32 protein-coding genes and 1 pseudogene are annotated in these 48,398 nt (G+C 40.4%); 18 read left to right on the forward strand and 15 right to left on the reverse strand.

Annotated features, from left to right (window positions below; genetic code table 11):
• Positions 1 to 111: 111 nt before the first annotated feature.
• Together B4B65_RS09175 and B4B65_RS09180 are read right to left on the reverse strand one after the other, a co-directional pair.
• Complete coding sequence (locus tag B4B65_RS09175) at positions 112 to 2,289, reverse strand: S9 family peptidase (protein WP_293915258.1); 2,178 nt, start codon at positions 2,287 to 2,289, stop codon at positions 112 to 114.
• A 78-nt stretch (positions 2,290 to 2,367) separates the two neighbouring features.
• Positions 2,368 to 3,108 carry a 3-keto-disaccharide hydrolase gene (locus B4B65_RS09180; protein WP_293915260.1) on the reverse strand — a complete coding sequence of 247 codons (741 nt, stop codon included), beginning with the start codon at positions 3,106 to 3,108 and terminating at the stop codon, positions 2,368 to 2,370.
• Between the two features lie 86 nt (positions 3,109 to 3,194).
• On the opposite strand from B4B65_RS09180, the gene B4B65_RS09185 reads away from it, so the two are divergent.
• Together B4B65_RS09185 and B4B65_RS09190 are read left to right on the forward strand one after the other, a co-directional pair.
• Entirely contained in the window at positions 3,195 to 3,560 is a 366-nt protein-coding gene (locus B4B65_RS09185; RefSeq protein ID WP_293915262.1) for a dihydroneopterin aldolase, read from the forward strand.
• A 451-nt stretch (positions 3,561 to 4,011) separates the two neighbouring features.
• Entirely contained in the window at positions 4,012 to 4,455 is a 444-nt protein-coding gene (locus B4B65_RS09190; protein ID WP_201679997.1) for an Hsp20/alpha crystallin family protein, read from the forward strand.
• Between the two features lie 122 nt (positions 4,456 to 4,577).
• On the opposite strand, the gene B4B65_RS09195 is transcribed toward B4B65_RS09190, so the two are convergent.
• The 3 genes from B4B65_RS09195 to B4B65_RS09205 all read right to left on the reverse strand — a co-directional run bounded on the left by B4B65_RS09195 (position 4,578) and on the right by B4B65_RS09205 (position 5,779).
• On the reverse strand, positions 4,578 to 4,865 hold the full coding sequence (locus B4B65_RS09195) for a hypothetical protein (RefSeq protein WP_002993816.1): 288 nt from the start codon (positions 4,863 to 4,865) through the stop codon (positions 4,578 to 4,580).
• Between the two features lie 2 nt (positions 4,866 to 4,867).
• Positions 4,868 to 5,227: a DUF2085 domain-containing protein gene (locus B4B65_RS09200; protein WP_201679995.1), complete on the reverse strand. Its 360-nt coding sequence runs from the start codon at positions 5,225 to 5,227 to the stop codon at positions 4,868 to 4,870.
• Positions 5,228 to 5,335: 108 nt separating this feature from the next.
• Positions 5,336 to 5,779, reverse strand: a complete 444-nt coding sequence (locus B4B65_RS09205; protein ID WP_293915265.1) for an acyl-CoA thioesterase — start codon at positions 5,777 to 5,779, stop codon at positions 5,336 to 5,338.
• 157 nt (positions 5,780 to 5,936) lie between these two features.
• On the opposite strand from B4B65_RS09205, the gene B4B65_RS09210 reads away from it, so the two are divergent.
• Positions 5,937 to 6,440, forward strand: coding sequence for an RNA polymerase sigma factor (locus B4B65_RS09210; protein ID WP_293915267.1), 504 nt, complete (start codon positions 5,937 to 5,939; stop codon positions 6,438 to 6,440).
• Entirely contained in the window at positions 6,430 to 7,068 is a 639-nt protein-coding gene (locus B4B65_RS09215; RefSeq protein ID WP_293915269.1) for a hypothetical protein, read from the forward strand. Before B4B65_RS09210 ends, B4B65_RS09215 begins: the two co-directional genes overlap by 11 nt.
• A gap of 108 nt (positions 7,069 to 7,176) precedes the next feature.
• Here B4B65_RS09215 and B4B65_RS09220 read toward each other — a convergent pair whose 3' ends face one another.
• The 4 genes from B4B65_RS09220 to B4B65_RS09235 all read right to left on the reverse strand — a co-directional run bounded on the left by B4B65_RS09220 (position 7,177) and on the right by B4B65_RS09235 (position 22,639).
• Positions 7,177 to 7,605 (reverse strand): SRPBCC family protein, encoded by a 429-nt coding sequence (locus B4B65_RS09220; RefSeq protein WP_293915271.1) that lies wholly within the window; start codon positions 7,603 to 7,605, stop codon positions 7,177 to 7,179.
• Positions 7,606 to 7,732: 127 nt separating this feature from the next.
• Positions 7,733 to 8,635, reverse strand: coding sequence for a PorP/SprF family type IX secretion system membrane protein (locus B4B65_RS09225; protein ID WP_293915273.1), 903 nt, complete (start codon positions 8,633 to 8,635; stop codon positions 7,733 to 7,735).
• 105 nt (positions 8,636 to 8,740) lie between these two features.
• Entirely contained in the window at positions 8,741 to 20,458 is an 11,718-nt protein-coding gene (locus B4B65_RS09230) for an MBG domain-containing protein (RefSeq protein WP_293915275.1), read from the reverse strand.
• 924 nt (positions 20,459 to 21,382) lie between these two features.
• Entirely contained in the window at positions 21,383 to 22,639 is a 1,257-nt protein-coding gene (locus B4B65_RS09235) for a DEAD/DEAH box helicase (protein ID WP_236582242.1), read from the reverse strand.
• Positions 22,640 to 22,800: 161 nt separating this feature from the next.
• On the opposite strand from B4B65_RS09235, the gene B4B65_RS09240 reads away from it, so the two are divergent.
• Positions 22,801 to 24,108, forward strand: a complete 1,308-nt coding sequence (locus B4B65_RS09240) for a putative oxidoreductase C-terminal domain-containing protein (protein ID WP_293915278.1) — start codon at positions 22,801 to 22,803, stop codon at positions 24,106 to 24,108.
• A gap of 66 nt (positions 24,109 to 24,174) precedes the next feature.
• Here B4B65_RS09240 and B4B65_RS09245 read toward each other — a convergent pair whose 3' ends face one another.
• Entirely contained in the window at positions 24,175 to 25,446 is a 1,272-nt protein-coding gene (locus B4B65_RS09245; RefSeq protein WP_293915280.1) for a DUF819 domain-containing protein, read from the reverse strand.
• A gap of 183 nt (positions 25,447 to 25,629) precedes the next feature.
• Here B4B65_RS09245 and B4B65_RS09250 point away from each other — a divergent pair, with 183 nt between their 5' ends.
• From B4B65_RS09250 to B4B65_RS09260, 3 genes are all read left to right on the forward strand, one after another.
• Positions 25,630 to 26,910 carry a Gfo/Idh/MocA family protein gene (locus tag B4B65_RS09250; protein ID WP_293915282.1) on the forward strand — a complete coding sequence of 427 codons (1,281 nt, stop codon included), beginning with the start codon at positions 25,630 to 25,632 and terminating at the stop codon, positions 26,908 to 26,910.
• Between the two features lie 16 nt (positions 26,911 to 26,926).
• Positions 26,927 to 28,000, forward strand: a complete 1,074-nt coding sequence (locus B4B65_RS09255) for a Gfo/Idh/MocA family protein (protein WP_293915284.1) — start codon at positions 26,927 to 26,929, stop codon at positions 27,998 to 28,000.
• A 232-nt stretch (positions 28,001 to 28,232) separates the two neighbouring features.
• On the forward strand, positions 28,233 to 29,519 hold the full coding sequence (locus B4B65_RS09260; protein ID WP_293915286.1) for a WG repeat-containing protein: 1,287 nt from the start codon (positions 28,233 to 28,235) through the stop codon (positions 29,517 to 29,519).
• 102 nt (positions 29,520 to 29,621) lie between these two features.
• Here the strand turns inward: B4B65_RS09260 and B4B65_RS09265 are convergent, their stop codons facing one another.
• A complete protein-coding gene (locus tag B4B65_RS09265; RefSeq protein WP_293915288.1) occupies positions 29,622 to 31,508 on the reverse strand; it encodes an OmpA family protein in 1,887 nt (628 codons plus the stop codon).
• A 198-nt stretch (positions 31,509 to 31,706) separates the two neighbouring features.
• Here B4B65_RS09265 and B4B65_RS09270 point away from each other — a divergent pair, with 198 nt between their 5' ends.
• The gene (locus B4B65_RS09270) at positions 31,707 to 32,957 is read left to right on the forward strand and encodes an MFS transporter (RefSeq protein WP_293915290.1); all 1,251 of its coding nucleotides are present in this window, start codon (positions 31,707 to 31,709) and stop codon (positions 32,955 to 32,957) included.
• 823 nt (positions 32,958 to 33,780) lie between these two features.
• On the opposite strand, the gene B4B65_RS09275 is transcribed toward B4B65_RS09270, so the two are convergent.
• On the reverse strand, positions 33,781 to 34,380 hold the full coding sequence (locus tag B4B65_RS09275) for a hypothetical protein (protein ID WP_293915292.1): 600 nt from the start codon (positions 34,378 to 34,380) through the stop codon (positions 33,781 to 33,783).
• 416 nt (positions 34,381 to 34,796) lie between these two features.
• Between B4B65_RS09275 and B4B65_RS09280 the strand changes: the two genes are divergently transcribed.
• The 6 genes from B4B65_RS09280 (at position 34,797) to B4B65_RS09305 (ending at position 42,725) form a co-directional block, all read left to right on the forward strand.
• Positions 34,797 to 35,414, forward strand: a complete 618-nt coding sequence (locus tag B4B65_RS09280; protein WP_293915293.1) for an RNA polymerase sigma factor — start codon at positions 34,797 to 34,799, stop codon at positions 35,412 to 35,414.
• Between the two features lie 92 nt (positions 35,415 to 35,506).
• Positions 35,507 to 36,475 (forward strand): FecR family protein, encoded by a 969-nt coding sequence (locus tag B4B65_RS09285; RefSeq protein WP_293915295.1) that lies wholly within the window; start codon positions 35,507 to 35,509, stop codon positions 36,473 to 36,475.
• Between the two features lie 142 nt (positions 36,476 to 36,617).
• On the forward strand, positions 36,618 to 39,905 hold the full coding sequence (locus B4B65_RS09290; protein ID WP_293915297.1) for a TonB-dependent receptor: 3,288 nt from the start codon (positions 36,618 to 36,620) through the stop codon (positions 39,903 to 39,905).
• Between the two features lie 266 nt (positions 39,906 to 40,171).
• Entirely contained in the window at positions 40,172 to 41,536 is a 1,365-nt protein-coding gene (locus B4B65_RS09295; protein ID WP_293915299.1) for a hypothetical protein, read from the forward strand.
• A 55-nt stretch (positions 41,537 to 41,591) separates the two neighbouring features.
• Complete coding sequence (locus B4B65_RS09300) at positions 41,592 to 42,398, forward strand: hypothetical protein (protein WP_293915301.1); 807 nt, start codon at positions 41,592 to 41,594, stop codon at positions 42,396 to 42,398.
• Between the two features lie 12 nt (positions 42,399 to 42,410).
• Positions 42,411 to 42,725 carry a hypothetical protein gene (locus tag B4B65_RS09305; protein ID WP_201679973.1) on the forward strand — a complete coding sequence of 105 codons (315 nt, stop codon included), beginning with the start codon at positions 42,411 to 42,413 and terminating at the stop codon, positions 42,723 to 42,725.
• 97 nt (positions 42,726 to 42,822) lie between these two features.
• Here the strand turns inward: B4B65_RS09305 and B4B65_RS09310 are convergent, their stop codons facing one another.
• From B4B65_RS09310 to B4B65_RS09320, 3 genes are all read right to left on the reverse strand, one after another.
• The gene (locus B4B65_RS09310) at positions 42,823 to 44,172 is read right to left on the reverse strand and encodes a S41 family peptidase (protein WP_293915303.1); all 1,350 of its coding nucleotides are present in this window, start codon (positions 44,170 to 44,172) and stop codon (positions 42,823 to 42,825) included.
• A 61-nt stretch (positions 44,173 to 44,233) separates the two neighbouring features.
• Positions 44,234 to 44,671, reverse strand: a complete 438-nt coding sequence (locus B4B65_RS09315) for an RrF2 family transcriptional regulator (RefSeq protein ID WP_293915305.1) — start codon at positions 44,669 to 44,671, stop codon at positions 44,234 to 44,236.
• A gap of 24 nt (positions 44,672 to 44,695) precedes the next feature.
• Positions 44,696 to 45,079, reverse strand: coding sequence for a cupin domain-containing protein (locus B4B65_RS09320; protein ID WP_293915307.1), 384 nt, complete (start codon positions 45,077 to 45,079; stop codon positions 44,696 to 44,698).
• A 128-nt stretch (positions 45,080 to 45,207) separates the two neighbouring features.
• Here B4B65_RS09320 and B4B65_RS09325 point away from each other — a divergent pair, with 128 nt between their 5' ends.
• From B4B65_RS09325 to B4B65_RS09335, 3 genes and pseudogenes are all read left to right on the forward strand, one after another.
• Positions 45,208 to 45,600 (forward strand): group III truncated hemoglobin, encoded by a 393-nt coding sequence (locus B4B65_RS09325; RefSeq protein WP_201679969.1) that lies wholly within the window; start codon positions 45,208 to 45,210, stop codon positions 45,598 to 45,600.
• Between the two features lie 986 nt (positions 45,601 to 46,586).
• Positions 46,587 to 47,777, forward strand: a pseudogene (locus B4B65_RS09330) (hypothetical protein); the annotation flags it as partial.
• 31 nt (positions 47,778 to 47,808) lie between these two features.
• On the forward strand, positions 47,809 to 48,398 hold a 590-nt coding region (locus B4B65_RS09335), incomplete at its 3' end, for an immunoglobulin domain-containing protein (RefSeq protein ID WP_422663649.1).

Genomic DNA, 48,398 nt, shown 5'->3' on the forward strand with positions numbered 1-48,398 from the left:
AATTTCATATCTGAAATGAAGCTTTAAGGGGAGTACGTACAAAATCGCATAAAAAAGGGACTATCCAATCGTTTTGGACAGTCCCTTCCTTTTTATCAGTAAGACTGAGTTCTATTTTTTAAGATGCAGATCAAAGTACCGGGCAATTTTTTCGTACATATGGATACGGTCCTTGCCGGAAACATTGTGTTCATGAGTAGGGTAAAGGAAATAATCTACCTGCTTCCCTGCTTTAATACATGCTTCTATAAACTGCATACTGTTTTGCTGTACAACTACAGGATCCTGTGCACCATGAATAATCAACAGATCACCTTTTAGCTGGTCTGCTTTGTTAAGCAAAGACGTTAATTTGTAACCTTCCTGGTTTTCCTGAGGAGTATCCATGTAACGCTCGCCGTACATAACTTCATAATATTTCCAGTCTATTACCGGTCCTCCGGCAACAGCGGTTTTGAAGATATCATTGTGATGTAGCATAAACGAAGTGGTCATAAAACCACCGAAACTCCATCCGAAAATACCCATGCGATCCTGGTCTACGAAAGGTTTTGATTTTAAAAATTCGATACCTTTCATCTGATCAGCCATCTCTGCCTGTCCCAGTTGACGGTGTGTTGCTGTAGAGAATGCCCGTCCTCGTGCATCAGTTCCGCGGTTATCCATCGTAAATACAATATAACCCTGTTGTGCCATGTATATATCAAAATACCCGGCTCCGCCTAACCATTTGTTACTGACCAGCTGAGAGTGCGAGCCTCCGTATAAATAGTACATTACAGGATATTTTTTAGCAGGATCAAAATTTTCAGGATAAATAATACGACCTGTCAGCGGCGTATTTCCATCTGCAGTGGTGAGTTGCACAAACTCGATTTTTGGATTATTAATTTTACCTGTAAACGGATTTTCAGCCTTAATCAGATTGCTGTTTTTTCCTGATTTTACTTCTTTGATCTGAATGATATTAGGGGTAGTCAGGTTGCTGTACTGATCAAGGACGTAGCTGCTGTTGCTGTTTGCTGAAGCTGTATGCGTACCTGACTCACTGGTGAGTTGTGTTGTTTTTCCGGATTTAAGTTCTACTTCGAAGAGCTGTCTGTCCAGCCCGTTATTCGTAACGCCGGTATACGTTACCTTATCTGCTTTTGCAGAAAAAGTAAGTAAATCTTTTACGATAATATCTTTGTATCCCAGTTTGCGAATCAGTTTACCTTCTGTATCGTACAGATAAAGTTGATTGTATCCTTCTTTGTCTGTCTGGTAAAGAAATAATTTAGGGTTATTGGGTACAAAAGTCAGAGGTGTCTGTGGTTCTACCCATGTAGTGGCATTCTCTTCAAAGAGTGTTTTGACAAATGCTCCGGATTTTGCATTGTACTTATTAAATTTTAAATGATTTTGTTCGCGGTTTAATACTCCGACATATACATATTCATTGCTGGGATCCCATGTCACCGCAGTGAGGTACTGTTCTTTAGGCTCGCCTGTTTGTAAGCTGGTTTTCGTGCCCGTAGCGCTATTATAAATAACCAGCGTTACTTCCTCAGACTTCATACCAGCCATCGGATAGCGTATTTCTTTGGCTTCTGCTACACGCGGACTCCATTGTACAAGCGGATACTTGCTGACCATAGTTTCGTCTTTCCGGTAATACAGTAAGCTGGTGTTGTCAGGACTCCACCACATCCCTTTATTGATACCAAATTCCTGACGATGGGTGTAGTCACTTCCATTCACAATGCCGGCATCTTTATCATTAGTTACTTCTGCTATCTTTCCGGCAGCATCCGAGATGATAATATTGTTGTCAATCAGATAAGCCACTTTCGAGCGATCAGCTGTAACCTCCTTATTATTCCCTTTCGCATCACTCCCGATCAGCTTGTCGATACTTTTGGATTTGATATTATAGGCCAGACTGTACGATTTTTCTTTACCGTCTACTTCCAGAGATAACGTGTTTTCATCCAGCCAGCTGTAATTATACGGAAACATTCTCAGCGCTATTGTTTCGTTTGGAAGCTTGCTTTTAAGTGCTTGCTCCAGATCAGATTTGGATAATAATACCTGCTCTTTCCAGTTGTCGGACGCACTTTTGCTGATCAGATTCTGGTAGGTAGGATCGAGGTAGGTAATGCTGTTTGTGTTGGGAATCCAACGGGGACTTACTATAGATGCAGGTGCATAGGTGCGTGGACCAAAGACCGTTTCTTCTAAATTTAAATTCCTTTGGCCATATACCGCAGTGCTGCCGGCCAAAAGAAATAATAATGCAATTCTTCTCATTGATATGTGTTATGGAAGGTAAAATTATAGATTAAGGGAATAAAAACCTAAAGTTGTATAGAATTGTTGCAACAACTATTATAAGTTGCGTATCCATATATTACGATAGCTCACGAGATCACCATGATCTTGCAGCACGATAGGTCCTGCTCCGTGTGCCTTGAGTTTGGGAAGACCTATATATTCTGTCGTTCCTTCAATTTCTGTATTATTTTGGACCAGTATTCCATTTTGAAGTACAGTTACACGTGCTTTACTGATCAGCATTCCGTCGTTATTAAACCGGGGTGCGGTATATATAATATCATAGCTATGCCACTGACCTGCGTCTACACGGGATTCTACCAATGGGGGACGTTGCTTATAAATACTGCCAGCCTGTCCGTTGACATATGTCGGATTATCATTGTTGTCCAATACCTGTATTTCGTACAGTCCCTGTAAGAAAATTCCGCTATTTCCTCTTCCCTGACCTTTACCTTTAATAGTAAGCGGGCTACGCCATTCTATATGCAGCTGGAAGTCATTGAACTTTTCTTTCGTTTGTATGTTTCCGGAGGAAGGTTTTACTGTAAGTACATTGTTTTCTACAGACCATGTAGCAGTGCTCCCCGGTTTGTTTTCAAGCTGCCACTGACTCAGGTCTTTGCCATTGAACAGGATTACAGCATCTGTGGGGATGCCGTTTGCAGAAGTAACTATTCTCGGCTTCGGGCTATAGTATTCTGTGTCTTCGGGTTTGAATTGCGTCTGTGAAAATGCAGACGGTAGGGAGAGACTTAAGCAACAGATGCTGAGAAGAACGGGGTATTTTTTCATCAGAATATAATTTTGTTTTTATAATTTTTGGTATAGCAATGATAAAAATATTTTTTCAAACGAATAAATATTTTTATCATTGCTACATGGCTACACGTATACAGACAATTGCGATCAATGATGCCCGCTTTTATTCGCCTGTTGGTTATTATTCGGAAGAAATTGTGACCGGAAATGAGTTTTTAGTCAATATTGAAGTGAGCTATCCTTATAAAGTCCGGTCGGAAGATGAACTTGCAAATACATTGAACTATGAACAATTGTATGCTGTAGCTGCAAAAGTGATGAAGCAAAAAAGAAAGTTAATAGAGTCTGCAGTTGAGGAAATACTCGAAACGATTGTCTCTAACTTTGACTTTGTTGAGCAGGTAAATGTCTCCATTACCAAGATTAACCCTCTCTTCGGCGGAGATCGGGCTAATTCCCGAATAGCACTCTCTTATACCAAATAAAACGATTCAATATTGTCTTCAGTTGGTGCGAGTGCGTCTCAGTTGGTGAGGACACCAACTGACGCAAGTGTGGCTGGCGCAAGCGTGCCTTTCTATTAATCTGTCAATTAGCTGGCGCAAGCGTGTCGCTTGTGTCCTCTATTAATCTACCACCTTCCAACCTCTCTGCCCTTCGGGCATCTCTCCTTAGAAAGGAGAGAATTGGGATAACGAAGGCAATGCAGTTATTCTTTATAATCATTTAATTTTATCAACCTCGGCTGGCGCGAGCGTGTCGCTCGTGCCTTTTTTACACGGTTCAGCATTAATCAAAAGTGTTAAACGACAAAATGTCATTGTATCGAAAATTTAAAATGACATTTTGTCGTTAATTGAATAGATTTTCGAAGTGGTACAGCATTTGAATAAGTTGTAGAAAAACAAATAGAAAAATTAAAAGGAGGACAACATTATGGCACTATTAAAATTCCCTACAAAAGCAGTAAATACAGATGCAGTAAATCCATTTGTAAATTCAGTTTTCGATAATTTATTTAACGATTCCTTTATTACAGATCGATTGGTGACTCGCGTTCCGGCAGTGAATATTGCAGAAGCAGAAGATTCTTTTCAAATTGAACTGGCTGCTCCGGGATTGCAGAAGTCTGATTTCAAAATCAATGTAGATAAAAATATGATGACTATCTCTGCTGAAAAAACCTCAGAGACAGAAACAGAACAAAAATTATTCAGTAAAAGAGAATTTAACTATTCATCCTTTACACGTTCCTTTACATTACCTGATACTGTAGATTACAGCAATATTGACGCTTCTTATGAAAATGGTATTTTGGTTGTACGAGTGGGTAAGAAAGAAGAAGCAATTGTTGCTAAGAGATTGATTGAAGTAAAATAATAAGATTAGTTTTTTTAGGTTATGTGAGTGCCGTCATGCAAAATTTGCGTGGCGGCTTTTTTAATGAAAAAAGACGGTCCGTTTAGTGAACCGTCTTTTTAATTTTTTGGATCCCAGTTCTACTATCCACCCATTACTGAACCTAAACCTCCGAGTACCATAGAGATAATGTTCAATATAATACCTACTACCACACCATAGATCGCAAATTTACATGCTGATTTTGCCTGAACAGGGGCTTCATCCTTCTTTATGAAATAATAAATGGCACCAAACAAAGGAATACAAAAAGACAGAACTTTTAATCCTGTAGACAAGTCTTCCTGATTTTGCTGGTTAAAAGGATTGTTAAACTGATTTGGGTTTTGACCTTGATTTGGGTCAAAATTTGGTGTGTTTTGATCTTCCATGGTTAATTATATTTAATGATTAATTTTATTCCTTCTAATATTAATGCTCCGATTGCTCTTCCGATAATGGCGCAGACAGCCATTGTCCCAACGCCGGCCATAATCCCGGTGATAAAGCGAAGCGTATTATTACTTTCTCTGTTGCAGTAGGCCTGAGTCAAACCGTCAATAATTGTCGGTAACATGCATAATACCGCAACCCAAAAATTCATGGTGATTACGCCAAATACAAATAAAAAAGTGGATAGATAACCGAGATGGATGCCCGTACAGCGTGCACAAACAGGAAATTGCTTGCCTTTCCAAAAAAAAGATCGCTCAGGTTTGCGATGGCAAAAAGTAAATTCCAGCTTGGTTTTCATGTTCAGTTTAGTTGTAAATGTATGTAGTGTGAATCAAATATACAGTGAATTTAATGAATTAATTTTCTTTTTAAGCCTTAAAAATAAATTTTTTTGATAAATAAGATATTATAACGCATCAATCTCCTCATAATCATCGGCTTTCGGTACATGCTGCATAAAAACGTACCATTCCTCAGGAATATTGACCAGTTTACGTGCTTTTATATCTAACCATGCACCATCTACGTTAACAGTAGCTGCTTTTGTTCCATCTTCCTTATAGACCTCATGTCTGAAGGAAAATCTTGCATTGGCCAGATTAAATCTGGTCAGCACTATTCTTACAGAGACATATTCATCCAGTCTGACTTCTCTGTGATAGATCAATTCTTCTCTGAACAGGATAGGACCAATTCCATTTGAGGCAAACTGATCCAGCGACAGACCTATTTTTTTGAGCATATTACTACGTGCCTGAGCACAAATGTCAGCATATGCCGAATGACGCATATGCCTGTTCGCATCTATCTGTGCCCATATTACCTGACCTTCATAAAATGTGTTTTCCATGTTTACACTAACTTGAAAAATGATTGTATTGTTTGCTAATTCCTGAAATTAAAGAAAAATAATCTTTTTTTTTAATTCTGTGTAACGTTTTTCAGTTTGCGTTACTAATTGATTAAAATTGGCTAATCGTTCAGTAAAGATTAAAAAGTATCCTAAAGTGAAAGATAGAGAATCCGAATTTCTTACTTTGATTGAAAAAAACAAAGGTATCATCTATAAGGTGTCCAGAATGTATATGGATGATCCGGATGACAGGAGCGATCTTTCTCAGGAGATTATTTTTCAACTCTGGAAATCTTTTGATTCTTTCAAAAATGCAAGTCAGTTTTCAACCTGGATGTACAGAGTCGCTATCAACACTGCTTTGGTATATTTCAAAAAAGACAAACGCAAACAAGACCGTATACCTCTGGAGACTTATCATGATATAGCCGATGAGCAGGATCATGAGCAGAAAGAAGAACAACTGGCTGTTTTTTACAAAGCTGTTCAGGAGCTTAATCAGGTTGAAAAAGCATTGATTTTTCTATTTCTCGAAGGGCAGAGCCACCGGGATATAGCAGACAATCTGGGGATATCGGAAGTCAATGCAAGGGTGAAACTGAATCGTACAAAAGAAAAAATACAGCAGATCATTAAAAAATACGAATATGAATTTTGATGAATTAAAAAAACAATGGGATGATCAGTCTTCTGAACAGGTGGAGATTAACCCTGATCTGAATCAATATAAAGCAGTCGATAATGTATTGGCTAAGGTCCGTAAAAATGTGAGGTATGAATTTATCACCTGGATTGTAGCTATGCTATTTTTACTTGTGGTGCCTTTGATCGAACTTTATAAGATAGAAGGATATGCCCGGTTTGCATATTACCTTATCTTTTTTCAGATGCTCTTATCGAGTATGGTGTATTATCGTCGATTTTTTTATTTCTACAAGAGTGCCAGTCAGTCGGAAGTGCTTAGCTCACGTGAAAACCTGTTGAAGATGTATTATGATCTTAAGTTTGCGATCGATTCATATAAGACGACTTCCTATGTCATGATACCGCAGGCACTTATTATGTATATGATTATGCTTTCCAACGGGAAATTTGAATCCTGGTTTAATAAATTATATCATATCGGTAGTACGTTGACTCAGGATACTAACTTTATTGTATGGTTTATCCTTTCCGCAATCGTAAGTATTGCTTTAGTGATTTTTATAATCGAAATAATGAGTTATTCTTATTATGGTAAGCATCTGAAAGAGATCAAAAAAATACTGGATCAACTGGAGGACTGAGCCGAGGGATCAGATTTGTAGTTTTATTTTACAGGAGTAGCTCTAAAAAGTAAATGGCGGCTACCGTTCGAGATCTCCGCCATTAAAGTTTTGCATAGGTTATTGTGTTCAGATGTTATTCAAATATGATTTCAGCGATTTATGGAGGATTTCATGCCAACCTTTTTCGTAATTCACAGGAAGAAATGCCTCTCCGCCATCCGCAAAATTCTCAAGTCCCTCATGTGTAAGTGTTAACAGTGTACCTTGTTCTTTTTGTTCCAGCTCCCATGTCAATATAGATATTCCTTTGCTATGGCTGGGATGAGTCCAGCTGTGCATTAGTTTTTTATAAGGAATTACCTGTTGTACTACAGCAAAATGATGAAACTCATTTTTACCTCCCGGTTCATAAAAATCAAAAGAACATCCTGGTTCTGCCTGAAAATCCGGAATATCAAAATACCAGATTTTCATAGCTTCCTTGTCTGTAATCGCTTTCCATACCTGCTCAACAGATTGGGAATAAACGATTTGTATAACCACCTTAGCCTTCATCTGTATCTAATACCTTCAAAATGATATTTTGTTTGAGGAAGATGAAAATAAATTTATAATTAATGTGTTTAGGTTCTTACGCTATAACCAGAGTTGAATTAGCAGTGAAAGATTTTCAATTCTTCTATTACAAAATCGAAAAATTATCTTTTCCAAAACGTATAGCAATTCCAAGTTCATGTGTGCTGTTGGTGATATATCTGTTGAGATCTTTGTTTTTCAGATTTTGCTGATAACTGTATCCTATACGCAATTTTCCTACATTAAACTCTGCCATACCCATCAGATCTCCGCGCTGGCGATAACCGGCACCGATTCCGATCTTTGGATGAACATAGAACATCGCTGATGCGTCAAACAGTAAGCCGGTCACCTCTCTGTAACTTATTAAAAGATTGGGACGAAGCTGGAATCCTCCATTCAGCGCAATTATCAACCCGCCGGAAAGGTAAAATGTGTTATCTTTTCCGAACTGACGGACATATTGCGAATCTTTGGCTCCGAATATTGCTTTTGGCATTGAAAATCCAATATAGTAGCGATCGGGAGATATTAATGTAGCAGAGAGACCATATAGTAGTGTTCCGTATTGTACATTCTGAAAAGCAGGATCTCCGGGATCCAGGGGATTGAAGTTTCCTTGTTGATGGGTATATCCCAGATTAGCTCCTAATCCGATATACTCTGACTCTGAGATCTGTAACCGTTTGGTGAAACTGGCTGACATTTCGCTATTGCGTTCTACCCCAATACGAGATTGTTTTGCGTTGATCCCCATGATTACTCCTGCATTTCCTACGCCGATATTGCCACTGAACCAAAGGCTCTTGGGAGCGCCTTCGAATCCAACCCATTGATAGCGGTATAACATCATAGCGTCACCTTCTCCTTTTTCTAATAAAACATTGTTTGATGGATTAAGGACCTTTCCAAAACTCCCGAATAGGGCAGGGTCTATATATTGTTGTCCTGAGGACAGATTAATAAACAGCAATATAGTTACCACTGTTAGGATATGTTTTAATTTCATATTTCTTTTTTTGATTTTTTGTTTTTAGATATTCCCAGTTAGAAATTTCAATGCAGATGGAATAAGAAACCGGAAGAACAGTGTATGCTCTTCCGGATTTGAAGGCTAATACCGGACAACAAAGTATCCTTTTTCATGTTGCCACTTGTTATCTATTTTGACTTCCAATACATAGAAGTAAGTGCCGGACGGAACTTTTCGGCTTTCTTTTACTCCGTCAAAACAATTAGTTCCGTTGACGTATCCTTTGATTTTCTGAATCAGATTACCGTTTGCATCAAAGATTGCGATATGATTTTCTGGATACTCGTTAATGCCCTCAATACGCAGGTATTCATTGATACCATCTCCGTTTGGAGATACGGCCTTATGCACACGTACAGGAAGTTTTGCTCCGTTTTCATTTCGTACTCTAAGTTCACGGGTTACAGGATCTGCAGCAATGTAATTATTATCTCCAGACTGTTCTGCCCTGATAAGTGCAACACCTACACCTTTTACTGTTACTTCCCGGCGACCTGTTACTTCAGCGACTAGTGTATTGTCACTGTAGATTTGTATAGGAAGCGGACTGTTGCTGCTGATATCCAATGTTAATGTGCCGGCATTCCGGTAAACAGGAGAGATTTCATTGAAGGTAATAACCTGTTTTGCCTTATTAATATTCAATGTAGCTTGTTGTGAAAAACTATTATAGTTTTCCCCACCGTCTATATTGGCTGTGACAATATAACGACCTGCAGCAGTCTGTGTATTGCCGGTATAGCTAACTCTGACACCAGTTGGAAGTGTCCCCGTTATCTGTATGGATTTTGCTGATCCATCATAGGTGAATGTTGCATCATGAAGAGAAATATTGAATAGCGTCATTTTGCCTATGATAAAATCCGCTTTAGTAAAGTCGATATTATAATTTTTACCAGCGTTCAATGTTCCCAGTTTAACATTATAGCTACCCACAGCTTCACCGGCTGCTCTGGTTAATGCTCCTGTGATAATAGATTGATCATCTCCGTTTACCAATCCGGTTACAGTATAGGTCAGTACAGGGTCGGTTGTTCCATAGAATTTTGCTTTATTATCTGCAACGATGTTTAAGGTTGCTTTGGTAATGGTAAAAGAAGCTTCTTTATAAGTAATGTCATAGCCTTTTGCATTTAAAGTTCCCTGCTTAATAGCATAAGTACTGACATCTTCGCCTGCTGTTCTGGTCAATGCACCAGTAATAATACTTAAATCATCTCCGTTTTCGAATCCGGTTACAGTATAGGTCAGTGCCGGACTGGCGGTACCATATACTTTTGTTATAGCGTCTGCAACAATAGTTAATATCCCTTTGGTAATGGTGAAATCCGCACTGGTGTAACTAATATTATAATTTATTGTCGTTGCTAAAGTTCCTTCTGTGATGGCATAAGTACCTGCAGCTTCACCTGCCGTTCTTGTCAATGCACCTGTAATAATGGATTGATCATCCCCGTTTTCAAAACCTGTTACGGTGTAGGTCAGGTCAGGATCCGCAGTACCGTATCGTTTGGTTTTAGCATCAGCAACGATGTTCAGTGTTGCTTTGGTAATATCAAAATCTGCTCCGGTGTACACAAGGTTATAATCAGTTGTTGCGGTCAATGTTCCCTGTTCAATGGCATAGGTACCTACGGCTTCGCCTGCTACTCTTGTAAGACTACCTGTTAGGATTGACTGATCATCACCATTCTCCAATCCGGTTACGGTATAGGTGAGTGCCGGATCGGCAGTACCATAGACTTTGGATTTGGCATCGGGAACGATGTTTAAGGTTGCTTTGGTAATATTAAAATCTGCTCCGGTGTAAACAAGGTCATAATCAGTTGTTGCAGTCAATGTTCCCTGCTCAATAGCATACGTACCTACGGCTTCACCTGCTGTTCGAGTAAGCGCTCCGGTGATAATGCTCATATCATCCCCATTCTCCAATCCGGTTACGGTATAGGTGAGTACCGGATCGGTAGTACCATAGACTTTGGATTTGGTATCGGCAACGATGTTTAATGTTGCTTTGGTAATATCAAAATCTGCTCCGGTGTAAACAAGGTTATAGTCAGTTGTTGCGGTCAATGTTCCCTGTTCAATCGCGTACGTTCCTACGGCTTCACCTGCTGTTCTAGTAAGCGCTCCAGTGATAATGCTCATATCATCCCCATTCTCCAACCCGGTTACGGTATAGGTGAGTGCCGGATCAGTAGTACCATAAACTTTGGATTTGGCATCGGCAACAATGTTTAACGTGGCTTTGGTAATATCAAAATCCGCTCCGGTGTAAACAAGGTTATAGTCAGTTGTTGCGGTCAATGTTCCCTGTTCAATCGCATACGTACCCACTGTTTCGCCAGTTACTCTTGTAAGTGCTCCTGTGATAATAGATTCATCATCCCCATTTTCAAAACCGGTTACGGTGTAGATGAGTGCAGGATCGGCGGTTCCATAAACTTTGGATTTGGCATCGGCAACGATGTTTAAGGTTGCTTTGGTAATATTAAAATCTGCTCCGGTGTAAACAAGGTCATAGTCAGTTGTTGCAGTCAATGTTCCCTGTTCAATAGTATACGTACCTACGGCTTCACCTGCTGTTCTGGTTAATGCGCCTGTGATAACGCTCATATCATCGCCATTCTCCAATCCGGTTACAGTATAGGTTAGTGTCGGATCAGTAGTACCATAGACTTTAGATTTGGTATCGGCAACGATGTTTAAGGTTGCTTTGGTAATATTAAAATCTGCTCCGGTGTAAACAAGGTTATAGTCAGTTGTTGCGGTCAATGTTCCCTGCTCAATGGCATAGGTTCCTACGGCTTCACCATTTACTCTTGTAAGACTACCTGTTAGAATTGACTGATCATCCCCATTCTCCAATCCGGTTACGGTATAGGTGAGTGCCGGATCAGTAGTACCATAGACTTTGGATTTGGTATCGGCAACGATGTTTAATGTTGCTTTGGTAATATCAAAATCTGCTCCGGTGTAAACAAGGTCATAATTAGTTGTTGCGGTCAATGTTCCCTGTTCAATGGCATAGGTTCCTACGGTTTCACCCGCTGTTCTGGTGAGCGCTCCTGTGATGATACTTAAATCATCTCCGTTTTCAAATCCGGTTACGGTATAGGTCAGTACCGGATCGGTAGTACCATAGACTTTGGATTTGGCATCGGCGACAATGTTTAATATTGTTTTGGTGATGGTAAAATCGGCTCCGGTGTACAGGATATCGTAGTTCGCTGTAGCGGCTACACTACCTCTTTGAATAGCATAGCTACCGATTGTTTCACCTGCTGTTCTGGTGAGTGCACCTGTGATGATACTTAGATCATCTCCGTTTTTAAATCCGGTTACGGTATAGGTTAGTGCCGGATCGGTGGTGCCATATACTTTGGTTTTAGCATCTGCCACAATGTTTAATGTGGCTTTGGTAATGGTAAAGTCTGCACCGGTATACACGATAGTATAATCCGACGTTGCTACCAGAGTTCCCTGCTCAATTGTATAGGTACCTACCGCTTCGCCCGTTGTTCTTATCAGATTACCTGTTATGATATTGCTATCATCTCCGTTTTCAAAACCGGTTACGGTATAGGTCAGTAACGGATCATCAGTACCGTATTGCTTGGTTTTAGTATCTGCCACAATGTTTAACGTGGCTTTGGTAATATCAAAATCTGCTCCGGTGTAAACAAGATCATAATCAGTTGTTGCGGTCAATGTTCCCTGTTCAATCGCGTAGTTTCCTACGGCTTCACCTGCTACTCTTGTAAGACTACCTGTTAGAATTGACTGATCATCCCCATTCTCCAATCCGGTTACGGTATAGGTCAATACCGGATCGGTAGTTCCATAGACTTTGGATTTGGTATCGGCAACGATGCTTAAGGTTGCTTTGGTAATGTTAAAATCTGCTCCGGTGTAAACAAGGTCATAATCAGTTGTTGCGGTCAATGTTCCCTGTTCAATAGTGTAGGTTCCTACGGCTTCACCTGCTGTTCTGATTAATGAACCTGTGATAATGCTCATATTATCCCCATTCTCCAATCCGGTTACAGTATAGGTCAGTGCCGGATCGGTTGTACCATATACTTTGGATTTGGCATCAGCAACGATGTTTAAGGTTGCTTTGGTAATATTAAAATCCGCGCTGGTGTAGTTAATGTTATAATTTTCAGTATTTAATGTTCCCTGATTGATCGGATAGGTTCCCACTGCTTCGCCTGTTGCTCTTGATAATGTGCCTGTCAATGCGGTTTGGTCATCGGTGTATACAAATCCTGTAGCGGTATAAGTCAGTACCGGATCTGCGGTTCCATATACTTTTGATAAGGCATTGGCAGTAACGGTTAGGTGTGCCTTATTGATGGTAAGTTTAAAGATAATATCTGTTGCCGGATTGTAGGTTTCGTTGCCGGATTGTTTTGCCGTGATGTTTACTTGTCCTGCTTTGTTGATTCTGATTTTCCATTTATTACCGTCTGTTGCATCCTGAAAGGCTTCGGCTATGCTGTTGTCAGCAGATACATAGCTTACCTCAAGACCTGAACTTGCTGTGGCGTTTGGTATAAAGTGCGCATCACCATAGTTTTTGACCATATCATTTACCGTAATGGTCTGTGGTAGTCCACAGCTTTGTCCGCTTGGACTGTCTCCGGTAATGGTCCAGCCTTTGGCAGTGGTCAATAGTGTTCTGGCGTCTATTGCATTGGTACCGTATAGTCTGCCCAGAGCACCTAAGTTTCTCCCGTTTGGTGTATTGGGGTTGTTTGCCCAGCCTACCAGCGTGAGGGAGTAGTTCTGGCAATCCAATCCGGAATTGTCCAGCATATTCGCCATATTGACGGCAGCATTGAGTTTCCATTTACCAAGATTCTGGTTGAATATGTCTGCTCCATTAAACATCTGAAACATGGAAGTTACCTTGCCTGTATTCCATCCGCTGATGTCCTGATTAAAAGATGTAGCTCCGTTAAACATATTGCCCATTCCTTTTACGTTGGCGGTATTCCAGCCACTGATATCCTGATTAAAGGACGTTGCTTCTTCAAACATACGGGTCATATCGGTTACGTTGGCGGTATTCCATGTACCTAGAGGTTGATTGAAGGCGGTTGCCTCCAGAAACATCCAAGCCATACTATTGACATTTGCTGTATTCCAGTTACTGATGTTCTGATTAAAGGCAGTTGCACCGTAAAATACAAATCCCATATCCGTTACGTTTGCGGTATTCCAACTGCTGATATCCTGATTAAAGGCTTTGGCTTGCTGAAATACATTCCTTATTCGAGTTACCTTATCTGTATTCCAATTACCAACAGGTTGATTAAAAGCAGATGCTCTGTCAAACATCCAACCCATATCAGTGACATTAGCTGTGTTCCAGTTATTGATGTTCTGATTAAAAGAGGTAGCTTGCTGAAACATATAGCTCATATTGGTTACTGCTGCGGTATTCCATGTACCTATAGGTTGATCAAAGGCTTTTGCGTTCTCAAACATATTGCTCATATCGGTTACCTTAGCCGTATTCCAACCACTTATGTCCTGATTAAAGAGTGTTGCACCAGCAAACATTTTGTTCATATTGGTTACGTTTGTGGTGTTCCAGCTACCGATGTCTTTGTTAAAGACCTTAGTGGTTGTAAACATCCAGCTCATATCGGTTACATTTTCGGTATTCCAGCTGTTGATGTTGGCAGGTCCGTCTAATTTTTCGCATCCGGAGAACATCTCTGATATATCGGTAAGTTGGCTGAGATCCGGAATATCGGTAGCCGATACGTTGACATTTTCACCTCCTCTGAACGCCTTGTTCATGGTACTCCATTGCGCTGTACCCCACTGGGCAACATCAATCAGACTTGATCTGCCTAATACTCCATTAATACTAAATGCTTTGAGGTTTGTGGGTACTATCCTGAGTGTAACCAATTGGTTGAGAGGGTAGCCTGTATTAAAGGAATAGGAGGTGCTGTTTGCCGGAATGGTACCACTGCCACTCAGCCCCTGAGCAGAGGTCCAGCTATAGTTAACTACCTCATCCGTTGCTGTAACGAGCTTAAATTCAATTTGGTTTCCAAGAGTACCAAACTTACTCAGATCCCATACGGTGACAAAGTCTCCTGTGGAATTGGTAATGGTGAGATTTGCTCCGGTATAATTAATGGTGTAGTTTTCAGTGTTTAAAGCTCCCTGATTGATCGGGTAGCTGCCCGCCACTTCGCCTGCTGTTCTTGACAATGTACCTGTCAGTACCGTCTGATCGTCGGTGTATACAAATCCGGTAGCCGTATAGGTCAGTACGGGATCAGTTGCTCCATGCTCTTTGGTTTGGGCATCTGCTGTAACGCTCAGTACTGCCTTGTTGATGGTCAGTTTAAAGATGACATCCGATGCCGGATTATAAGTCGCATCTCCGGCTTGTTTTGCTGTGATGTTGACTTGTCCTGCTTTGTTGATTTTCAGTTTCCATTTGTTACCGTCTGCGCTGTCCTGAAAGGCTTCGGCTATGCTGTTGTCAGCTGATACATAGCTGACCTCAAGACCCGAACTTGCTGTTGCATTGGGTATAAAGGGCGCATCGCCGTAGGTTTTGACTATATCGGTAGCTGTAAGGGTTTGTGGTAGTCCACAACTTTGTCCACTTGGGTTATCTCCGGTAATGGTCCATCCTTTGGTGCCAGTAAGCAATGTTCTTGCTGCTACAGCATTGGTACCGTATTGTCTGCCCAGCGCACCCAGATTACGCCCTGAAGGTGTGTTTGCATTATTAGCCCAGGCCACAAGGGTCAGGGAGTAGTTCTGGCAATCCAATCCGGAATTGTCCAGCATATTGATCATATTAACTGCAGGATTGAGCTGCCATTTACCGAGGTTTTGGTTGAATATGCCCGTTCCGCTAAACATGGAACGCATATCAGTTACCTTGCCCGTATTCCAACTGCTTATATCCCGGTTGAATGAAGTTGCATTAGTAAACATCTCAGACATGGAAGTTACATTTGCTGTATTCCAGTTATTGATATCCCCATTAAAAGAAGTTGCATTAGTAAACATCTGGGCCATAGAAGTTACATTTGCTGTATTCCAATTATTAATATCCTGATTAAAAACGGGAGCTAGGAAAAACATACTATACATATTGGTCACCTTTGCCGTATTCCAGTTGCTCATGGGTTGGTTAAAAGCAGCTGCACTGTAGAACATAACACTCATGTCGGTTACATTTCCGGTATCCCAGTTTCCTATAGGCTGGTTAAATACTTTGGTCAGATAGAACATATAACTCATATTGGTCACCTTTGCCGTATTCCAGTTGCTAATAGACTGGTTAAAAGCATTCGTACCGAAGAACATAGCTTTCATATCTGTTACATTTCCGGTATCCCAGTTTCCAATAGGCTGGTTAAATACTTTGGCACTACTGAACATATTACTCATATTAGTCACTTTTGTTGTATTCCAACTGCTAATATTCTGGTTAAAAGCTATCGCACTCTGAAACATGGAATTCATGTTGGTTACCGCTGCGGTATTCCAGTTGCTGATTGGCTGGTTAAATACTTTGGCATCACTGAACATATGACTCATATCTGTTACATTTTCTGTATTCCAATCTCCGATGTCTTGGTTAAAGGCAGATGCACTCCTAAACGTCCCATTCATATTGGTTACTTTTGCTGTATTCCAACCTCCGATGTTTTGATTAAAAGCATTAGCTCTGTGAAACATATTCGACATGTTGGTTACGTTTGCCGTATTCCAGTTGCTGATATTTTGGTTAAAGGCAGACGCGATGTTAAACAGGCTCTTCATATTAGTTACGTTTGTGGTATTCCAATTGCCAATATTGGCAGGGCCGTTCAGGGTTTTACATCCAGTAAACATCTCACTCATATCGGTCACGCTGCTGAGATCGGGCAGGTCGGTCGCCGTGATGTTGAGGTTTTCACATTCTGTAAAAGCACGTTTCATGGTTTCCCAATTGGAAGTACCCCACTGCACTACTTCTATAAGACGTACTGCATCAGGAAAGTGATTGGCACTGGGACTGGATAATGAAATTGCCATGCTAAACATTTTGAGGTAAGTCGGATCCATACGCAGTGTGATGATCTCTCCTGCCGGTAATCCGGTGATGGAGGCGGCTGGTGTTAGCGTACCGCTTCCGCTGCTTCCACCTGATGACGTCCAGGTATACGGTACGAGAGAATTAAAAGTATTTATATAGAACTCTAACGTGTTATTGCCACTTCCAGGCTTGCTCATGTCCCATTTGGTGATAAAATCTCTTTTTACAGTAGTAATGGTAAAGTTGGCTCCTATATAGGCAATGCTGTAATTATCACTATTTAATGTTCCTTGTTCAATGGCATACGTTCCTACAGTTTCTCCTGTTATTCTCTTTAATAAACCGTTAAGCACTGTCTGATCATCATTGTTTACAAATCCTGTAGTGGTATAAGTCAATACAGGGTCTGCTGTGCCGTATTCTTTGGATAGGGCATTGGCAGTGACGGTTAATGGCGCTTTGCCAATGGTGAGCTTAAAGATGATATCCGATGCCGGATTGTAGATGGTGTCTCCGGCTTGTTTTGCTGTGATGTTGACTTGTCCTGCTTTTTTGATTTTCAGTTTCCATTTATTGCCATTTGCGTTGTCCTGAAAAGCTTCTGCAATACTGTTGTCTGCAGATACATAGCTTACCTCAAGACCTGAACTTGCTGTTGCATTAGGTATAAAAGGCGCATCGCCGTAGGTTTTGGTTATGTCAGGAGCTGTGATGGTTTGTGAAATTAAATCCATTTCATTGGCTCCTATGTCTATCAGTGTTCCCTGTAGCCTTTTGTGACCTTTAAGGTCTTTATCGGTACTGAGATTACCGCCTGCATTGGTATAGAGTACATTGTTACCTTTATCAATAAGCGGACTTCCTTTCTTTAGACTAAAATTATCATCAGGGGTACCGAGGATTGCATCAGGTCCGTTCGGGTTTTCAAAAAGTTGTACAAGGTTTATATTGGTGGCATCCAGATTGCCGTTGGCTGTGTTGGTATAGCCCTGTACCAGACTGTTGTTTAAAGTTCCACTACCAGTCAACTGTGCGCCTTCATTGTTCCAAAGGACGGAATTGGAGATGATATACGATCCGGTGTTTGCTGCATGGACGCCTCCTGCCCAGGTTGCATTGCCTCCTGTATTGCCATACAGTGTGCAGTTGGTGAGTGTAAATCCATTTCCGCTGTTGTGCCAGATGGCACCGGCACCGTCAGTAAGCGCACTATTCTTAACAAACAGACTATTAGATATTTTGGGAGCAGAGGTGTCATTTAATATGGCTCCTGCTCTCTTAGCAGAGTTGGATATAAAGCTGCTGTTGGTGATTTTTGGAGACGACGCAATGTTATATATTGCACCTCCGCTGTTGTTGGCGCTATTACCTGAAAACAGGCAATACGATATAACTGTTGATGACGTATGATTGTATATAGCACCTCCTGTGATAGTGGATTTGTTTCCGGAAAAAGTGCTTTTGGTAATATTCAGTGTGGATTGGTAGTTGTATATAGCACCACCATAATCGGTTGCCGTATTGTTGGTGAAATTACAGTCGGTAATGGTTGGTGAGAATGATGTGCCTTCATGGTATAGTGCTGCCCCGTATTTAGCCGAGTTGTCCGAAAAGCTACAGTTGCTGATCTTCAGGGACGAAGAATTGCTATACAATCCGCCTCCAATATATTGGTAAATAGGAACGCCGTTGACCATAATAACGCTGGAGAGGTCGCTTGTATTTCCTCTGGTGATGGTAAAGCCATTGAGCTCAGCAGTTCCTGATTCTTTTACACTGATGAGTACATGGTAGGCATCATTGTTGCTGTGTGAGCCGTCATTATCTAAATCACCGCTCAATATGCTCTTATTAGCTATGATAGCGAGGTCTCGCTGGTCGGGACTGGTTTCAGTACCTGCAAATCCCCCGTATAGTTTCACATCTTTTACAAGTAAAAATGCATTGTTTCTCGCATCCGGAATTCCGAAATTATTATCAGCAGGACTATATAAGGGATTATAGGTGCCTGCAGCTACCCATATTTGTGTTACCTGAGGATTGGCTGCTACTGCATTATTGTTTTTGGCAAATCTGAGCGCATCTGCCACTTCTCCCATAGCGTTGTTCCAACTGCTTCCATCTCCTGTTGCTCCTTTTTTGATGTACAATATGCCATTGGTATCCGGCTTATAGTCGATAAGGTTGCGCAATATAGAGACGTTGTTGCTCTGCCAGTTGGCTACTACCAGGTCAGGTTTGCCGTCTCCGTTAAGATCACCTGCAACTGATGAATACGGGAGAGTACCTGCAGTATAGTCTACATAATTGGCGAATGTGAAGTTTCCTGTATTGCCCGTATTGCGCAGTATTGATACTTTATTGAGTTCTGGCAGTGTTACTATCAGATCGGGTTTGCCATCTGCATTAATATCGGCGACAGCTAAGGTCTGTATCTGATCTTTTGTGGTAAGTGAGATAACCTGAGCAAAGGAAAGGTTTCCGGTAGTGCTGGCATTCGGCAATATAAATACATTTTTTGCAAACAGGGTTCCTGCCGCAATATCAAGCCTGCCGTCTCCATCAAAATCGGCTATGGTTACGGTTACGGGTCCACTGCCTATTGCTACATCATTTTTACGTACAAAGGAGATATTTTCGCCACTGCTGGTGTTGTGGAGTATGGCTATTGTTCCGGTAGCGAAGTTGGCGACTACCAGATCAGATTTACCGTCTGCATCGAGATCGCCCATCGCAATGGAATAAGGTCTTGAATCGTTTGGATATTCTGTCCCTACGATATATTCAATTTCATCTGAAAATGCCAGATTACCTGTGCTTCCTGTATTTTGTAATATGGTTATTCTATTGCTGTTGTTTTTTGCAATGGCCAGATCAGGCTTGCCGTCTCCGTTTAAATCTCCTATGGCAACTGAAATAGGCCGGTATAGTACAGGGAAGTTAACTGCTGAAGCAAAGGATATGTTTCCTGTGCTACTGGTGTTGCGCAATACGGATATATGGTGTGAATTGTAATTTACAACTGCCAGATCGGGTTTGCCGTCGCCATCAATATCGCTCACAGCGATTGACCTGGGCTGACTGCCTACTGGATAGTTTACTGCCGAAGCAAATGCAAGATTGTTGCCAGTGCCAATGTTGCGCAATACTGACACGGTGCCGTCTCCGAAATTTGATATTGCCAGATCGGGCTTGCTATCTCCGTCTAAATCGCTTATGACTATTGAAAATGCAGAGGTGCCAGCGGTATAGTTAACTGGCTCAGCCATATCTGCTGAGGTTATGTTGTCTTTCACCGGTGTGAAAGCCGGAATGAATAATTGGGTACTGCTACCTGTAAGTCCGTTGGTGGTATTTACTACTTTGATATAACTGCTGGTAGCACCCACCGGTACTTTTACGGTAAGGCTGGTTGTAGTGGCTGTGCTTGCAGGTGTTGCCACTGCTCCAAAAAACACTATATTATTGGCCGCCAAAGGGTTAAAATCACTTCCTGTCAGGGTAATGATAGTGCCCGGAGATGCTTTTAATGAGCTTACGTTAGTGATTACAGGTGGTTGTGTATCATATGCATTACTTGTTTCCGGTCTGGTGCTTTCTTTAGTATGTGTATAGACAGCTGTACCAGTGATACTACTTGGTATATGATAGGATGCAAAAGTCTCTATACTTGTGAAAAGCAGAAGTAGAAATGTTATTTTATGTAAAACGGTAGAATTTATTTTTTTCATTTTTAATGGGATGTGAATGTTTTGTCAGAAACCGATTATATATGCGAAGTTGTAGGATTGCAGCATACTGAGAGTGCATTGTACTTTATTCAGACCCTTTCGGTTGCATCCCGTTCGAATCGCTTTCAGACAGATGATGAAAGAGTTTGTTATGTTTGCTTCGATGTCCCAAAAGGTGATACTATGGAGGATTCTTTTTATCAGAGATGATATCTGCAAACTGTGGGAATTTTTAAGAATCAGATGCTTGTATATTTTGTAGGCAACACATTGCTCTGATTTATGGCTACAATCCGTTATCTCATCTGAATTATCCGTATTCAGTGTTACAGTCTTGTGTCGTTCTTTTAATTTCACCAATTTTATAACATATTTCATATTTTTCCTCTGTTAAACGGTAAGAACTCTTAGAAGATTAAAAAGGTGGCATAATGTTTTTTGTGCGGAAACAGAATGCAACGATTTATCTTTAAAGTCTGATTATATCCAGAAAATAACTATATGATACTCTTATAGTGTAATAGCCATTCGATGAAGCGTTTATTCTTCACTACGGATTTCGTTTGTTTTAGAGGAATGTTTCTCTATCTAATTATTTTTTGCAATTTTAGGACAATAGAAAATTTTAAAATATTCGAACTGATCAATTAATTATTCTATAAGTGCAATTAAATAAGATTAAGTTGTAGGTAGAAGGTGTACTACTAACGCTTATGGCTAAGGGAGGTATAAATTTAATATACTGATTTAGATTCTCTGACCTAAGTTTTCTATAAAAGGCTTCCAGTATAACTATAATTATATTTATTAATTTAGCTAAGGACAGATTGAATAAAAAAAGAGGAAAAGCAAAGAAAAGTTTTAGAACTAAAAGCCCGACCAATTTTTACAATTGGTCGGGCTTCTTTAATACAGAACTAATCCTTAATCTTTTGTTTTGAATTTTCCTCTTCTGAAGGGTTTTTTACTGGCTCCGGATCTGGCTTTGCTTCTGTTTTTGTCTGTAGCTGGTTTCTTAGCTGCCTGGCCTGGTTTCTTCGGAGAGATATGTAAGCTGTAAGGATGCTCTTCCACTCTTGGTATTTCCATCCGAATGGATTTTTCAATATCTAACAGGTATGCGTATTCCTCATCATCACAGAATGAAATTGCTTTCCCATCCTTTCCGGCACGTCCTGTACGTCCTATACGGTGTACGTAAGATTCCGGGATATTTGGAAGATCAAAATTAATCACATAAGACAGATCATCGATATCAATCCCTCTTGCTGCGATATCTGTAGCTACCAGTACGCGAAGTTTGCGATCTTTGAAATTAGTCAGTGCATTTTGTCTGGCCGATTGCGATTTGTTACCATGGATAGCTGCTGCTTGTATACCCTGTTTTGCCAGATCTTTGGCAATTCGGTCTGCACCATGTTTTGTTCTGGAGAATACCAGCGTATGTTCAATATTTTCGGATTTGAGCAAATGCGTAAGCAGATGGCGTTTGTCTGATTTGCTGACAAAATAAACCGACTGCTGTATTTTTTCTGCTGTGGTAGATTCCGGCGTTACTTCTACTTTGCTTGGATCTTCCAGAATATGAGATGCCAGTTTCTGAATCTCTGCAGGCATTGTTGCTGAAAACAACAGTGTCTGTCTCTTTTTAGGAATGATAGAAATCACCTTTTTAACGTCATGGATAAATCCCATGTCCAGCATTCTGTCGGCTTCATCCAGTACAAAATACTCCAGTTGTTTGAGATCAATAAATCTCTGATTGTACAGGTCGAGCAGGCGCCCTGGAGTCGCAATGAGGATATCAATTCCTTTTTTTAAGGCATCACGCTGCGGCTGTTGTCCCACACCACCATATATGACCAGATTACGAATAGGTAATTCTTTGGAGTATGCATCAAAATTTTCTTTGATCTGTATGGCTAATTCACGTGTAGGTGTCAGCACCAGCGTGCGTATTCTTTTTTGAGCAGTCTTTTCTTTGGAATAGGTCAGCATCTGCAGGATAGGAATGGCAAAAGCCGCTGTTTTTCCAGTTCCTGTCTGTGCGCAGGCCAGGAGATCTTTACGTTGAAAGATGATAGGGATTGCTTGTTCCTGAATAGGTGTCGGATTCTGATATCCTGAAGCTTCCAATGCCTTCAGGATAGGTGCTATAAGTTTTAAATCTTTGAATTGCAAATTGTTGAATTTTATAATGCTGACTTTTTTGTCAGTATCAATCAGCTGCAAAGGTAGTTAAAAGAATAACTGTTTTTTGTTTTAAATAAAAATGTAATTTTGGTTCAATTTTTTTGAGACTAATAATCAGCAACATTGATGTCTTTCGCCAGACGGTAATTATGAAACATTTTTTTAAAAATATAGCTTTACTTGTTCTTTTGACCGGAATGATGTCTTGTCAGGAACAATCGCATATCGCACTTGTTGTCATCAATCCTATGGATAGCACTGTGAATACGGTGGTCAGTTCTATGGCAGATCAGCTCGATACACTGGTGACAGTCTTTAATCCTTCTCATTCTCCTTCTCTGACAGCGAATCCGGCCTTCCGTGTAGCAGATATACAGACTACAGATCTAATAGGGAAATTGCTGTCCGGAAGTAAGGCTAATGTTGCCTATTTGGATGGATTCAATACAGAAAGAGGTATGTTAGGGGAACGGTTAACGGCAAATGGCATTGCTGTACTTGCGCAGCAGCCACTTGTGGCTGGAAAACAGAGTATGCAACACCTGCAAAATATGTATCGTACTGCTGCTGAGACAAAAGCACTGATTTATGATCTGGTACCTGCACGGTTTTATGAGGAAGCTGTTATTGTCAAAGCATTAGTCGCACAACAGGAGTTTTCTGGAGGCCTGATTGCAGGTTCTGAAGAGGCTCCGGCAATTGTAATCAACAGGCACTTTAATTTTGTAGAGTGGAAAGAGGGAAATATGATTCAAAGACCACTTTCATTTTTTGATGTAAATAAACAGGGTGACGGTTTTGCAGGTCTTGCTTCCTATCTTGATCTGGTGAACTGGATTACATTGCCGGAACAAAAACTGGATTATGCTGCGGATGTCAGACTAATCAAGGCCCGAAAATGGCCTGCCTTATTGAACAGGTATCAGTTTGCGAATCTGACTGGACAACAATCTTATCCTGATGAACTGAAAGCTTATGTAAATCCATATAATGAGCTTGCTGTTTCTTCGAATGCAGAAATTCGTTATCTGCTTCGGGGGAAGTCTGTTGCAGTAACTGTGGCCTGGGATTATGATTCTGAAGAAAGTAAAGGTGACACTTTTGAAGGCGTTCTTCAAACCATTAATTTTACTGTTGAAGTCCGATCCGAAGATCGCCGTAATATCATTTATATAACAGCAAAAGAATCGGCAGATAAGCCGGGTTTTGAGAAAAAACTTCAGGAAACTCTAGCTAAGACCGGTATTCAGGCTGTTAATTTTGAATTGACAGCAGACGGCAAATATAAGATAGTATTACCGGAGGGAAATAACAGAAATCCGGATAAGTATCTCGCAAGTTCTGTAAAGGCTTTTGTTAGTTATTATCAAAAGGGTGCTGTTCCGGAGTGGGAAACATCTTTTATAAAGGCTAAATATCAATTGATATCTGATGCCGCAAAACAGGTAACTCCTTAAATAGATATAGCGCAGAACTTCAGTTCTGCGCTATATCTATTTATAACATTCTTATCGAAAATATGGTTACTGAAATAATCCGGAGACATATTGCATCAGTAGTCCGCAGATGTAACCTCCGTATGTGCCGACTGCGTAACCCAATACCGCAAGTAATACCCCTACAGGAGCTAAATATTTGTTAAATGCTGCAGCTACAACAGGAGCAGATGCAGCTCCGCCGATATTTGCCTGACTGGCAACAGCTACATAAAAGAAAGGTGCCTTTATAATTTTTGCCACTCCCAGCATAAGGATAATATGGATCAATATCCATACAATACCTACTAAAAAGAATACAGGATTGTCCAGTAAAGCTTTTATATCCATTTTCATTCCGATTGTAGCGACCAGGATATACAGTAATATAGAGCCCATATTGGACGCTCCGTAATTTTCAAGTTTCCGTACTCTGGTAAAGGAAAGAACCATTCCTATCGTAGTCGCTATAATAATAACCCAGAACGTAATACTTGTCAGGGAATATTGTTCCGAAGCCGGCCAGATTTCTTTAAACCAGGGTCCGATAAAATTACCCATAAGGTGGGCAAGTCCAGTTCCGGCAAAGCCGACTCCTAATACGGTAAACCATTGGGCTACGGATACATCTTTGACTCTTTCTGCAAGGTGAATGGATTCCAGTCTTTGTTCGAGATTATTGAGAGATGAAGTATCAGCCTTGAAAAAAGCATCTATTTTTTCAGATTTTTGAGCACCGTAGATCAATAATCCCATCCAGATACTGGATATAAGTACATCTACAGCTACCATTTGACCAAACAGAGATTCTGAAGAACCGAAAACTTTGAACATCGCGGCCTGATTGGCGCTTCCTCCGATCCAACTGCCTGCAATAGCCGCAAAACCTCTCCATGTCTCTTCTCCGTTGAAATGAAGAATGGACGGAAATATACTGCCAATCAAAGCAATCGCAATAGGACCACCGATAATAATACCGATAGCTCCTGTGAAAAACATGATTAACGATTTGCTGCCCAGTTGTTTAAGTCCCTGAATGTCGATGCCAATGGTAAAGAAAATCAAACTGGTAGGAAGCAGGTATGTGGAAGCCATCTCATCCAGTTGTGACACCTCTCCATTGATGATATTAAAAGAATTCAAAAGTGCAGGAACAAAGTAGCACAGTACAAGGGAAGGACAATATTTATAAAACCTGGCCCAAAAACCTTCCTTTTTACTGGAAGTATAAAAGATAAAACCAAGAATTCCCATTAATAAGCCGAATACAACAGCATCATTGGTAATAAGTGGTTGTACAATTGGTAATTTTTCTTCCATAGTTGTTTAAAATTGATGATTAGTGGGGTGAAGTTATGTATTATTTGTAACTTATTCATTGATTTAATCTAAAAAATGCACAAAAACGCATGGTTAATTTGTAAAAATATAGTGATGGATATTTGAAATATAGGGATGTTATTTTTAATGTAACTCTAAATTGTTAATTTTAGAGTTCTATATATGAATGAAATGAACCAGGACAGAAGAACCTTTATCAAACAAAGTGCGGTCGTGGCTGCATCACTGGCAGCAATTCCACATTTGGGATATGCTACTTCCGCAAAAAAGATCAAAGTAGGTTTGATCGGATGTGGCGGAAGAGGAACAGGAGCTGCTTCTCAGGCTTTAGCGGCAGATCCTCAGGTAGAAATAACGGCATTGGCCGATATTTTCCCGGATCAGTTAGAACATGCACTTACGACACTTCGTGAAATAGATGCTGCGCGTGTACAGGTGGATGATAAAAATAAATTTGTAGGGTTTGATGCATATAGAAGACTTATAAACTCGGGTGTAGATGTTGTATTGCTCTGTTCGCCGCCGAATTTCCGTCCTGATCATCTGGAAGAGGCCGTCAAGGCCGGTAAACATATATTCTGTGAGAAACCTGTAGCCGTTGATATTCCGGGTATTCACCGCGTAAGTAAAGCAGTAGAGCTGGCAAAACAGAAAAAGCTCAATATTGTCTGTGGTTTTTGCTTTCGCTATTCCACACCAAACCGGGAGATTATCAAACAAGTCAGAGCGGGTAGTATTGGAGATGTAAAGGGATTGTCTACTTTTCGTTACGGCGGAGAACTTACATTCAAAGACAGACAGCCCGCGTGGAGTGATCTTGAATTTCAACTTCGGAACTGGTTGTTCTATACCCGTTATTCGGGAGATATGCTGGTGGAACAAGCCATACACAGTGTGGACTTTATGTCATGGGTGATGAATGATGAACTGCCTAAACTGGTAACAGGCACCGGAGGAAGACAGGCTAAGCCGTGGGATAAATTTGGAAATGTATATGATCATTATGCTGTAGAATATGCTTATTCCGGAGGATTGAAATCTTACCATTTCAGCAGACAGCAGAATGGCACTACATCACGTAATAGTGTCGATGTAATGGGCACACAGGGACAGGTAGATGTCAAACTGATGTCCAGTTACGAAGTGATGGGTGAACATCCGTGGAAATTTACGGGAAGACTCAATAACATGTACCAGACACAACATGATGAACTGTTTGCAGCTATTCGCAACGGACAAGTTATTAATGACGGAGATTCAATGACTAAGTCAACGCTGTTGGGTATCTGGGGAAGAACTGCTGCCTATACCGGAAAAGCGATCAGCTATGATGAAATCATGAATTCACAAGTCGTATTGGGCCCGCATTCTGATGAATTTGACTGGAATATGAAAGTAGATCAATTACCAATTCCACGTCCGGGATTAACAACTTTTGGATAATATCTGAACAGATTTCATGCGAAAAATCAAAATATTAGTAGTAGGATGTGGCAATATGGGAGCTTCCCATGCACAAGCGTATCATGAGCTTCCTGAGTTTGAGATTGTGGGACTGGTATCCCGCGGAGAGAGTAAATCCGAACTGAATACCCGTCTGAATGCAAGCTATCCTTTATATGAAGATTATGCAGAAGCTCTTGCTATTTCTCATCCTGATGCCGTTTGTATAGCTACCTATCCTGATACACACGAAACATATGCAATCATGGCTTTTGACTCCGGAGCGCATGTATTTATAGAAAAACCATTAGCCGATACGGTTGCCGGTGCGGAAAATGTCATTGCTGCAGCAGAACGTTCCGGAAAAAAACTGGTTGTCGGCTATATTCTCCGTCATCATCCGTCATGGACAAGGTTTATTGAAACAGGCAGACAGATGGGATATCCACTGGTTATGCGCATGAATCTTAACCAGCAAAGTCAGGGCTATATGTGGGATGTTCATCGTAACCTTATGAAAAGTCTCAGCCCGATAGTGGACTGTGGTGTTCACTATATAGATGTGATGTGTCAGCTTACCGATGCCAGACCATTACAGGTGTCTGCGATTGGGGCAAGGCTTACAGATGATATTCCCGACAATAATTATAATTACGGACAGTTGCAGATTCGTTTTGATGATGGCAGTGTAGGTTGGTACGAAGCAGGCTGGGGGCCGATGATGAGTGAAACAGCCTTTTTTGTGAAGGATGTGATCGGGCCTCTGGGTTGTGTGTCCATTGTAGCTAATGAAGCATCCGGTAACGGACATTCAGATAGTGTAGCCTCCCATACACGCACCGAGTCCCTTCGTGTTCACTATGCCGCTATTGATGATCAAAATAAATTCGTGCGTAAAGATGAATGGATCCACCTGGAAGACGAGCCTGATCATCAGGAACTTTGTAATAGAGAACAGCTTTTCTTTTTAAAGGCTATACAGGATAATCTCGACCTGAGCAAATCTATGCAGGATGCATTGAATAGTTTGCGCATTGCTATTGCCTGTGATGAATCAGTCAAGACGGGGAAGATCGTTAGTTTATCCTAAGAATCTTTGCATTTTCCACTGCTTTCTTCTGCAATAATTTTATGAAATGATGGGTATAGTGTCTTGATTTTCATTTATCAGCATAAGTTTTATAGCCTATACTTAAGACTAATTAAATGAGACTTTAGGATTCTTTCCTGTCTTCATCATTGCTATTTTTCCACAATGTAATTTTTTTTGATCAATTGGTCTGTAATTTGATGAAGAAAGATTGTATTAACTTGTTTTGATGATGAAAATTTCCATTTCTGTATTATTTCTCCTTTTCTTATCTCAAATAAACACGCAGGCACAGACTGATGTGTGGCAAATTCATCTTGAAGCAAAAGGTGCAAAACCTGCTGAATGGTGGACAGAGCGTACAGGACAGTATGTTGCCGAATTTGAACAGAATATTGCAGAAGCATTTTATCCTGAATCAAAACATGCAGATTTTGAAGAAAAAATCTGGATATCAAAAGACAAATCCAGAGTACTAAAGGGAAAGGACGAAGCTCAGTTTATGTATGTGTATCCTAAAAAAGAAGTATACGCTTACCAAAAAGGGGATGATATCATTACAAAAGATATTATATCCGATCCATATCGTATCATTAATGCTTCGGATGTGAAGAATGTAGGAGATGATATCAGCTACCTGATCATTTCCCCTACAGGTGAAGTAAGAGATATTCAGGGATACAGCTGCCATAAATATAAGTTAAACTTTGGACAACACGGATTCGGAGAGGTAAACTATCAGGTGTGGTGTGCCAAAGATATTCCTGCATATGGAAGTGATAATCTTCCTTTTGCTAATCATTTACCGGGAGCGGTTTTACAGTTTGATCTGGATACACAGGATTCTACAGTCGGATTTGCGGCAACTAAAGTTGAAAAAATGAATGCTGACCCTTCGTATTTTGAATTGCCATCCGAAATGGAAATCGTGGATGTACAGGATACTGGCGACGGCCTGTCTTCCGGAGGAGAACTGCTTGCTGTCTTCAACAGCGGTCTTCAGCTACAGGATGGTGTACAGTGGTTTCCGGATAACCGGGACGGAAATGTAGTCATAGGATTAAAGAAGAAAAGCGGAGAAATTCTGTTACCGGCAAATTACCAGACCATAGAAAATATTACAGATGAAGTTGCAGCCGTGACCGATCTGGACCAGAAATACTGGTTGGTACGTAATGATGGCAAGGTGCTGAATACATCCGGGTACAATCACTTTCAACCTGTCAACGATCAGGTCTATTCTTATCAGATTAATACTAATTTCGGATTGGCAGATATTGAAGGTAAAATACGTGTTGACAGTCTGGAAGATATGCAACCTCTAAATTCGGAATATGTATTTGCAAAGAAAGACGGTCAGTATGGTGTCATAGATCTGGAAGGAAAGTTTGTCGTTAAACCTTCTTATCAGTCCGTGAAATGGAATGCGGCAGGTGAGCTGAATCTTGTTGAAAAAGAAGGTCAAAATAAGACTACAACTATTTCGGCATCGGACTTTATTGGGAGCTTTATAAAATAGGAGTTTTTGCTTCTGAAGACTGCAGGCATCTATAAAAACTGTAATTGCTTCCTTAATACTTGTTTTAGAAAAAAGGCAGAGCAAATGCTATGCGGATTAATATTATCTTATAATCTTAAATTCAGTTCTTCTGTTTAAGGCTTTCCCTTCTTCAGTATCATTTTTAGCTATGGGTTGATTTGAACCATATCCTTTTGCCAGAAGACGGGAAGCTGAAATACCCTTTACAATTAAATAATCGACCACAGCCTTTGCTCTGTTGTCCGAGAGCGTCTTATTCAGCTGATCATTCCCTGTGTGGTCTGTATGTCCTCCTATTTCTATGCGTACCTGCGGATTCTCCTGTAAAAAAAGAACGAGTGTATTCAGATCACTGGTGGAGGAAGGTAAAAGATCGTATTTGTTTAATGCAAAGAAGATATTGTTCAGTACTACATTTTTGTCCACCTCTATGGGTTTCAATAAGATTCTGGCTTCAAACTCTTCATTCGTATGGCGGGGATCATCCAAAGCGTAGGGTATCGATTCGAACAGATAGCCTTTTTCGCGAACATGCACTGCATAGTGGTTGCCAATGGGTAAGGTCGCCAGAAACTCTCCGTCGGTGATGTCACTCTGGTCTTCAAATACCACCTGATTTGTGGCGGTATTTGTGACGCTGATACTGGCTTTTACCGGGACTAAAGTTTTTGCATCCAGTACCAGTCCTTTTATAAATGCTACGGGATGCGGACGGTTATGTGCAGGAATCTCAAAACTATAGATGTCCAGCTGTTGTTGTCCGTCTATTTGTGTAGAAAGAAATCCCATTTTACCATTCATACTTACATAAAGCGCATTTTGTTCATAATAATTATTTATGGGATGTCCGAGATTAACAGGAGTAGACCACTTATTCAGGGAATCTGATTTACTTACAAAAATATCTTTACGGCCGAACCCGGGCCATCCGTTGGAAGCAAAGAATAAACTGGTATTATCTGCGTGGATATAGGGTGCACTTTCATCAAAGATCGTATTGATCTTCGGCCCCAGATTAACAGGCGCAGACCATTCCTCTTTTGTATTCAGTGTGCTTTTCCATATGTCATACCCACCAACTCCGCCAGGTCTGTTACTGACAAAATAAAGGGTACGTCCGTCCGCACTAATTGCAGGTTGAGATTCCCATCCTTTGGAATTGATCGGCGCACCGAGGTTATAAGGCTCGCCCCAGATTCCGTTTTCTTTTTTTGAGATGTAGATGTCACAGCTACCCATTCCGTTTGGCCAGTTACAACCCGTGAAAAACAAGTATTTACCATCAGGTGAAATACAGTGCGCCCCTTCATTAAATTGATCTGAGTTAATGTGGCCTGTTAATTTTTTGGCCTGAGACCATAGTTTTCCATCGTACTGACTTTCGTAAAAGTTTTCCTGATTGGCTGTTTTACGCGTGAAAATAATAGTTTTGTTATCGGCAGTCAGCTTAGGAAAATATTCATCATCTATAGAGTTGATAGCATCGGATAACTTATTCATAACAAAGGTATCCGGAGAAGAGTAGGAGAGGCTAAAATTGCAGTCTGCAATGTATTTATTTACTAACAGAGCACTTTTGTCAGCCAGTTTTACTTTAGTTTTGTAGGTTTCCAGGTAATTCAGGGCTTTCTTATAATGGCCTGTGAAAAGGCTGGACTCGCCGATTCCAAAGTACGTCAGCGCAGTTAGTTCAGGATCTGTCTGCAACACTTTTTCATACATCTGGCGGGCTTCTTCATACTGATCTGCTTTGCGATAGAGATCTCCGAGAGTCTGATAAGCAGATGCAAAATTACCATCAATTTTTATAGCTTCCTTCAGGAGTTCTATTGCCGGAGGATATTCTCCTTTTTGCAGGTGTCTGTTAGCAGATGTATAGAGTTGTTGTGCTTTTGCATTTCCGGAAGGTTTTTGAGCAAAAGTATATCCAAAGACACATATAAAAATCAGGACAAGACTGTAACGCATATATAACTATATTCAATCTGTTAAAGATAATTAAATTTTGCTGATTGATAAGGGGGTGTATTTTGATAACCGTATGAAGGATAACCTTGCTGTCTATAGTTTGTGAAGTTGAATCAATCCTGTTACAATTTGTGAAACCATCCTTTAAAGGCTATCTTAGATGTATAAACCTTAATCATCTGCAGTTCTCTTTTTCTTATGGATATTTCATTGCGTATTCGTCTTTCGGTCATGATGTTCTTAGAATATGTGATAAAAGGCGCATGGTTTGTTACTTTAGGGACGTATCTGGCCAAAAATCTGCAGGCTACAGGGCTTGAGGTTGCGAATATTTTTTCTACACAATCGCTGGGAGCCGTTCTTGCACCTTTCTTTATAGGATTTGTGGCAGATCGTTATTTTAATGCAGAACGCGTACTGTCTGTATTACATTTAATTGGTGCGGTACTGTTATTTATGATGTATAAGTCGGCAAGTGCAGCTGAGTTTTATCCATATGTATTTGTTTACTTTATCGCTTATATGTCTTCTCTGGCATTGACTAATTCTATTTCTTTCAGGCATCTGAAAGACGCAAAAAAGCAATTTCCGGGTATTCGGGTTTGGGGTACGGTGGGCTGGGTGATCTCGGGGGTAATAATAAGTTATATTTTTCACTGGGATAGTCCTGATGCGATAGCAAGTGGAGCATTGAGTTATACCTTTCTACTGGCGTCTTGTTGTTCACTACTCTTATCTGTGTTTAGCTGGACATTACCTAAAACACCTCCTGTAGCAAAAAATAAGGATAAATCATTCCGTATAACAGATGCTATGGGACTGGAAGCTTTAGGATTACTAAAGAATAAAGGTTTTCTGATATTTTTCTTAACAGCAGTTGTGATCTGTATACCGATATCTTTCTATTATCAGAATACAAATCCTTATCTGGTGAGTGTAGGATTGCCCAATCCTACGGCTAAGATGGCTTTGGGGCAATTGTCGGAAGCGCTTTGTCTTCTACTTATTCCTTTCTTTTTTGCCCGCTTTGGTTACAAAAAGATGATTCTGATTGGTATTTCTGCCTGGATACTGCGTTATCTGTTGTTTGCTTTCGGAAACGGAGATGATTTGTCTTATATGCTGATCATCGGCATTGTACTTCATGGTGTATGTTATGATTTTATGTTTGTAGTGGGCCAGATTTATACGGATACAATTGCCGGCGAACGTTATAAATCTTCAGCTCAGGGATTGATCACAGTCGCAATGTATGGAATAGGGATGTTGATTGGCTTTTGGGTTGCGGGGTATATTTCAGATTATCTAAAAGCTGTATATGTATCTGATTTCTGGTGGTATTTGTGGATTACCCCTGCGGCAATAGCTGCAGGATGTCTTTTGATTTTCGCCGTCTTCTTTAAAGAAAAAATGGGAGTCGCTAAAGATGGAGCTACCGAAGTTGTATAATATTGTTTAACAGTTTTAACCGCATCATAAAGCAATCCTTCGCTGTGTCAGTTGGTGTTCCCGCTAACTATTTAATTAACGTTAGTTTTGGGTCTTATTATAAAATATAGGGTAGCACTAAGTAGTAGAAGCATATGCTTGTTATATCAGTCTTTAACCTCTCCTTAAAAAGGAGAGAAGAACTTGTTCCTGAACCGCTAAAAGTAGCAGACACAAGCGGACGCTTGCGCCAGAAATTACAATCCTTCACTGCGTCAGTTCTGCGTAAGTTGGCGTCTCCGCCAACTATTTAATTAACGTGAGTTTTGGGTCTTATTTTAAAATATAGGGTAGCACTAAGTAGTAGAAGCATATGCTTGTCATATCAGTTTTAACCTCTCTCCCGGTAAACTGGTATCTCTCCTTAAAAAGGAGAGAAGAACTTGTTCCTGAATCGATAAAAGTAGCAGGCACAAGCGGACGCTTGCGCCAGAAATTACAATCCTTCACTGCGTCAGTTCTGCGTCAGTTGGCGTCCCCGCTGACTTTTTTATTAATTAACGTGAGTTTTGGGTCTTATTTTAAAATATCGGGGTAGCACTAAATAGTGGAAGCATATGCTTGTCATATCAGTCTTTAACCTCTCTCCCGGTAAACCGGGATATCTCCTTAAAAAGGAGAGAAGAACTTATTTCTGAACCGATAAAAGTGGCAGGCACAAGCGGACGCTTGCGCCAGAAAAGGCAATCCCTTACGGCGTCAGTTGGCGTCCCCGCCAACTATTTTTTACATAACTATTATAATAAGGAGTTGCTGAAACAGCTCCTAAAAGAATTATCTTTTCTTAGTTCTTTTCGATTTCATTTTCCAATAAATCAAACAGAGGCTGAACCATCTGTGTAATATGTGAACCGTTGAAAATTAAAAACGGAATTTTATTACTTAGTTTTGATAAGGTGGTGGAGCTTTCCGGATAGGGATGGCGTTCGTTCCACTTGATAATATCACTCAGATGTAACAATACCTGTCTTAAATTTTCATAATCTGTGAAGCTTTGGAAATCCATTCTGTTTTTATTGAACAATCCGATTTCGTCTGCCAGTTGAAGCAGGTTTTGAGTTTTTTGCTTGAGTGAAACTCCTTGTATCCTTTGACTTCTGGGATAAGAAATTGTGTTGTGTGCATTGTCAATCATGCCATTCAGCCCTATTTCGAGAGCTATGCCGAGATGATAATAGGCATTGATAGATGTCTTCACAAATGCAGTATTGTTAATATCCATATGTACCCCTGAATCATAATTATCCATCCGAAGCTTTTCCAAAAGCATATGTGCAACAAGTTTTGATATGCGGTAATACTCACGCCAATGAACGGGCTGGTCTAAAGATACAACGCTGTTGAAATATTGTTTTAAGGTTGAATGTTGGTTATATGTATCCATAGGTCATATAAATGTTTTACACATGTAAGTTACGTATAAATTCTTTAAAATGAAAAAAATATACAATTAATATTTTTTTTTATTTGTAGCTAAGTTTAAGTTGAAATTTAACAAATAAGAATGACGAAAACGTATAGACAGATCTATTTTAAGAGTTAGATATCATAGGTGGAATTATTGCGCTGAGAGGGAAGTCATAAGCGAGCTTAATTACTTATGAAAGTACTAAAATAATGTATACTTACAAGATATTTTAATTATTGAAACAACTATGTTACAAAGTGTTGCGGTATTTTTCCCTTTGTTTATTTTCTTCTGCCCTTGTCTTCATTTCGTCTTTGTCCTGACTGCTATATAATGTATACAGTATGATTTTTTAATATTGGCTTAATATGAATATTTTACATTTGGGCCATATGCCTGAAACAAGACGTTTACATCAGCAATGGTTAGTCTCCGTCAGAGAACAAGACGACAGATCTGCATTTGCCGAAATCTACAATTGTTATTGGCGAGAACTCTATATCCATGCTGTAAAACGTGTTCGTGATGAACAACAGGCAGAAGATATTCTTCAGGAGTTGTTTGTTCAGTTCTGGGAACGAAGGTCTTCTTTAGATACCGGAATGAATCTGCGGGCATATCTCTATGGTATGCTGAAATTTAAGCTCATAGATTTTTTTAACTCGAATAAGGCACAGCAAAAGTTGCTGGATGGATTAGCCGAACATATGTTTGATTATGTGCAGCAGCATCCGGAAGAAATGGAAACTTATCTTGCCATGGAAAAACTATTGGAGGAGGAGCTGGAAGCAATGCCCAACAATATGCAGCAAGCCGTGTTGTTGCGTTGGGAGCATTATAGTATAAAAGAAATCGCCAGCAGACTTAATCTCTCTGAACAAACTGTGAAAAATAACCTAACCGAAGCAACCAAACGTCTTCAGAGAGGACTTACTGCCCGGTCAAAAGATGTATACGGCCCTCTTTTTTTACTTTTCGTGCAGTCCTTGCAGGAATGGCTCAAACCTTAAGCAGCTGTTCATAATTCTTTCATATAACCTTAATGATTTGTTGAAGTACTTTTTGTCCTTTTTGCTGACATACAGATAAAAGGGACAAAAAAGTGAAAACTAAAATATTCAACTTATTGATACAACGGTATCGGGACGGAAGTGCTACCACTGACGAACGTCGGCTTGTCGATCGTTGGTATGATCAGCTTGACCGGGAGCAACTTTCGGAAAATGGTATATCTGAAAATCTTCAACATCGTATCTATGGAGAAATCTGTAGTCATATTGACGGGGCTACCGTACGTCAGGTAGGATCTATGATCTCCTGGAAATTTGTCATCAGTATTGCGGCCAGTCTGTTCATCTGTCTGGGTTTTGTATGGTGGATGACGGCTCAGGATCAAACTCCTTCACAGCATATTGCGGCGGCTCCGGAAATAAGAGTTTTTGAAACTATAGCGGGCGAGCGGAAGCAGGTATTGCTTCCGGACAGTTCAGTCATCACCCTGAACAGCATGACCCGGCTTAAACTGGATATAGCAAGTTTCAATAGAACAGACCGAAAGCTGGAACTTTCATATGGAGAAGCATTTTTCGAGGTGAGGCGTGATACATTAAGACCTTTTATTGTTACTTCAGGAGCGCTGCAGACTCAGGTACTGGGTACTTCTTTTACGATCAGGTCTTATACAGATTTGCCGGAGCAGACTGTAGCTGTATTTTCAGGCAGAGTGCAGGTAAAGCATCATGATCAGATGCTTGGAATATTGACCAAAGGTCAGCAGATCCGTTATGATAAATCAAATGAAAACAGTACAACAGAATCATTTGACCTGGAAAACAGAAATGCCTGGATTACGGGTAAAACATATCTGAACAAGGCTTCATTCGAAGAGCTTGCGCTTACCATCCGAAATAATTACGGAGTAACCTTGCAGACTACAAATCCTCGTATAGCGGATCAGCAGTATACACTGTCCATTCAGAAACAAATCTCTCTGGACGATCTCTTGCAGGTCATCACGACCGTACACCAAAATAAATTCAGGAAGGAGGGCGACATCGTGATGGTTTATTAAATCTAAAAAGAGTCAACGACTGCCATCGTTAACCCTTTTTCGCACAGGATCGCTCCTGATTTTTAAAACTGTACTAAAACCGTGAAGTCATTAATACATAATCAAATTTATGCAATTTAATTTATACTACCTCAAATTTATAATGAGAATCCTATTACTCTCAAGCCTGATGATGGTATTTCTTATGGAAATGTTATTGGCCAATAGCGTAAATGCCCAATTATTAAAAAAGAAAATTACGATTTCTGTGCCGGCAAAGAATATGTCCGAAGCATTGAAACATCTGGAAGGTCAGCAGGTATTTATTGCCTATGATCCCGGTAAATTGAATCTGGATCAGAAAGTTACCCACAGCCGCAAATTTGTAAACAGTACAGTAGAAGACGTGCTGAAACATATCCTGTCAGGTAGCGGAATCGGCTATAAAGAGGTCGGGAGCTATATTATGCTTCAACCGTTGGTGACTCAACAACCCGGACGTGTATCGGGACGTATTCTTGATGAAAGGGGATTGGGCTTGCCAAATGCTACGATCAGAATTGTTGAATTAAACCGTAATGCGCAGAGTGCAGTAGACGGAAGTTATTCGTTAAGAATTCCGTCAGGAAAGTATACTTTGGAAGTGAGTTACATTTCCTACCAGACACAGCGTATCAGTAATGTACAGGTACAATCGGGTGAAATTACAACGTTAAATATCGCTATGGTGGCACAGACTGCTCAATTGGCAGAGGCTGTCGTGAATACTTCATTCAAGAAGGCATCAGTGGCTGGACTCTATGCTGCACAAAAAAATGCAGCATCGGTTACAGACGGTATTTCAGCCGAACAGATTGCCCGCACTCCTGACAATGATATGGGGCAGGTGCTAAAACGTGTGACAGGTCTGACAACAGTAGACAATAAAAACGTCGTGGTAAGGGGGATGTCTGAGCGGTATAATCAGGCGATGCTGGACGGAGTAGTGATACCGAGCACATCCATGAATAGGCGTAATTTTTCTTTCGATATCATTCCGACAGAAATGGTGAGTAATGTGGTTGTAAACAAGACTGCTACACCGGATATGTCATCTGAATTTTCGGGTGGTCAGGTATCCGTAAATACGCTGGATATTCCGACGCAAAATTTTACTTCTATTCAGGTGGGAACAGGAACGAATTCGCAAACACTGGGTAAGGATTTTTATCATCTCGGAAAGCGCTATAACAGTGAATATATCGGGTTTTACAACTCTTCTGTCAAGCTGCCAGACGGAATGACTCCCTGGTACTGGACCTCGGGTGTAGAAGTACCTCCTCCGGGTATTCCGGGGCAGACAGATGACCTCACATTATTACCTAATGATCCACGTCCATATAGTTCACTTGATGCTATTGCACAGTCCAGGCGCTTGAGTGCGGAACCTCTCAGGCTGAATAAATATAAGGGAATGCCCAATCAGAACTACCGCTTTTCATTAGGGCGTGTATATGATTTGAATAACGGAATGAAACTTGGCTTTGCGGCAAGTGCTAATATCCGAAATGAGCAGAATATTGTAAAGTTCAACAATATAAGAAGCTCAAACCGCGGCGGATTTCATTTTATAGATAGTGTAGGACTGGGGCAGAACGGTGCCGGTACTTCCTATCGTTTCAACAGCAGCAGCGGTCTTGTTGCTAACATTGGATTACAAGGGAAAGATTTCAAAATATCTTCCAAGAATATGTATGCCCGTACCTACAATTCGAACTATAATGAGGCTATCCGATTGAATTATGAGGATCTTATGCAAGCCCCGTTTAAAGAACAGTATCAGTTGCCTGAAGCGATGTCTTTGCAACAACATCAGCTGAATATAGAATATCTCTTGCCCTGGTCTGTTAAAATGGAAGCGATGGGAGCTGTCAATAAGATCGAACAGCAGATTCTGGATGAGCGTAAATTAAGATACAGATTGACAACTATTATTGACGGTCAGCCATATTTTCAAACTCCAAATGTACGCTTGGCCTCGGAAGTAGGAGGAGATAATCTGTCCAGAGATTCTCGTATGTGGACAAATGTCGATGAGACAGATTACAACTGGAAGTTTGATTTCTCGAAAAAATTTGCCTCAAGAGAAAATATCAGTACGCTGGTTAAATTAGGGTATCAGGGCTGGTCGAAAAACAGATCTCTGGATGTATTCCGAATGCTGCCTGCTGCTGCAAGGGGCAGTGTTATTGAACAACCTTATGAAGTCATCCTGGATCCTCAAAATATAGGTAAAGAAATCAATCAGGCGTATTACTGGGCGGAAAATATTAATGGCCGGATTTTCAACGGAGATATGAAAAATCATGCCGGTTATATTATGGCAGATCAGAAGTTATGGCAAAAACTACGTCTTGTATATGGCGTACGTATGGAATATTACCGTTTGAATAATCAGCAGGCCGAATATTGGGACAGAACTTCAGGTATAGTCAATAAATATCTGGAATACAGGGATCTGGTTGAAGATAAAAATTGGAGAGCATTGCCTTCGCTTAATGCAACATATAGTGTGACGGATGATTTCAATGTCCGTGCAAGTTACTCGCGGACAGCGATACGTCCCGATTTCAGAGAAACTTCCTTCTTTGGTTTTTATGATTATGAACTGGATGCGAATATCTCAGGCGGACTCATGACTTCTTCGTTAGTAGATAATACCGATATCCGGTTCGAGTGGTATCCGGGTGCCGGAGAGATTATCTCGCTGACAGGTTATTATAAATATCTGGACAAACCTGTTGAGCTGGTGATGGATCCGAGACTGAATACACAGAAATACTTCGTCTTTGTCAATATGGAATCTGCACGCAATCTGGGTGTTGAAATGGAGGTGCGTAAAAATCTAAGCTTTGTGTCTTCTCAGGAATGGTTATCTAAATTTTTTGTATATGCCAACGGTACCCTGCTCAAATCTTCTGTCAAGACACTTAGTCCGTGGTACGTAGATGCTAATCAGGATAATGCATTAGTACAAGCCAAAGGGGCGGATCAGGATCGTCCGCTAATGGGGCAGTCTCCATGGCTGTTGAATCTGGGTTTGAGTTATTGGGGAGACTATTATGGTGCTACAGCCAGTTATAATCAAAGAGGGCCTCGTACCAATCTGGCTAATACCAGTCCGAATCTGGTTGAATACGAACTTGCTCCGCGTCAGCTGGATTTTCAGATATATGCCCGTTTATTCAAAAAGAAAGCAGAAATCAAATTTAATATGGCTAACCTGCTTAACGAATGGACACGATTCTATACGAATACCGAAGCCTATGAAATGATAACACCAGGAAAAGAAGCGGATGGTTTTCGTCTGGTAAGAGGAGATAATAATTATAACAAAGGTGACGGAGATACGATTACCTACCGTAAACAGGATGGTCGTCGGTTTAATTTGTCTTTTACCTACAATTTTTAGGAATAAATATGAAGGCCATCTTGAAAGGTGGTTAGAAATAGAAAACAGGCTTGCGCGAGGCAGGCAAAAAATAATAATCCTGTGATCCTCCTATGAAGAATAAGTTCCGCGAATTGTCAAACACACAATCGGGAAGATAAGTAAAAACTAAAAAAGGGTGAAGGGATTATGCAAGCTATACTACTGAACGTTATTTGCTGTCCGGCTCAGTAGCATAGTTCACAAATTGTCTATAGGCAGCAAAGTTATTAAATTATTAACAAAGCATGAAAAAGTTTTTATTCGCGGCATCTGTATGCGCAATCGCATTAGCCTCATGTAACAAAGACAACCTGGCTCCACAAGCAGATTTCAAAGCAGGTCTACCGGCTAAACCTCAGGCACATGTTCCTGTAGATGTAAATGGTTTGATCACTAAATCATTTCTGTCAAAAGATACGGTATGGTTGATCGATGGTGTTTCTTTTGTAGCACCCGGACAAACGCTTACAATTGAAGCAGGTACTTTTCTTACTTCAGGTAATGTGAAATCTTATAATGACGAGGTATACGGTGCTCAAAATATCCGTGGGGTATTAGTTGTACCTAAAACAGCTAAGTTGAATGCTATCGGTACTGCTGCTGCTCCGATTGTATTTACATCTCCTAATGCTTCAGGTAGCCGCAATCCGGGCGATTTTGGTGGTGTGATTATGTTGGGTAATGCTACAACTAACCAACCGGCTACCACACGTATCGAAGGTGTACCTGCTCCTATAGGTGTAGATGTAACTTACGGTGGAAGTAATCCTGCTGATAACTCCGGTACATTGAAATATGTGCGTATCGAGTTTGCTGGTTATAACCTTACTGAAAACAATGAGATCAACGGTCTGACTTTAGGTGGTGTTGGTAACGGAACTACTTTGGAAAACATTCAGGTATCTTGGGGTAAAGATGACGGTTTTGAGTTTTTCGGAGGTACTGTTAATGCGAAATATTTAGTAGCTTCTTCAAATGACGATGATGATTATGATTTTGATTTCGGATATACCGGAACTATTGAGTATGCATTGTCTCTGAAAGATCCTAACTCTACTAACAGTACTTCAAGTGGAAATTCTGATTCTAATGGTTTAGAGTCTGATAACAATGGAGCAGGTGATGCTACAAGATTGCCATTGACTAATCCTAAATTGAGAAACTTTACATTCCTGGGTATTAAAGATGCAGCTGTTGCTACTACTAAACTTAAGTATGGTAACCGTTGGAGAAGAGCTTCTTCACTGGATATCGAAAATTCAATCATCGCCGGTTATGCTACAGGAGCTAGTTTCGAGAGCATTTCAGGAGGTAATTTCAGTAACAACGTCGTGCACGGATATGCAGCTGCATTCAATGGCTCTGCTCCGGGATCAGGCAACTCGACAACAGTTTCTTCTGATGCAACGTCTTATCTGGCATTAGCAGGTGGAACTAATATTTTCTACCCTGTATCAGGCGGATTTAATCCTTTTGTTTTACGTCCTACAGCTACTTCACCAGCTTACGGAACCGGAACTTCATATAAAGGAGCTATCGATCCTGCTGTGACGAATCCTTCACAGGTGTGGACATTCGGATGGACTCAGTTTTCTCCGAAAACATATTAATCATAATCTATATAGCCTGTCGAAAACTGCTTCGACAGGCTTTATTTAACTGTATATGAATAGAAAAATAGTTTGCTTTTTGTTACTGATCTCCGTATTGGTAATCACAGGTTGTCAAAAAGGTGAAGAAATCAATTCGTTCACTGCATTAAGTACGGTTCAGTTTGCTCACAAACAAGCTGAAGGATATGAGATAAAAATAGGTAAGGAAACTATCCCTTTTAATATTTTGAAAAAAATAATCAGGAGTGATTCTGTAGAAGTCAGCGTAGTAAGCCTGACATCAAAGACAGAAGTGCTGAAACAATATATAAAATTAGAAGAGAATACAAACAAGTTTACATTGTTAAAAATGGATCCGGCTGACGAACAAACGGTCGTACTGATGAAGGGGAATGGCGAGATTGAAGGAGTGGTACCTGAGCCGGGTAAAATCAAAGTCAAATTTGTCAATTACAATAAAGAACTGGCTTCGAATGAAGAATCTATACACCTGGTATTTCAGGAATTAAAAGAATTTGATTTCGGTATGTTTATGTCTGTATATTATGATATCAGTACAGATACGGTGTTCAATGTAAGCAGAAAAGTGCCGCAAGATTATGCTGTAATACCAGTCAAGCGTCCTCAAGTTGGTGCGTCTGAATTTGTAGGAAGATTTTTAGTATTGAAAACCGATAAAAAACCATTCTTAAAAGATGGAGAACCTGTATACCTGTATTTACAGAGTTCAAATACATCTGCTGGTATTTTTATATCAACGATTCCTGACGGAGTAATTTCTAAGAAGGAAGATTATTTCGATACCTGGACTCCTTCCCCGGGATGGTCCTATCCATTTAGTAATTTTTTGATTAAATAAAACGGAAAAAATATGAAGGGAATTAATTCGCTCAAACACCAGCAGATGAAACAGGTATTGGTGGATCTCGAACATTTACTGCGATCAGAGCATGAAGTGTCTACAGCTTATGATATCAAAAAAAGCCGTGAATCACTTGTTGCCTTACATCAGCAGTACCGGGATACATTGAATTTACTGGAAGTAATTATCAAAAAGTATGAACAGGAATCATACCGTATCCGTACTGCTTATCTGGCAAGACCTGTTCGTCGTTTGCAAAGAACTCCACATGCTGTGGTAGATATCCGTCAGCTGGTCAATACGATTAATTCCCTGGCTAAATAATATTTAAAATTTTTGGGGTAAAGGTTGATGATGGGTCATTTTCTTAAGGAGATGGCCCTGTTTTATTTTGGAAAGGAAGAGTAATGATGTCAGCACATTATTCAGAAAGGATAACAGGTTTGTGTCGTTTAGGATCCGAGTGGTAAAGTACCTGGCCTTCTAAACTGATGGCGGCCTTTTGCAAAGATGTATTCCGGGAGGAGGAGGTTCTGTTGAGGATAAAAGCTACGTATGGATCCTGTTCGGATCCGAAAGGATACAAGGGTAAAGAACTGTGCTCAGACAGGTTATATTGTGGTATCAGTCCTGCGCTGTAATCACCTTTGTTGTTTTTGTTGTACAATTTGTAGACCAAAGGAAGAATATGCCAGCTTTCTGCCGGGCCATTGATATTGTCTGGTGAAGTCAACGTGACAGAAGCCATATCTTTGCCCATGGTCGTCTCTCCGATATGTATAATTTCTACGTATGGACTTAAGTTGTTGATTAGTAATTCTGCTGCTGAAGCTGTATAGGAAGTGCTTAAGATGTAGATTTTGCTGAGCTGAAGGCTTTTTGAATGCAGGTCTTCTGCAGTAAAGTTGTATCCGTCCGGTTGTCTGCTGAGTGACTGCGCAAAACTCATACGCTGTACACCTAAGGAAACATTGCCCTGATACATAAGGAAAATATCATTGGCCTGCACTTTTGCCAATAGCAAGGAACAAAACGCCGCAAAAGATACCTGTCCCCCTGTATTGTACCGCATATCCAGTATTAAATCCGTTATTTTTTTCTGTCGGAAGTCTTCCACAGTCCGTATAACATCGTAAGCTCCGCTGAAGTCGAAATGACTAAGGTACAGATACCCATAAATGTTGTTCTGCTGTTGTATGATGCGCTGTGTGTATACTACTGGCTGAGCAATATAAGCAGAAGCCAGTTGTAGAGTTTGCCCGGAGTGCAGGGTTAACCGGAGCGTATTTCTACCAAGAGCTTCCTGTGTAAGGTCTGAAACATTAGCAGGTGTAAGAAGTTGGTCATTCCATGTTGTGATTGTATCTCCACGGGACAGTCCGGATTGTTGCGCCTGAGAGTAGGGGACTACCTGACTGACTATATGGTGAATGGTTCCGTTTTGGGAAATCTGGATGAAATCAAAACCAAAAGTATTCGCCAGCGTATTTCCGTAGGTATCCGTGTTTTTGGTTTGTAAGATTGAGGAAAAATGATCCTGGGGAACCAATAGTGATTTGAAGTATATATCCGGTAAGGTTTCATCCGTCTTGCCTGAGGGAATTTGATTGTTCCAGTAATAGTATTGTTTCATCTGCGACATGATCCATTGATTGATGGCTTTATTTGTTCCGGCAGGAGCAGGAGCATCTTCTTTTTTACAGGCTGTAAACAGACTGATCGCAAATGTAAAAAGTATGAAAGTAAGACGAAGAGGAGACAGACTTTTCATGTATTAAAGTTAATGAAGTTGTGTCTTCTTCCATATTATGTTTTGGTTAACAAAAGGTGTCTTATTTTGACAATGTAAAATTACCTTTAATCAGATCTGTGTTAAATTGTCCTATACTTGTTTCTTGTAACATAACAGACAATTTTTTTCTGATCTTTTTGAAATCGTGATGTAAAGGGCATGGATTTTCTTTAGAGCAATAGTCGAGTCCCATGGCGCATCCTTCAAACAACTGTACACCATCAATACTCCTTACAATATCTGCCAGTGGTCGTTTTGTGTCTTCCGGTTCCATATAAAAACCGCCGTTCGGACCTTTGGATGATCGGATCAGCCCTTCTTTACTAAGTTGCTGAAGTATCTTTCCCAAGAAGGCTTCCGGCGATTTGATAGCTTCTGCAATTTCATGAATGCCGGCTTTTTCTCCCTGCTGACTGGACTGTGCTATATACATAACTGCCCGGAGTGCGTATTCACAGGTCTTTGAAAAAATTCCCATTTTAATAAAATCCTTACGTTTATATTATTCACCTGTATTTATAACTTCCTCAACACGTTTTGCTGTATCTGAATGACTGATGGAGAGTCTGATGACTGTATCTTCAGTTGCTGTGAGATCATGTGGTATATGACCTTCCAGTCCGATCATATCTCCACTTTTCATTTCATAGGTTTCAGAAAGTATACCAAGTTTGATTGCCCCCTGTAATACATGAATAACTATAGGAAACGGACTTTTATGCGTTTTCATAACTTGGCCGGCCCGCATGCTGATACGTATTTCCTTAATAGCTGAAGTTTCCAGAATCACCTTGATGTCCGGTTTTTCTGAACTGTATTGCAGGTTCTCAAAAATGGATCGGATAGCATTATGATATTCGGTTGATTTATCGTTGTGAATAGTCATGATCTGTTATTTTTAAAAGTTCTTAAAGGTACATAAATAATAAAAGATAAAAAAGTCTTTTATTATTTTTACCTTTGTTCTGTCAAAAGAGATTTTACATTTTATAGTATTAAATTAAGAATAAGACTATGGCAAAGCAGGATATTACAACGATGGAAGATATTAAATTGTTGGTAAATACATTTTATAGCAGGGTGCAAGAGGATATGCTAATAGGGCCTGTCTTTAATAAAATTTTGGATGGTCGCTGGGAGGCGCATCTGGAAAAAATGTATGGTTTCTGGCAGACGCTTTTACTGGATGAGCATACCTATTTCGGAAGCCCGTTTCCTCCGCATGCGACATTGCCTGTTGATGCGGCTCATTTTGATGCCTGGCTGAATCTCTGGAGTCATACTGTTCGGGAGTTTTTTGAAGGAGAGAAAGCGGAAGAAGCTGTTCTGCGAGGAGAGAAAATGGCAACGATGTTTCTTTCTAAAATCACCTATTATCGAAATACTAATGCGAAGCCTTTAAGTTAGGCAGAACAGATTATTCATAAAATATCATGCTGGATTTAGTTCAGTATCCTTGCATATTTATTGCTTTTGATGAGTAAAGAAGTCGTCAGAGCAACTTTACAATTTACTTATTTTCCAGCCTCTAGCAGGATCTGCTCTATGACCGTATTAATCTTTTCCGGGAATACTGACTAAGACCGCATTTCAAAATTTTACTCTTCAGATAAAGGCTGATTTTACCATTTGCTTTTCGATACTTCTTTCGGTTGTTATAATGTAAGTGTAAATCACGGTCAAATTTTACGCTTATTTTTTAGTTTTCATTCTGTGGGTCTATTTCCTTGGGCTGCTTTGTTACATATTAAATTATTGTTATTATCCGATTAGGAAATGAAGTTTCAGTTGTAAATTTCATGTTTTTAATCTTATCGTGTTAAAAATACACTATTTAATAACCTAATTGGATATTATAATATTTCTAACATAATTAAAATCCAATTGCTTAATTAGTTGTTAAAATATATATTCTTTGTTTATTTAAATCAAAGTTTATATTTTACATTTGTAGTGGAATGTAAGTATAAGGCTTTAGGGTTAGGTGTCTTTTTCTTGTATTCCGGCCTACTTCTATGAAAAACATTATACAGCCTAACCTAAATACGTTTGCGCTTTAGTAAAACACATCGTCATTACCTATGAAGTTGAAATGGTGTTATCTGATTTGTATGTTTTCATTGCTATTCTATGGAATGGCGGGGACAGCGCATGCACAGCGGGTATATGCCAATAGTTTTAATACGAGTACAGATGTGGATCTGGGATGTGTACTTGTTGTCTGCGGGAGTGTAAATAATGGAAGTAACGCAGTTAATCCGACTCAGATCGCGGCAAACAATCCTTCGACAATTGTATCTCCACTTGTATTGTCTGCTACTATGCAGAATGTAAGATTTACAGGTACAAATGCTTTACCAAGCTACGTTACTCCGGTTATGGTCAAACTCAAAATGAATGCTTCTGTATTGAGTTTGATTAATTCTATCAGTCTGCAAAGAACTAATGGCAACGTAAGTACTCCGGTTGGTACAGAATATTCTGCAGGATATTTACTGGATCTTTTAGGAATAGGGGGAGTAGGGCAACAAGAATTAACAGTTATCTTACCCGTAGTTGGATCTGCTCAGGCTAATGATGGAATACGGGTCAAAGTGGGATCGGCGGTGTCTTTAGGGTTATCAGCAAGTCTTTATTACGCTTATTATATAATTCCTCCAACGGTTGCTTCTCCAACCCTGAGTTTATGCGGTAATGCTGCAGGATCATTTACGATCAGTAATTTCCAGTCTGGGTATACTTATAAACTTTATACTGCAGCCGTGGACGGAACTGAGGTTGCAGGAGTTTCTACCACTACTAATACCTTAACAATTCCAGGGACTTTAGCTGGTGGAACTTATTATCTGGAAGCTAGGGAGACAAATACTTACCCTTCTGCAAGAACAGCTATTACAATTGTCCGAAATAGTCTCCCTTCAGTCCCTACAATCGCAAATCTGTCTACTTGTTCTGGAGTGTCAGCTAATCTTATCGTAAGTTCTCCACAGTCTGGTATTACTTACCGTTGGTATACAGCATCGACAGGGGGAACATTAGCTAATACGGGTAATAGTTTTCTAATCTCCAATCCTACATCTAGTATTACCTATTATGTGGAGGGCTATAATGCATTAACCGGCTGTATAAGTACTAGTCGTACCGCAGTAACACTTACGGTGAATCCGCTTCCTGCTGCCCCGGTCATACCAAATGTAGCAACGTGTACAGGTACTCCTGCAACGTTGACCATCAGTTCGCCTGAGGCAGGTATCAGCTATCGCTGGTATACGGTTGCTTCCGGAGGGACGGCTTTGACAACAGCAAATAGCTATACTGTTTCGAATCCAGCGGCTACGACTACTTATTATGTAGAAGGATATAATTCGACTACAGGATGTGTGAGTGCACGTACTGCAGTGACTTTGACTGTGAATCCGCTACCGGCAACTCCTACCATTCCAAATGTAACGACTTGTGCCGGTACTTCAGCCACACTTACGGTCAGTTCTCCAGTTGCAGGTATTAGCTATCGGTGGTATACGGTTGCTTCCGGAGGAACAGCATTGACAACAGCAAATAGCTATACTGTTTCGAATCCAGCGGCTACGACTACTTANNGCAGTGACTTTGACTGTGAATCCGCTACCGGCAGCTCCTACCATTCCAAATGTAACGACCTGTGCCGGTACTTCAGCCACACTTACGGTCAGTTCTCCAGTTGCGGGCATTGGCTATCGCTGGTATACGGTTGCTTCCGGAGGAACAGCTTTGACAACAGCAAATAGCTATACCGTTGCGAATCCGACGGCTACAACCACTTATTATGTAGAAGGATATAATTCGACTACAGGATGTGTGAGTGCACGTACTGCAGTGACTTTGACTGTGAATCCGCTTCCTGCTGCCCCGGTCATACCAAATGTAGCAACGTGTACAGGTACTCCTGCAACGTTGACTATCAGTTCGCCTGAGGCAGGTATCAGCTATCGCTGGTATACGGTTGCTTCCGGAGGAACAGCATTGACAACAGCAAATAGCTATACCGTTGCTAATCCAGCGGCTACGACTACTTATTATGTAGAAGGATATAATTCGACTACAGGCTGTGTGAGTGCACGTACGGCAGTGACTTTGACTGTGAATCCACTGCCGGCAGCTCCTACGATTCCCAAGGTGACGACTTGTGCCGGTACTTCAGCCACACTTACAGTTGGTTCTCCAGT

Source organism: Sphingobacterium sp. UBA5789 (assembly GCF_002418355.1).
In the GTDB taxonomy this organism is placed as follows: Bacteria; Bacteroidota; Bacteroidia; order Sphingobacteriales; family Sphingobacteriaceae; genus Sphingobacterium.

Excerpts from the sequence above, each read along its gene's own strand:
- B4B65_RS09175 (WP_293915258.1), bottom strand. The coding sequence starts at position 2,289 with ATGAGAAGAATTGCATTATTATTTCTTTTGGCCGGCAGCACTGCGGTA.
- B4B65_RS09180 (WP_293915260.1), bottom strand. The coding sequence starts at position 3,108 with ATGAAAAAATACCCCGTTCTTCTCAGCATCTGTTGCTTAAGTCTCTCC.
- B4B65_RS09185 (WP_293915262.1), top strand. The coding sequence starts at position 3,195 with ATGGCTACACGTATACAGACAATTGCGATCAATGATGCCCGCTTTTAT.
- B4B65_RS09190 (WP_201679997.1), top strand. The coding sequence starts at position 4,012 with ATGGCACTATTAAAATTCCCTACAAAAGCAGTAAATACAGATGCAGTA.
- B4B65_RS09195 (WP_002993816.1), bottom strand. The coding sequence starts at position 4,865 with ATGGAAGATCAAAACACACCAAATTTTGACCCAAATCAAGGTCAAAAC.
- B4B65_RS09200 (WP_201679995.1), bottom strand. The coding sequence starts at position 5,227 with ATGAAAACCAAGCTGGAATTTACTTTTTGCCATCGCAAACCTGAGCGA.
- B4B65_RS09205 (WP_293915265.1), bottom strand. The coding sequence starts at position 5,779 with ATGGAAAACACATTTTATGAAGGTCAGGTAATATGGGCACAGATAGAT.
- B4B65_RS09215 (WP_293915269.1), top strand. The coding sequence starts at position 6,430 with ATGAATTTTGATGAATTAAAAAAACAATGGGATGATCAGTCTTCTGAA.
- B4B65_RS09220 (WP_293915271.1), bottom strand. The coding sequence starts at position 7,605 with ATGAAGGCTAAGGTGGTTATACAAATCGTTTATTCCCAATCTGTTGAG.
- B4B65_RS09225 (WP_293915273.1), bottom strand. The coding sequence starts at position 8,635 with ATGAAATTAAAACATATCCTAACAGTGGTAACTATATTGCTGTTTATT.
- B4B65_RS09230 (WP_293915275.1), bottom strand. The coding sequence starts at position 20,458 with ATGAAAAAAATAAATTCTACCGTTTTACATAAAATAACATTTCTACTT.
- B4B65_RS09240 (WP_293915278.1), top strand. The coding sequence starts at position 22,801 with ATGAAACATTTTTTTAAAAATATAGCTTTACTTGTTCTTTTGACCGGA.
- B4B65_RS09245 (WP_293915280.1), bottom strand. The coding sequence starts at position 25,446 with ATGGAAGAAAAATTACCAATTGTACAACCACTTATTACCAATGATGCT.
- B4B65_RS09250 (WP_293915282.1), top strand. The coding sequence starts at position 25,630 with ATGAATGAAATGAACCAGGACAGAAGAACCTTTATCAAACAAAGTGCG.
- B4B65_RS09255 (WP_293915284.1), top strand. The coding sequence starts at position 26,927 with ATGCGAAAAATCAAAATATTAGTAGTAGGATGTGGCAATATGGGAGCT.
- B4B65_RS09260 (WP_293915286.1), top strand. The coding sequence starts at position 28,233 with ATGAAAATTTCCATTTCTGTATTATTTCTCCTTTTCTTATCTCAAATA.
- B4B65_RS09265 (WP_293915288.1), bottom strand. The coding sequence starts at position 31,508 with ATGCGTTACAGTCTTGTCCTGATTTTTATATGTGTCTTTGGATATACT.
- B4B65_RS09270 (WP_293915290.1), top strand. The coding sequence starts at position 31,707 with ATGGATATTTCATTGCGTATTCGTCTTTCGGTCATGATGTTCTTAGAA.
- B4B65_RS09275 (WP_293915292.1), bottom strand. The coding sequence starts at position 34,380 with ATGGATACATATAACCAACATTCAACCTTAAAACAATATTTCAACAGC.
- B4B65_RS09280 (WP_293915293.1), top strand. The coding sequence starts at position 34,797 with ATGCCTGAAACAAGACGTTTACATCAGCAATGGTTAGTCTCCGTCAGA.
- B4B65_RS09290 (WP_293915297.1), top strand. The coding sequence starts at position 36,618 with ATGAGAATCCTATTACTCTCAAGCCTGATGATGGTATTTCTTATGGAA.
- B4B65_RS09295 (WP_293915299.1), top strand. The coding sequence starts at position 40,172 with ATGAAAAAGTTTTTATTCGCGGCATCTGTATGCGCAATCGCATTAGCC.
- B4B65_RS09300 (WP_293915301.1), top strand. The coding sequence starts at position 41,592 with ATGAATAGAAAAATAGTTTGCTTTTTGTTACTGATCTCCGTATTGGTA.
- B4B65_RS09305 (WP_201679973.1), top strand. The coding sequence starts at position 42,411 with ATGAAGGGAATTAATTCGCTCAAACACCAGCAGATGAAACAGGTATTG.
- B4B65_RS09310 (WP_293915303.1), bottom strand. The coding sequence starts at position 44,172 with ATGAAAAGTCTGTCTCCTCTTCGTCTTACTTTCATACTTTTTACATTT.
- B4B65_RS09315 (WP_293915305.1), bottom strand. The coding sequence starts at position 44,671 with ATGGGAATTTTTTCAAAGACCTGTGAATACGCACTCCGGGCAGTTATG.
- B4B65_RS09320 (WP_293915307.1), bottom strand. The coding sequence starts at position 45,079 with ATGACTATTCACAACGATAAATCAACCGAATATCATAATGCTATCCGA.
- B4B65_RS09325 (WP_201679969.1), top strand. The coding sequence starts at position 45,208 with ATGGCAAAGCAGGATATTACAACGATGGAAGATATTAAATTGTTGGTA.